Source organism: Achromobacter sp. 46006 (genome assembly GCF_059761975.1).
The window spans coordinates 1-57526 of record NZ_JCBANN010000022.1 but is presented as its reverse complement, the minus strand read 5'-3'; the positions used below and the strand labels follow the sequence as shown (position 1 = coordinate 57526).

53 protein-coding genes and 1 tRNA gene (1 of these 54 cut by a window edge) are annotated in these 57526 nt (G+C 66.0%); 27 read left to right on the top strand and 27 right to left on the bottom strand.

Translation table 11 applies throughout. The features are described 5' to 3' along the window. The 7 genes from pheT to AC6LKG_RS13135 form a co-directional block, all read right to left on the bottom strand. Positions 1-92, bottom strand: partial view of a phenylalanine--tRNA ligase subunit beta gene (gene pheT / locus AC6LKG_RS13165; protein ID WP_498164974.1) — the 5' end (the start) only. 2326 nt of this gene lie to the left of the window's left edge; 92 of the gene's 2418 nt are visible here — the first part of the coding sequence; the start codon lies at positions 90-92; its stop codon lies off the left edge, out of view. A gap of 14 nt (positions 93-106) precedes the next feature. Next, on the bottom strand, positions 107-1129 hold the full coding sequence (gene pheS / locus AC6LKG_RS13160) for a phenylalanine--tRNA ligase subunit alpha (RefSeq protein ID WP_049075035.1): 1023 nt from the start codon (positions 1127-1129) through the stop codon (positions 107-109). Positions 1130-1206: 77 nt separating this feature from the next. Then, positions 1207-1566, bottom strand: a complete 360-nt coding sequence (gene rplT / locus AC6LKG_RS13155; protein WP_006387998.1) for a 50S ribosomal protein L20 — start codon at positions 1564-1566, stop codon at positions 1207-1209. 17 nt (positions 1567-1583) lie between these two features. Further along, complete coding sequence (gene rpmI, locus AC6LKG_RS13150; RefSeq protein WP_006387997.1) at positions 1584-1781, bottom strand: 50S ribosomal protein L35; 198 nt, start codon at positions 1779-1781, stop codon at positions 1584-1586. Positions 1782-2155: 374 nt separating this feature from the next. Next, positions 2156-3697: a YifB family Mg chelatase-like AAA ATPase gene (locus tag AC6LKG_RS13145; RefSeq protein WP_498164972.1), complete on the bottom strand. Its 1542-nt coding sequence runs from the start codon at positions 3695-3697 to the stop codon at positions 2156-2158. A gap of 86 nt (positions 3698-3783) precedes the next feature. After that, positions 3784-4035, bottom strand: coding sequence for an accessory factor UbiK family protein (locus tag AC6LKG_RS13140; protein WP_006394062.1), 252 nt, complete (start codon positions 4033-4035; stop codon positions 3784-3786). A gap of 149 nt (positions 4036-4184) precedes the next feature. Next, positions 4185-4655 (bottom strand): DUF5339 family protein, encoded by a 471-nt coding sequence (locus tag AC6LKG_RS13135; RefSeq protein ID WP_498164971.1) that lies wholly within the window; start codon positions 4653-4655, stop codon positions 4185-4187. Positions 4656-5200: 545 nt separating this feature from the next. Between AC6LKG_RS13135 and AC6LKG_RS13130 the strand changes: the two genes are divergently transcribed. Together AC6LKG_RS13130 and amt are read left to right on the top strand one after the other, a co-directional pair. Continuing rightward, positions 5201-5539, top strand: coding sequence for a P-II family nitrogen regulator (locus tag AC6LKG_RS13130; protein ID WP_006218735.1), 339 nt, complete (start codon positions 5201-5203; stop codon positions 5537-5539). Between the two features lie 31 nt (positions 5540-5570). Continuing rightward, positions 5571-6809 (top strand): ammonium transporter, encoded by a 1239-nt coding sequence (gene amt / locus AC6LKG_RS13125; RefSeq protein ID WP_498164969.1) that lies wholly within the window; start codon positions 5571-5573, stop codon positions 6807-6809. A gap of 186 nt (positions 6810-6995) precedes the next feature. Here the strand turns inward: amt and ptsP are convergent, their stop codons facing one another. The 7 genes from ptsP to rfbD form a co-directional block, all read right to left on the bottom strand. Then, positions 6996-8705 carry a phosphoenolpyruvate--protein phosphotransferase gene (gene ptsP / locus AC6LKG_RS13120; protein ID WP_498164967.1) on the bottom strand — a complete coding sequence of 570 codons (1710 nt, stop codon included), beginning with the start codon at positions 8703-8705 and terminating at the stop codon, positions 6996-6998. 109 nt (positions 8706-8814) lie between these two features. Next, positions 8815-9084: an HPr family phosphocarrier protein gene (locus AC6LKG_RS13115; protein ID WP_006387993.1), complete on the bottom strand. Its 270-nt coding sequence runs from the start codon at positions 9082-9084 to the stop codon at positions 8815-8817. Between the two features lie 109 nt (positions 9085-9193). After that, positions 9194-9595, bottom strand: a complete 402-nt coding sequence (locus AC6LKG_RS13110; RefSeq protein WP_498164966.1) for a PTS sugar transporter subunit IIA — start codon at positions 9593-9595, stop codon at positions 9194-9196. 17 nt (positions 9596-9612) lie between these two features. After that, on the bottom strand, positions 9613-10593 hold the full coding sequence (gene gshB, locus AC6LKG_RS13105; RefSeq protein WP_498164964.1) for a glutathione synthase: 981 nt from the start codon (positions 10591-10593) through the stop codon (positions 9613-9615). A gap of 163 nt (positions 10594-10756) precedes the next feature. Further along, the gene (infC, locus tag AC6LKG_RS13100; RefSeq protein WP_076410237.1) at positions 10757-11308 is read right to left on the bottom strand and encodes a translation initiation factor IF-3; all 552 of its coding nucleotides are present in this window, start codon (positions 11306-11308) and stop codon (positions 10757-10759) included. A 20-nt stretch (positions 11309-11328) separates the two neighbouring features. Next, positions 11329-13281, bottom strand: a complete 1953-nt coding sequence (gene thrS, locus AC6LKG_RS13095) for a threonine--tRNA ligase (protein WP_049075048.1) — start codon at positions 13279-13281, stop codon at positions 11329-11331. Positions 13282-13609: 328 nt separating this feature from the next. Then, positions 13610-14524, bottom strand: coding sequence for a dTDP-4-dehydrorhamnose reductase (rfbD, locus tag AC6LKG_RS13090; RefSeq protein WP_498164962.1), 915 nt, complete (start codon positions 14522-14524; stop codon positions 13610-13612). Between the two features lie 298 nt (positions 14525-14822). On the opposite strand from rfbD, the gene AC6LKG_RS13085 reads away from it, so the two are divergent. Then, entirely contained in the window at positions 14823-15557 is a 735-nt protein-coding gene (locus AC6LKG_RS13085) for a response regulator transcription factor (protein ID WP_175134227.1), read from the top strand. Positions 15558-15608: 51 nt separating this feature from the next. On the opposite strand, the gene hemN is transcribed toward AC6LKG_RS13085, so the two are convergent. Then, positions 15609-17033 (bottom strand): oxygen-independent coproporphyrinogen III oxidase, encoded by a 1425-nt coding sequence (hemN, locus tag AC6LKG_RS13080; RefSeq protein WP_498164960.1) that lies wholly within the window; start codon positions 17031-17033, stop codon positions 15609-15611. A 198-nt stretch (positions 17034-17231) separates the two neighbouring features. Here hemN and AC6LKG_RS13075 point away from each other — a divergent pair, with 198 nt between their 5' ends. The 12 genes from AC6LKG_RS13075 to AC6LKG_RS13020 all read left to right on the top strand — a co-directional run bounded on the left by AC6LKG_RS13075 (position 17232) and on the right by AC6LKG_RS13020 (position 30783). Continuing rightward, entirely contained in the window at positions 17232-17495 is a 264-nt protein-coding gene (locus AC6LKG_RS13075; RefSeq protein ID WP_498164958.1) for a hypothetical protein, read from the top strand. A gap of 299 nt (positions 17496-17794) precedes the next feature. Continuing rightward, positions 17795-18529 (top strand): FadR/GntR family transcriptional regulator, encoded by a 735-nt coding sequence (locus tag AC6LKG_RS13070; protein ID WP_498164956.1) that lies wholly within the window; start codon positions 17795-17797, stop codon positions 18527-18529. A gap of 99 nt (positions 18530-18628) precedes the next feature. Next, positions 18629-20338, top strand: coding sequence for a thiamine pyrophosphate-binding protein (locus AC6LKG_RS13065; RefSeq protein WP_498164954.1), 1710 nt, complete (start codon positions 18629-18631; stop codon positions 20336-20338). Positions 20339-20356: 18 nt separating this feature from the next. Continuing rightward, positions 20357-21598: a Zn-dependent hydrolase gene (locus tag AC6LKG_RS13060; RefSeq protein WP_498164953.1), complete on the top strand. Its 1242-nt coding sequence runs from the start codon at positions 20357-20359 to the stop codon at positions 21596-21598. 18 nt (positions 21599-21616) lie between these two features. After that, positions 21617-23116: an aldehyde dehydrogenase gene (locus tag AC6LKG_RS13055; RefSeq protein ID WP_498164951.1), complete on the top strand. Its 1500-nt coding sequence runs from the start codon at positions 21617-21619 to the stop codon at positions 23114-23116. A 195-nt stretch (positions 23117-23311) separates the two neighbouring features. Beyond that, a complete protein-coding gene (locus AC6LKG_RS13050) occupies positions 23312-24886 on the top strand; it encodes an ABC transporter substrate-binding protein (protein ID WP_498164949.1) in 1575 nt (524 codons plus the stop codon). A gap of 90 nt (positions 24887-24976) precedes the next feature. Next, positions 24977-25984, top strand: coding sequence for an ABC transporter permease (locus AC6LKG_RS13045; RefSeq protein WP_498164948.1), 1008 nt, complete (start codon positions 24977-24979; stop codon positions 25982-25984). After that, positions 25981-26820 carry an ABC transporter permease gene (locus AC6LKG_RS13040; RefSeq protein ID WP_498164946.1) on the top strand — a complete coding sequence of 280 codons (840 nt, stop codon included), beginning with the start codon at positions 25981-25983 and terminating at the stop codon, positions 26818-26820. Before AC6LKG_RS13045 ends, AC6LKG_RS13040 begins: the two co-directional genes overlap by 4 nt. A gap of 9 nt (positions 26821-26829) precedes the next feature. Next, complete coding sequence (locus AC6LKG_RS13035) at positions 26830-28464, top strand: ABC transporter ATP-binding protein (RefSeq protein ID WP_498164944.1); 1635 nt, start codon at positions 26830-26832, stop codon at positions 28462-28464. Between the two features lie 49 nt (positions 28465-28513). Continuing rightward, the gene (locus AC6LKG_RS13030; RefSeq protein ID WP_498164942.1) at positions 28514-28816 is read left to right on the top strand and encodes a cupin domain-containing protein; all 303 of its coding nucleotides are present in this window, start codon (positions 28514-28516) and stop codon (positions 28814-28816) included. Continuing rightward, the gene (locus tag AC6LKG_RS13025; protein WP_498164941.1) at positions 28813-29877 is read left to right on the top strand and encodes a histone deacetylase family protein; all 1065 of its coding nucleotides are present in this window, start codon (positions 28813-28815) and stop codon (positions 29875-29877) included. The genes AC6LKG_RS13030 and AC6LKG_RS13025 overlap by 4 nt, the downstream gene beginning before the upstream one ends. A gap of 9 nt (positions 29878-29886) precedes the next feature. Then, positions 29887-30783 (top strand): DMT family transporter, encoded by an 897-nt coding sequence (locus tag AC6LKG_RS13020; protein WP_498164939.1) that lies wholly within the window; start codon positions 29887-29889, stop codon positions 30781-30783. A 14-nt stretch (positions 30784-30797) separates the two neighbouring features. Here the strand turns inward: AC6LKG_RS13020 and gntR are convergent, their stop codons facing one another. Continuing rightward, positions 30798-31823, bottom strand: a complete 1026-nt coding sequence (gntR, locus tag AC6LKG_RS13015) for an HTH-type transcriptional regulator GntR (protein ID WP_498164937.1) — start codon at positions 31821-31823, stop codon at positions 30798-30800. A gap of 140 nt (positions 31824-31963) precedes the next feature. On the opposite strand from gntR, the gene AC6LKG_RS13010 reads away from it, so the two are divergent. The 4 genes from AC6LKG_RS13010 to AC6LKG_RS12995 all read left to right on the top strand — a co-directional run bounded on the left by AC6LKG_RS13010 (position 31964) and on the right by AC6LKG_RS12995 (position 36792). Continuing rightward, positions 31964-32506, top strand: a complete 543-nt coding sequence (locus AC6LKG_RS13010; protein WP_498164935.1) for a TRAP transporter small permease — start codon at positions 31964-31966, stop codon at positions 32504-32506. Between the two features lie 33 nt (positions 32507-32539). Beyond that, positions 32540-33820 carry a TRAP transporter large permease gene (locus tag AC6LKG_RS13005; protein WP_498164933.1) on the top strand — a complete coding sequence of 427 codons (1281 nt, stop codon included), beginning with the start codon at positions 32540-32542 and terminating at the stop codon, positions 33818-33820. 58 nt (positions 33821-33878) lie between these two features. Continuing rightward, positions 33879-34895: a TRAP transporter substrate-binding protein gene (locus AC6LKG_RS13000; protein WP_498164931.1), complete on the top strand. Its 1017-nt coding sequence runs from the start codon at positions 33879-33881 to the stop codon at positions 34893-34895. Between the two features lie 115 nt (positions 34896-35010). Continuing rightward, entirely contained in the window at positions 35011-36792 is a 1782-nt protein-coding gene (locus AC6LKG_RS12995; RefSeq protein ID WP_498164930.1) for an IlvD/Edd family dehydratase, read from the top strand. A gap of 354 nt (positions 36793-37146) precedes the next feature. Here the strand turns inward: AC6LKG_RS12995 and AC6LKG_RS12990 are convergent, their stop codons facing one another. Then, the gene (locus AC6LKG_RS12990) at positions 37147-37566 is read right to left on the bottom strand and encodes a YbaN family protein (RefSeq protein ID WP_498164928.1); all 420 of its coding nucleotides are present in this window, start codon (positions 37564-37566) and stop codon (positions 37147-37149) included. 165 nt (positions 37567-37731) lie between these two features. Here AC6LKG_RS12990 and AC6LKG_RS12985 point away from each other — a divergent pair, with 165 nt between their 5' ends. Next, entirely contained in the window at positions 37732-38265 is a 534-nt protein-coding gene (locus AC6LKG_RS12985; RefSeq protein ID WP_498164927.1) for a phosphonate degradation HD-domain oxygenase, read from the top strand. A gap of 110 nt (positions 38266-38375) precedes the next feature. Here the strand turns inward: AC6LKG_RS12985 and AC6LKG_RS12980 are convergent, their stop codons facing one another. Continuing rightward, on the bottom strand, positions 38376-38654 hold the full coding sequence (locus tag AC6LKG_RS12980; RefSeq protein ID WP_498164925.1) for a DUF2164 domain-containing protein: 279 nt from the start codon (positions 38652-38654) through the stop codon (positions 38376-38378). A gap of 379 nt (positions 38655-39033) precedes the next feature. Here AC6LKG_RS12980 and AC6LKG_RS12975 point away from each other — a divergent pair, with 379 nt between their 5' ends. Then, positions 39034-39321 carry a hypothetical protein gene (locus AC6LKG_RS12975; protein ID WP_498164924.1) on the top strand — a complete coding sequence of 96 codons (288 nt, stop codon included), beginning with the start codon at positions 39034-39036 and terminating at the stop codon, positions 39319-39321. A gap of 167 nt (positions 39322-39488) precedes the next feature. Here the strand turns inward: AC6LKG_RS12975 and AC6LKG_RS12970 are convergent. The 9 genes from AC6LKG_RS12970 to leuC all read right to left on the bottom strand — a co-directional run bounded on the left by AC6LKG_RS12970 (position 39489) and on the right by leuC (position 48964). Beyond that, positions 39489-39565, bottom strand: a tRNA-Val gene (locus tag AC6LKG_RS12970). Positions 39566-39800: 235 nt separating this feature from the next. After that, positions 39801-40463, bottom strand: a complete 663-nt coding sequence (locus AC6LKG_RS12965; RefSeq protein ID WP_498165005.1) for a phosphoribosylanthranilate isomerase — start codon at positions 40461-40463, stop codon at positions 39801-39803. Positions 40464-40557: 94 nt separating this feature from the next. Continuing rightward, the gene (locus AC6LKG_RS12960; RefSeq protein WP_498164922.1) at positions 40558-41652 is read right to left on the bottom strand and encodes a TRAP transporter substrate-binding protein; all 1095 of its coding nucleotides are present in this window, start codon (positions 41650-41652) and stop codon (positions 40558-40560) included. Between the two features lie 38 nt (positions 41653-41690). After that, complete coding sequence (truA, locus tag AC6LKG_RS12955) at positions 41691-42512, bottom strand: tRNA pseudouridine(38-40) synthase TruA (protein ID WP_498164920.1); 822 nt, start codon at positions 42510-42512, stop codon at positions 41691-41693. A gap of 3 nt (positions 42513-42515) precedes the next feature. After that, positions 42516-44138, bottom strand: a complete 1623-nt coding sequence (locus AC6LKG_RS12950; protein WP_498164918.1) for a type IV pilus assembly protein FimV — start codon at positions 44136-44138, stop codon at positions 42516-42518. A gap of 269 nt (positions 44139-44407) precedes the next feature. Then, on the bottom strand, positions 44408-45538 hold the full coding sequence (gene asd / locus AC6LKG_RS12945; RefSeq protein WP_498164916.1) for an aspartate-semialdehyde dehydrogenase: 1131 nt from the start codon (positions 45536-45538) through the stop codon (positions 44408-44410). A gap of 235 nt (positions 45539-45773) precedes the next feature. Continuing rightward, positions 45774-46850: a 3-isopropylmalate dehydrogenase gene (gene leuB, locus AC6LKG_RS12940; protein ID WP_498164914.1), complete on the bottom strand. Its 1077-nt coding sequence runs from the start codon at positions 46848-46850 to the stop codon at positions 45774-45776. A gap of 37 nt (positions 46851-46887) precedes the next feature. Further along, positions 46888-47538, bottom strand: coding sequence for a 3-isopropylmalate dehydratase small subunit (gene leuD / locus AC6LKG_RS12935; protein ID WP_498164913.1), 651 nt, complete (start codon positions 47536-47538; stop codon positions 46888-46890). 22 nt (positions 47539-47560) lie between these two features. Then, positions 47561-48964: a 3-isopropylmalate dehydratase large subunit gene (leuC, locus tag AC6LKG_RS12930; RefSeq protein WP_498164912.1), complete on the bottom strand. Its 1404-nt coding sequence runs from the start codon at positions 48962-48964 to the stop codon at positions 47561-47563. A 516-nt stretch (positions 48965-49480) separates the two neighbouring features. Here leuC and AC6LKG_RS12925 point away from each other — a divergent pair. The 6 genes from AC6LKG_RS12925 to AC6LKG_RS12900 all read left to right on the top strand — a co-directional run. Further along, a complete protein-coding gene (locus AC6LKG_RS12925) occupies positions 49481-50992 on the top strand; it encodes a TolC family outer membrane protein (protein WP_498164911.1) in 1512 nt (503 codons plus the stop codon). Between the two features lie 23 nt (positions 50993-51015). Beyond that, positions 51016-51228, top strand: coding sequence for a hypothetical protein (locus AC6LKG_RS12920; protein ID WP_175134144.1), 213 nt, complete (start codon positions 51016-51018; stop codon positions 51226-51228). After that, on the top strand, positions 51212-53377 hold the full coding sequence (locus AC6LKG_RS12915) for a type I secretion system permease/ATPase (RefSeq protein ID WP_498164910.1): 2166 nt from the start codon (positions 51212-51214) through the stop codon (positions 53375-53377). Before AC6LKG_RS12920 ends, AC6LKG_RS12915 begins: the two co-directional genes overlap by 17 nt. 7 nt (positions 53378-53384) lie before the next feature. Further along, entirely contained in the window at positions 53385-54821 is a 1437-nt protein-coding gene (locus tag AC6LKG_RS12910) for an HlyD family type I secretion periplasmic adaptor subunit (RefSeq protein ID WP_498164909.1), read from the top strand. A gap of 19 nt (positions 54822-54840) precedes the next feature. After that, complete coding sequence (locus AC6LKG_RS12905; protein WP_498164908.1) at positions 54841-55497, top strand: helix-turn-helix transcriptional regulator; 657 nt, start codon at positions 54841-54843, stop codon at positions 55495-55497. 84 nt (positions 55498-55581) lie between these two features. Beyond that, positions 55582-57526 (top strand): retention module-containing protein (locus AC6LKG_RS12900; RefSeq protein WP_498164907.1); only part of this gene is annotated, 1945 nt, incomplete at its 3' end.

The following is a 57526-nucleotide window of genomic DNA, read 5'->3' as shown; positions in this document are numbered from 1 at the left end:
TCCAGGCCGGCCATGGTGAGCCGGTGCGCGAGTTCGTCGGTTGCGATCGGAGGATTAACCAGCGTACGCAGCCAGGATTCGGGAAATTGCATGATCTAGCCGTCTGTTATTCGTTGAACTGGCGCAGGAAGCGCAAATCGCCTTCGTAGAACTGGCGCAGGTCGTTGACGCCGTAGCGCAGCATCGTCAGGCGCTCCAGGCCGGAACCGAAGGCAAAGCCGATATAACGCTCAGGGTCCAGGCCGAAGTTGCGCACCACCTGCGGGTGCACCTGGCCCGAGCCGGAGATCTCCAGCCAGCGGCCGCGGTTCGGGCCCGACGTGAACATCATGTCGATTTCGGCCGACGGCTCGGTGAACGGGAAGAACGACGGGCGGAATCGCACGACGAGATCGTCGCTTTCGAAGAAGCAACGCAGGAAATCGGTGTACACACCCTTCAGGTCGGCGAACGAGATGTCCTCGGCGATCCAGAGCCCTTCCACCTGGTGGAACATGGGCGAGTGCGTGGCGTCGCTGTCGACGCGGTAGGTGCGCCCAGGCGCGATGACCTTGATGGGCGGCTTGTGCATGCGGGCGTAACGCACCTGCATGGGGCTGGTATGCGTGCGCAACAGCAGCGGCAGGCCGTCGGCGTCTTTCATGTCGACGTAGAACGTGTCCTGCATGGAACGCGCCGGATGGTCCAGCGGGTTGTTCAGCGCGGTGAAATTGGTCCAGTCGTTCTCGACTTCGGGGCCGTCGGCCACGTCGAAGCCGATGGAGCGGAAGATCTCTTCGACCCGTTCCCAGGTCCGGATCACCGGATGGATGCCGCCCGGCACACGGCCACGGCCCGGCAACGATACGTCAATGGTTTCGGACGCCAGTCGGGCATCCAGTTCCGCTTGCACCAAGGCGGCGCGGCGCAGGTTCAGGAGCTCCTCGACCTTCTGCTTGGCCTGATTGATCCGGGCGCCCATGTCGCGCTTCTGCTCGGGATCGAGCTTGCCCAGCCCCTTGAGCAGGACCGTCAGCGCGCCGTCCTTGCCCAGGAAACGGGCCTTTGCGTTTTCGAGCGCGGCGGCGTTGCTGGCCGCAGCGAACAGTTCCTGCGCCTGGGAAACCAGGTCGTCAACCGATTGAGTCATGAAATCCAGCCTTCAAAACGCAAACGGGGCCATTACAGCCCCGTTTGCAGCGATGCGCGATGAGTTAAAGCGCGCGATCAGGCAGCCAAGGCAGCCTTGGCTTGCTGCACGATGGCGGCAAAGCCGGCCTTGTCGCGCACGGCCAGATCGGCCAGGACCTTGCGGTCGAGTTCGATCGCAGCCTTCTTCAGGCCGGCGATGAACACGCTGTAGCTGACGCCATGTTCGCGGACGGCGGCGTTGATACGCGTGATCCACAGCGCGCGGAAGGTGCGCTTCTTGTTGCGGCGGTCGCGGTAGGCGTATTGGCCAGCGCGCATGACCGCTTGCTTGGCGATACGGAACACATTACCGCGGCGGCCACGGTAACCCTTGGCGGCGGAAATGACTTTCTTGTGACGTGCGCGGGCGGTAACGCCGCGTTTGACGCGAGGCATAGTAGATCTCCCTTAGATCAAGCGAAAGGCATCATGGCTTTCACGGAAGCCACGTTGGTCTCGTGAACCGCCGCCGAACCGCGCAGTTGGCGCTTGTTCTTGGTGGTCTTCTTGGTCAGGATGTGACGCTTGAACGCCTGACCACGCTTGATGGATCCGCTGCCGCGAACCTGAAAGCGCTTTGCGGCGCTTTTCTTGGTTTTCATCTTGGGCATGATGATTCCCTAAACTGAACGCATTGTTGATTTACATGACGCGAGGTGCTTGTCGCAAGGCGGTTGGCGCCGCTCCAAGCCACAAGGGCGGGAACGTTCGACCTACACCATTGCGGCAAAACTTGAGGACCTCTTGCCACTTCTGGGGGGGTACTGCCGGGGTACTGCCAACTACAACTTCCAGGAAACACCGCCAAGGTGTTCCCGGGCTTTTCCCGTAGCCGCGGCAAAAAAGATAGCCTGGATCCGGGAAAGCCTTTGATTATATGGTGATTTCCCTGGTTTTGTCGAGTCAGCAGGCGGCGTGGGGCAAGGGCCGCCGCTTACCAGGGACGGAAGCGTGCGCCAGGGCGAGTGAAACCCAAGGCCGACCATCATACCCCCGGCCTGCGGTACTGCACCGCCTGGGCCACGTGGCTCGCCCCCAGCGTGTCGGAACCGTCGAGATCTGCGATGGTCCGCGCCACCCGCAATGCTCGATGCAAGGCCCGGCCTGAGCCAGCCAGGCGCCGCATCGCCTGCAGCAACAGCGCCTGCGCGGGCGGCTCCAGCACACAATGGCGTTCCAGCTCGGCACCGGCCAGACCGGCGTTGGGCTTGCCTTGGCGTGCCAGTTGGCGCTCGCGACAGCGCGCCACTCGCGCCCGCACCGGCGCCGACGCCTCCCCGGGCGGCCCCTGCAGTCTGTCCAGATCAGGCGGCGGCAGGGTCACATGCAGGTCGATGCGGTCCAGTAACGGTCCGGACACCTTGCCAGCGTAGCGCGCCACCTGGTCGGGCGTGCACTGGCAAGCCCGGCGCGGATGGCCGCGCCAGCCACAAGGGCAGGGATTCATCGCCGCCACAAGCTGGAACCTGGCCGGGAACTGGGCGGTATGCAGGGCGCGGGCAATCACCACCCTGCCCGTCTCCAGCGGCTCGCGCAGCGCCTCGAGCGTGCGACGACTGAACTCCGGCAACTCATCCAGGAACAGCACGCCGTGATGGGCCAGGCTGATCTCGCCGGGACGCGGCCGGCCGCCACCTCCCACCAGGGCGAAGGCCGACGCCGAATGATGCGGCGCTCGGAACGGCGGCGTGCCCATGCGCGTATCCGGCGCGCCCGCCAGCGCGGCGATTGCCGCGACCTCGAGCGCCTGGGTGCGCGCCAGCGGCGGCAACAGCCCGGGCAGGCGCGCGGCCAGCATGCTCTTGCCGGCCCCGGGCGGCCCAACCATCAACAGGCTGTGGCCGCCGGCTGCCGCGACCTCCAGGGCGCGCCGCGCCCCGGGCTGGCCGCGCACGTCCGACAGGCAAGGCGCGGGCGCGGCCTCGGGCCAGGCGACCGGCATGGCGTCCGGCAAGCGGCACAGGCCCGCGACATGGGCCGCCACATCCGCCAGGCTGCGGGCCGACAACACCCGTAGCCCCTCGACCCAGGCCGCCTGCTCGGCACTGCCGGCGGGCAGGATCAGCGTGGCGCCGGGCGATTCGCGCGCCACGCTCAGCGCGATCACCAGCGCGGCGGCAACAGGCACCAGCGCCCCTGTCAGCGACAGCTCGCCGGCCAGCACCAGGCCCGCCAGCAGAGGATCTGGCGCAGCCTCGGACACGTTCCCTTGCGCCACACTCGCTTCACCCTGCGGCGCCAGTTGCCCTGCGGCCAGCAGCAGGCCCACGGCGATGGGCAGATCGAAGCGTCCGGACTCCTTGGGAATATCGGCCGGCGACAGATTGACCGTGATACGGCCGGCGGGGAAGTTGAAGCCGCTATTGATGATGGCCGCACGCACGCGCTCGCGGCTCTCGCGCACCTCGGTATCCGGCAGGCCCACCACATTGAAGCTGGGCAGCCCCGGCCCCAGGTGGGTTTCGACCCGCACCGCGTGGGCATGCAGGCCACTGAGGGTGCGACTGGCGATTACGGCAAGCGTCAAGGCGGTCTCCGGTAACGATCGAAGGCCAGTATGCCGAAAACGAAAACGGCCGCGGAGGCGGCCGTGGCAAAAGTATCTCGCGCGGCTTACTTGTCAAGCGCGGACAGGCGCGACTCCAACTGCTCGACCGTGGCGGCCAGTTGATCGACCCGGGCACGGGTACGCGCCAGGAGGTCGGCCTGCACGTCGAACTCTTCGCGGGTGACCAGGTCGAGCTTCGAAAACGCCTGCGTCATCATGGCGCGCACATTGCGCTCGACGTCCGCCGCCGGGCTGCGGGCGATCAGGTCGGAGATGTTCTTCTGGATGTCTTCCATCCACTGGGTGCGGTTGTTCATAGCGGCCTCACTTGTTCTCGATCCCTCAAGTGTAGTGCTTTCCAGGCTTCGGCCGCGGGCAAAAAAAAGGGCGGGCCGCATGCGGTGACCGCCCATCAAAGCACAGGAGAAAACCGGGCCGCCTTGGGAGCGGCCCCCTACCAACATCGTTACGGACAACCCATCTGCGGCGCCGACTGCGCAAACAGGTCAGCCGACTGCTTGCATTGCGCCGCCAGTTGCGTCTTGTCGCTAATGGTGGCCCACTGGGTCTTGGCGGCATCGAGTTGCTGCTTGAAGCTGGCTGCGGCAGGATTGGACGCACCGAGCTTGTCCATGCACGCACTGACCTTGGTCAGGTAAGCCTCGCATTCGGCCGGCAGGGCTGCCGTCGCCCCGGCGGGGGCGCCCGAACTGGACGACGCGGTGGTGGTCGGCGGCGTGCTGGCCGCAGGCGCAGTGGCCGCCGCCGGAGGCGTTGTCGCCGAGGGGGGCGTACCTGGCGTCGCGGCGGAAGGCGCCGGCGTGGTCGATGCCGCGGGCGGCGCGGCCGCTTCGTCGCTCTTGTTGCACCCCGCCAGCGCAGCCAGCGCGGCGGTCAGCGCCAGCATGGCGCAGCTCTTGGCTTGGATCGTCCTCATTCCTCTTTCCTTTTTGCTTTTTGGATTTTCAGAGAGCCACGGCGCCGGAACCCAATTGCCGCGGCCCGATCAGGCCTGCATACCGCAATCAACTGGACTTGATTCTTCTTCACCCGACCGTCGGCAACAAGCGCACCCGTGTAAACCCTCGTATCACGTCCCGCCCCCGTTTTGTGCTCCATCCCGACGCGCATGCCCCCTGCCCGCCACGCTGGCATCCGGCACGCGAAGCCCGGCCCGCAAGGTTCGGCGCCTTAAAGCCGCCACCCGCCCAGCACCCGCGACCGCGTCGGCAAACGCGCCGGCACGCCGATAGGTCGGCATCAACTCGCAACAATTAGCGGCGGCAAAACATATTCCATTACATCCCTCACCGACGACACGCCATGCACCGGATTGAGGCTGACACTTGGTGCATGGCGCACTATATTGGTGCATTCAGGCACAACTAGAGCGCCTGCCCGCCCGGTGCCAGGGTGCAACACAATGTGGCATGGAATTTGCTTGATGGACGATGCCAACGTGCAACCATGAGAGGAAATGCCATGAAACTCATCATCGCCATCATCAAGCCCTTCAAGCTCGACGAAGTGCGGGTGGCTCTATCCGGAATCGGCGTCCAGGGCCTCACCGTTACAGAAGTGAAGGGATTCGGGCGCCAGAAGGGCCATACCGAGCTCTATCGCGGCGCCGAATACGCCGTCGACTTCCTGCCGAAACTGCGCGTCGAGGCCGCCGTGCCCGACCACCTGGTCGACCAGGTCATCGAAGCCATCGAACAAGCCGCCCGCACCGGCAAGATCGGCGACGGCAAGATCTTCGCCGCCCCCCTCGAACAAGTGATCCGTATCCGGACTGGCGAAGCCGGCGAAGCTGCGCTGTAGACAAATAAGAAAGACTCATTGGAGCCTGAAAATGGATAAAGCAGATATCTCCTGGTTGCTCGTCTCTACCCTCCTCGTATTGATGATGGCCGTACCCGGTCTGGCGATGTTCTATGGCGGCCTGGTACGCAGCAAGAATGTGCTGTCGGTGCTGCTGCAAGTGATGTGCACGTTCGTGCTGGGCCTGGTCCTCTGGTTCATCTACGGTTATTCCCTCGCCTTCACCGAAGGCAATGCTTTCTTCGGCGGCCTGTCGCGCGCGTTCTTCTCCGGGATGTTCAATCCGGCCGATGGCAAGTACGCCATGTCGAACTCGCTGACCGAACTGCTGTTCGCCTCGTTCCAGGCAACGTTCGCCGGCATCACCTGCGCGCTGATCGTAGGCAGCTTCGCCGAACGCGCCCGCTTCTCGGCGGTGCTGGTGTTCACGGTGATCTGGTTCACGTTCGCCTACGTGCCGATCGCGCACATGGTCTGGTTCGCCTCGGAAACGGCGCCCGGCCTGCTCAATGCCAAGGGCGCGCTGGACTTCGCCGGCGGTACCGTGGTGCACATCAATGCCGGCGTCGCCGGCCTGGTGGGGGCCTATGTGATCGGCAAGCGCGTCGGCTATGGCCGTGAAGCGATGCAGCCGCACAACCTGCCGATGACGTTCGTCGGCGCCGCGCTGCTGTGGGTCGGCTGGTTCGGCTTCAACGCCGGCTCCGCGCTGGCCGCCAACGAAAACGCCACCCTGGCCTTCTTCAACACCATGATCGCCACGGCTGGCGCCGTGCTGGCCTGGCTGTTCACGGAGTGGGCCATCAAGGGCAAGCCCTCGATGCTGGGCGCCGCCTCCGGCGCGGTTGCCGGCCTGGTCGGCATCACCCCCGCCGCCGGCCTGGTCGGCACGGTCGGCGCGCTCATCATCGGCGTGATAGCCGGCGTGGTCTGCGTGTGGGGCGTCAATGGCCTGAAGCGCCTGCTGCGTGCGGATGACGCGCTGGACGTGTTCGGCGTGCATGGCGTGGGCGGCATTGTGGGCGCCCTGCTGACCGGCATCTTCAACGCCCAGGTCCTGGGCGGCCCCGGCCTGGCCGAACCCGGCATGATCATGGGCCAACTGTGGGTGCAGCTCGAAGGCGTGCTGCTGACCATCGTCTGGTCGGGCGTGGTGGCCTGGATCGCCTACAAGATCGCCAACGCCCTGTGCGGCCTGCGCGTGCCGGAAGACCAGGAACGCGAAGGGCTGGATGTCACCAGCCACGGCGAATCCGCCTATCACAGCTGATCCGCGCTTACCGCCCGGCTATCGGGCGGTCGCAGGGAAAGCCCCCTCGAGCGATCGAGGGGGCTTTTTTTGTTCATCGCACGATTGTCGGCGACTCATGCCGCCCCCCTCACCCGCGGCCGGCATACTCCAGCGGCAAATAAAAAAGCCCGGCATGAACCGGGCTTTGCGAGGCCGCCCCGGCGGTCAGGCCAGGTCCAGGGTATCCAGATCCACGGGCAAGGCCCGGTTCAGGGCGCTGGCGACCTTGACTCGCAGCGCGTTGCTATGGGCCCGGCGCACCTCGCGCTTGACGTCCAGCAGTTGCTGCGGATGCATGGAGAACTCCGTCAGCCCCAGGCCCAGCAGCAATCGCGTCATGCGCGAATCGCCAGCCATTTCACCGCACACCGCCACCGGCTTGCCGGCCCGCTCGCCGGCGTTGATGGTGTGCGCCACCAGCCGCAGCACGGCCGGATGCAGCGGATCATAGAGCGCCGCAACGTCATGGTCGCCACGGTCGATGGCCAGCGTGTACTGGATCAGGTCGTTGGTACCGATGGACAGGAAATCCAGCGCCTGCGCGAAGGGCTCGATGGCGATGGCGATGGCCGGCACCTCGACCATGGCGCCCACGTCCATGTGCGCGGCATAGGCCTGGCCCCGCGCATCCAGCTCGCGCCGCGCCGACTCGATGGCAGCCCGCGTCGCCACCACTTCGTGCATGTGAGCGATCATCGGGATCAGCAACCGTACCGGGCCATGGGCCGAAGCCCGCAGGATGGCGCGCAATTGCGTCGCGAACATTTCCGGACGCGCCAGGCAATAGCGGATGGCGCGCTGCCCCAACGCCGGGTTGGTGGCCACGGTGGCCTCGCCGTCCAGCGTCTTGTCCGAGCCGATGTCTAGCGTTCGTATGGTGACCGGACGGCCCGCCATCACCTTCACGACGGACGAATAGGCCTCGTACTGTTCTTCCTCGCCCGGCAGGTCCGGGCGCCCCATGAACAGGAACTCGCTTCGGAACAGGCCGATGCCGTGCGCGCCCGAGGCCAGCGCCAGCGCCGCCTCTTCGGGCAGTTCGATATTGGCATGCAGAACGATGTCGATGCCGTCCAGCGTGACGGAAGGCTCATCGCGCAACAGACTCAGTTCGGCGCGCTCATCGGCATAGGCGGCCTGGCGCCGGCGGTATTCCTGCAGGATGCGTTCCGACGGATTGACCACCACCGCGCCGGCGGCGCCGTCGATGATCAGCATGTCGCCGTCGCGCACCAGCTCGCGCACGTTGCCCATGGCCACCACGGCCGGCACGCCCATGCTGCGCGCCACGATAGCGGTATGCGAGGTCGGCCCGCCCAGGTCGGTGACGAAAGCAGCGAAGCGCCCGCCGCGCAGGCGCAGCATGTCCGCTGGCGAGATGTCGTGCGCCACCACCACCAGCGCCTCGTCGCCGCCCATGTGCGACATGTCCGGCAGGATGACCGAGGTTCCCGACAGCACGTGCAGCACCCGCTCGATCACCTGGCGCACGTCGGCGCCGCGTTCGCGCAGGTATTCGTCTTCCATGGCGTCGAACTGCTGACCCAGGATCTGGCCCTGCGTGGTCAGCGCCCATTCGGCGTTGTAGTGCCGCTCGGCGATCAGCGCCAGCGTCTGCTCGGCAAGCAGCGGGTCGCCCAGCAACAGGCTGTGCACATTGAGCATGGCGCCCAGCTCGCGCGGCGCGTCGGCCGGCAGCGTGTCGGCCAACTGCCGCAGTTCCTGCTGGGCCGAGGCCAGCGCCTCGGTCAGGCGGCGGCTTTCGGCCGGCACGTCCTCGGGCGAGATACGGTAATGCGCCACTTCCAGCGCCGCCGCCCCCATGACCACCGCGCGGCCGATGGCGTAGCCGCGCGCCACGCCCTTGCCGTACAAACAAATAACGGGGCTGGCAAGGCCAGCCCCGTCATGCGCCTGGACCGCGGCACCGGCCGCGGACGTGCCCGCCCGGACGGCGTCCGGGCGGGCGGAATCGGAAGCGCTGCTATTCCTGTTCACCGAATTTGCTATCGAACAGAGTTTCAATTTCGGAGAGCGCCTGTTCGGCATCGCTGCCGGAAGCCTCCAGTTTGACCGTCACACCCAACCCGGCCGCCAGCATCATGACCCCCATGATGCTCTTGGCATTGACACGCTGCGCCCCCCGGGAGATGAAGATCTCGCTGGAAAACTTGCTGGCAAGTTGCGTCAGTTTGGCGGCCGCCCGCGCATGCAAACCCAATTTATTGCTGATGACAATGTCTGTATTAGGCATAGGAATTATGGTGACCGCGGCATCACACCGCAGGTGTTGATTGCAGCAAATTGTCCAAGCGCTCGTCGGCTTGAAATATTAGCCGAAATATGGGACAAATTCCCGCCCGTCAGTCTACCCGCAATACCCCTTGCACCCCGCCGGCCAGCGCCTTCTCGCGAGTCTCGGCCAACGAGAGGTTGCGGTAGGTCAATGCGCGCAACAGCATGGGGGTGTTCAGGCCCGCCAGCACGCAGCACTGGATACCCTGCGCCTGGGCATCGGCCACGGCCCGCTTGGAGATATTGGCGGGAGTGGCGCCGATCAGGTCGGTCAGCACCAGCACCCCCCCGCCATGGTCCTGCTCGAGGATATCCCTGAGCACGGCGGGCGCCAGGTCGTCGGGGCGATCCTCGGGCTGGATGTCGTGGATCGCCAGCATGCCGTCGAGGTTGCCCATGACATGGCTGGCGCATTCGCGCATGGCCGCGCCCAGCGGCGCATGCACGACGATGACGATACCCGTGGTCATGGCAGGTTCCAGGAAGCTCAGGCCGCGGCCGGCACCGTGGCGCCGGCCGCCACCGCGTTCTCCAGCGCCTGGACGAACATGCCGGCGACGTCGAAACCGGTCTGTTCGGCGATTTCCACGAAACAGGTGGGGCTGGTGACGTTGACCTCGGTGACGTAGTCGCCGATGACATCCAGGCCGACCAGCAGCAGGCCGCGCGCGGCCAGCTTGGGCGCCACGGCCTCGGCGATCTCGCGATCGCGCGGCGACAGCGGTTGCGCGACGCCGCGCCCCCCGGCGGCCAGGTTGCCGCGGGTTTCGCCGGCCAGCGGGATACGCGCCAGCGAATACGGCACGGGTTCGCCGCCGATCAGCAGGATGCGCTTGTCGCCCTGGACGATCTCGGGAATGTAACGCTGGGCCATGATGGTGCGCGCACCGTTGTCGGTGAGCGTTTCCAGGATGGCGTTGAGGTTCGGGTCCTGGGGCTGCAGGCGGAACACGCCGGTGCCGCCCATGCCGTCCAGCGGCTTGACGATGACGTCGTGGTGGGCGTCGTGGAAGGCCTTCAGGCGTGCCATGTTGCGCGTCACCAGGGTCGGCGCGGTGAATTCGCTGATTTCGGTGATGGCCAGCTTTTCGGGATGGTTGCGGATCGCCGCGCCGCTGTTGAACACCTTGGCCCCCTGCGCCTGGGCGTATTCGAGCAGGTGGGTGGAATACACGTATTCCATGTCGAAAGGCGGGTCTTTGCGCATCACCACCGCGCCGAAATCGGCCAGCGGCAGGTCTTGCTGCGCGGCTTCGCGCCACCAGTCGTGGCCGTGCAGGTCGGCGCCTTCCACCAGTTCGATCGGCGTGGTGACGGCCTTGACCGTGCCGGTCTCGATGTACAGGTCGCCCTGCATGGCCACGCTGAGCGTATGCCCGCGCGCCACCAGGGCACGCATCATGGCGACAGAACTGTCCTTGTACGCCTTCAAGAGCGGCAAGGGATCCAAAACGAACAAAACATGCATCGCGACACCCCGAACGTACACCGCCTTCCCTTTCGGGAAGGCGGCTATCTATGACATCGTAGCGCAGAGCCGCCCAATAAGCGAACCCGCCGAACATGGGCTGGACGGCGGGTTGCGGGCAAGAGCGGCCGGGCCTTCCCGGACAGGAAGGCCGGCAGGAGCCTTATGCCGCCGATTCCGGCTTGCCCGCGGGGGCAGCCTTCTTCTTGGGCGCCAGCACCATGACCATCTGACGGCCTTCGAGCTTCGGCATGGCTTCGACCTGGGCCAATTCCAGCAGATCGTCGCGCACACGCTCAAGCACCCGCATGCCGAGTTCCTGGTGAGCCATTTCACGGCCACGGAACCGCAGCGTCACCTTGGCCTTGTCGCCTTCCTCGAGGAAGCGGCGCAGGTTGCGCAGCTTGACCTGGTAGTCGCCCTCGTCGGTGGCCGGACGGAATTTGACTTCCTTGACCTGGATGACCTTCTGCTTCGAGCGAGCTTCGGCCTGACGCTTCTGCTCTTGGTACTTGAACTTACCGTAGTCCATCAAACGGCAGACCGGCGGCTCGGCGTTCGGCGCGATTTCCACCAGATCCACGTCGTTTTGCTCGGAAAGACGGAACGCGTCGGCAATCTTGACGATGCCCAGCTGTTCTCCGTCCAGACCTATCAGGCGCACCTCGGGGACGCGGATTTCACCGTTGATGCGATTGGCTTTTTCAGTGGCGATGTTGAAAGCTCCTAGAAATGTTAAGCAGCGCTGCCATCGGGTTGATTGACGTCGCGGCGGGTGGATACGTCTTCGGACAGGCGGGCGACGAAGTCGTCGAACGCAATGGCGCCGAGGTCCAGACCGCCCAATCCGCGTACGGCGACGGTGCCGTTTTGCTTCTCCTTGTCGCCGACGACGAGGATGTACGGCACCTTCTGCAGGCTGTGCTCCCGAATTTTACGAGTGATTTTTTCACCGCGCAAATCGGACTCGACCCTAAAGCCTTGTTTTTTCAGGCTTTGCGTGATTTCGGCCGCATAATCGGCCGAAGGCTCGGAAATGCAGCACACCACGGCCTGCACGGGAGCCAGCCAGGGCGGCATTGCGCCGGCGTGGTTTTCGATCAGCATGCCGATGAAACGCTCGAGCGAACCCAGGATGGCGCGGTGCAGCATCACGGGCGGACGGCGCTGGTCGTTCTGGTCCACGTACTCGGCGCCCAGGCGCACGGGCATGGAGAAATCGACCTGGATCGTGCCGCACTGCCAGTGGCGGCCGATGGCGTCCTTCAGCGTGTATTCGACCTTCGGGCCATAGAACGCGCCCTCTCCCGGTGAGATCTCGAATTCGCAGCCAGTGCGGCGCAGGCTTTCCATCAGGGCCTGCTCGGCCGTGTCCCAGACCTCGTCCGAGCCGATGCGCTTTTCAGGGCGCGTGGCGACCTTGTACAGCACTTCGGTGAAGCCGAAGTCGCGGTAGACCTTCTGCAGCAGGGCCGTGAAGTCGGCGCACTCGTCCTGGAGCTGTTCCTCGGTACAGAAGATGTGGCCGTCGTCCTGCGTGAAGCCGCGCACGCGCATCATGCCGTGCAGCGAGCCGGAGGGTTCGTTGCGGTGGCACTGGCCGAATTCGCCGTAGCGCAGCGGCAACTCGCGGTACGAGTGCAGGCCGGCGTTGAAGATCTGCACGTGGCCCGGGCAGTTCATCGGCTTGAGGCCATAGACGCGGTTCTCGGACTCGGTCGTGAACATGTTTTCACGGTAGTTGTCCCAGTGGCCCGTCTTTTTCCAGAGCGAGATGTCGAGGATCTGCGGCGCCTTCACTTCCTGGTAGCCGTTGTCGCGGTAGACGGAGCGCATGTACTGCTCCACCTGCTGCCACAGCGCCCAGCCCTTGGGGTGCCAGAAGATCAGACCCGGCGCTTCGTCCTGGAAGTGGAAAAGGTCGAGTTCGCGGCCGATCTTGCGGTGGTCGCGGCGCTCGGCCTCTTCCAGCATGTGCAGGTAGGCTTCCTGTTCTTCCTTGGTGGCCCAGGCCGTGCCGTAGATGCGCTGGAGCATCTCGTTCTTGCTGTCGCCGCGCCAGTAGGCGCCGGCCACCTTCATCAGCTTGAAGACCTTCAGCTTGCCCGTGGACGGCACGTGCGGGCCGCGGCACAGGTCGATGAAATCGCCTTCGCGGTACAGGCTGAGCGGTTCGTTCGACGGGATCGAGGCGATGATCTCGGCCTTGTACTTTTCACCGATGCCCTTGAAGAACTCGACGGCGTCGTCGCGCGACCAGACTTCGCGCGTCACCACTTCGTCTTTCTTGGCCAGTTCGGCCATCTTCTTCTCGATGGCCGTCAGGTCTTCGGGCGTGAACGGGCGCTTGTACGAGAAGTCGTAGTAGAAGCCGTTGTCGATCACCGGGCCGATGGTGACCTGGGCATCCGGGAACAGCTCCTTGACGGCGTAGGCCAGCAAGTGGGCGGTGGAATGGCGGATCATGTCCAGGCCGTCGGCGTCCTTGGCGGTCACGATGGCAAGGCGGGCGTCGCCCTCGATGCGGTAGCTGGTGTCGACCAGCGTGGAGTCGGCGCCTTCAAAGGTGACGCGGCCGCCCAAGGCGGCTTTGGCCAATCCCGCGCCGATCGATTGCGCCACTTCGGCGACCGTGACCGGCCCCGGGTATTGGCGCTGCGAACCATCGGGCAATGTGATCTGTACCATCGGGAGTGCTTCCTGGGGTTCTTGGGGGAAAAAAACGAAATTCAGAAACGACAAACGCGGCTGGTAGCCGCGTTCATTTGATTGTCTTGCTGAGTCCTACCGCTGACCTGACACGGTGAAACCCGACGCACGAAAAACTAACGCGACATAGGGCGAAAGTTCCGGGTCGTAGTTCGTGCCAGCGGGAAAAACATGGTGCTTGGGCCTTGAGGGTGGACTTGGCATCGCGCCACCGGTAACGATTGGCGGTGCTTATCGTTGCCGATTGTAGCACCCTTTGCGCCCCTTTCGTGACATTTGCGCGACAGCAACGGCCCCTGGTCCGGGCTCAGGCCAGGTTGCGGCTGTCCGCAATCGCGGCCAGCACGTGCCTCACGCCATCTTCCCAGTGCGGCGCGTGGATACCGAAGGTGCGCTCCAGCAGGCGGCTGTCGAGCCGGGAATTGGCCGGCCGGCGTGCCTTGGCGGGATATTGAGCAGAGGGCACCGCCTGGATGTCGTCCGGTGTCAGGGTGACGGCCAGCCCGGCGCGGCGCGCCTGCTGCGCGATGAAACAGGCGTACTCATGCCAACTGGCGTCGCCGGTGGCGGCCAGGTGATACAGACCGAAGGGAAAGGCGGACTGCGCCGGCAGCGCCAGGTAGCGGGCCAGCACCAGCGCGGTGGAATCGGCGATGTAAGCGGCGCCGGTCGGGGCGCCGCGCTGGTCGCTGACCACCCTGAGCGCCTCCGGCTGGCGCAGCGCCATCAGCATGGTCTTGAGGAAGCTGTGGCCAAATACCCCGTAGACCCACGATGTGCGCAACACCAGATGCGCCGGGTTCATGGCGCGGACCGCCTGCTCGCCAGCCAGCTTGCTGCGACCGTAGGCGTTCAGCGGCGCCGGCGCGTCGCGCTCGTCGTAGGCGCCGACCTTGGCGCCGTCGAACACGTAATCGGACGAATAGTGGACGATGAGCGCGCCACGCTCGGCCGCCAGCGCCGCCAGTTCGCCCGCCGCTTCGGCATTGATGCGCATGGCGCGCACGGGGTCTTCCTCGGCCCGCTCGACGGCGGTATAGGCCGCGGCGTTGACGATGATGTCCGGCTTCTCGCGGCGCACCAACCGCGCGATCTGCAGCGGGTAGGCCAGGTCGCAATCGGCGCGCCCGAAGGCAGCCACGCGGCCCAGCGGCGCCAGGCTGCGCCGCAGCTCGAAGCCCAATTGGCCATCCCTGCCTAACACCAGAATCTTCTTGGACATGCGCCATCCACCGCCTTGCCTGTCTTGCGCCACCGGCCGGCGGATGCCGGCCTGGAATATCGGCGCGATTTTATTCCTCGCCGCGCCAGCCTCGGCATCGCCGGGGGATTAACGTCGCATCACGGTATCACAAACGTAGTTTTGTCTGATTCGAGTTTAGTTTTAGTCAATACGGCGCCGTAAGACCATAAGCTTCACACTCGAATTTCGGACTGGTTACGGCGAGTGTGCAGTCCCAGCAGCCTTCGGGCGCACACCCTTTTTACCGACGTTTTCCCGTCCATTCTGTGGAGTCCTGATGAATACTGCCTCAGCGCCGGATGCCGCCGCCTCTGCCGAGCCGCGCTCCCACGATGCAGGTGACCGCCCCAATTCCCGCAAGCACCTGCTGCTGTCGCGGCCGCCCCCCGTCATCCGGGTGGCGATCCTCGATGACCATCCCGTCGTGGCGCTGGGCCTGGGCGCCTACCTGGATGCCCGGCCCGGCTTCCGGGTCATCCACCAGGAAACCTCGGCCAGCCGGCTGCTGGACAAGCTCTCCAGCACGCCCTGCGACGTGGCCCTGATCGACTTCTACCTGCCCCAGGAACCCTGGGACGGCGTCAACTACCTGCGCCGCTTGCGGCGCTATCATCCCAACCTGGCGATCATTACCTTCTCGGCGGGCAATCGTCAGGAGACCCAATATGCGGCGTATCGCGCCGGCGCCAATGGCTACCTGGCCAAGCAATGGGGCATGCTGCTGCTGCCCGAGATGATCCACGGCGTCCTCAGCAAGAAAGACCCGTTCCTGTCGGTGCACGACGGCAAGATCCGCCCCCTGTCGCCGCGCCCGCCCCACGCCATGTTGACCACCTCCGAGGTCGAGGTCCTGCGCCACATCAGCCAGGGAATGTCGGTGACCCAGATCGCCGCGCGCCTGAAGCGTAGCAAGAAGACCGTCAGCACCCACAAGCGCCGCGCCATGCGCAAGCTGCAGTTGTCCGACGACCTGGCGCTGGCCTTGTTCCTGCGCGAGAAATTCGCCGAATAGATCCGCGCCGCGCCCGGCCCCCACCGGCTGCCCGACAGGGCGGCCGGCCGGTCAGATGATGCGCGAATAGCTGGCGGCCGTGCTGGCGTTACGCAGGTAGCCATCGAACGTCATGGCCACGGCCCTGACGAAGTACCAGCCCAGGCCGGTCACGCGCAGCTCCCCGGCACGCAGGTTGACCAGGCCGAGTTCGGCCAGATTGGCCGCCTGCGACAGCTCGGGCCCGAAATAATCCCCGAACCGCAAGCCATGGCGCGCTTCGATCCCGGCGAAATCCACCTTGCCCTGGCACATGATGTCCATGATGACGTCACGCCGCACCAGGTCATCGGCGCTCAGTGCCAGCCCGCGCTCGACGGCGAAATGGCCGGCCTCGATGGCGGCGTAGTAGCTGTCCAGGTCCTTGGCGTTCTGGCTGTAGGTATTGCCGATGCGACCGATTGCCGATACGCCCAGCGCCACCAGGTCGCGGTCGGGCTGGGTGCTGTAACCCTGGAAATTGCGATGCAGTTGGCCGCGCTGCTTGGCGATCGCCAAGGCGTCCGTGGTCAGCGCGAAATGATCCATGCCAATGTAGGTATAGCCCTGCTTGAGGAAGCCCTCGATGGCCGCGCTGAGCAGGCCGACCCGGGTGGCGCGGTCGGGCAGATCCTGCGTATTGATGCGGCGCTGCGGCTTGAAGCGCTCGGGCAGATGGGCGTAGGCGTAGAGCGCGATGCGGTCGGGCCGCAATGCGCTGACCTGCTCGATGGTGCGCGCGAACGACGCCGTGGTCTGTAGCGGCAGGCCGTAGATCAGGTCGACGTTGACCGAGGCATAGCCCAACGCGCGGGCGCTTTGCATCAGGTCGCGCACGTCCTCGAACGACTGCACCCGATGCACCGCGACCTGCACCCTGGGGTCGAAATCCTGCACGCCGAAGCTGAGCCGGTTGAAGCCCAGCTCACGCAGCTTTGCCAGGCGCTGCGGCGTGGCCGTGCGGGGATCCACCTCGATGGAGATCTCGGCGTCGGGCTCGAAGCGGAATGCCGCGCGCAGGTCCGCCATCAGCCGGCCGAGCTCGTCATCGGCCAGAAAGGTCGGGGTTCCACCGCCGAAGTGCAGTTGCGACACCGGCACGCCTGGCCCCAGTTCGGCCACATGCAACGCGATTTCCCGCGCCAGCGCATCCAGGTAACGCGCCGCGCGGTCGTGATGGCGGGTCACGACCTTGTTGCAGGCGCAGTAATAGCAAACCGAATCGCAGAACGGAATATGCACGTAGAGCGACAGGGGTTCCGGCGTACAGGCCGCGCGTCGCTGGCCGAGGGCCTGGCGATATTCGGCTTCGCCAAACGCCGGGTGGTAGCGGTCGGCGGTGGGATAGGAGGTGTAGCGGGGACCGTTCTTGTCCAGCCGGGCGAGCAACTGGGGGGGGAAGAAGGGTTCGGAAGCGGCCGACGGATCGGCGAATGAGGAGCGGAGGGCGGCTTGCATGACTCGAATTATTCGCCCGCGCCCATCCGGCGGTGTTGATCTGGCGCAAACTCGGCCAGCGCCTGCTGCGAGGACGCAACGCGTCCAGCCTGCGCGACAGTCAACCACGGCGCGGCGCCGCGGACGGCCACGGCCGCCGAACAACGGCCATGGCCTCGTAAAATGCCCGCACTCTCCTCAATGACAAGGACATTCCCCGTGGACACCGAACTCGACGGCCGCCTGCTCGCGTTGCGCCAGGCGTTGGCGATCGCCATCGCCCTTTCCACCCGCGGCAGCGCGCAAGCCACCGACATGGCACTGGAGCTATTGGGCGACCTGAAAGCCAATCTGGACGATGCGCCGTCGGACAGCCCCTTTGAAAAGCCCGAATGGGTGGTCGGTGCGCATGACGAGCTGGAAGGCATCGCGCGCCTGGTGCGCGCCTTCACCCAGACCCCCGAACCGGACGCTGGCGCCTGACCCCCGCGATACCGCGCGCGCCGTCGTCACACGGCGCCTCTTGATCAAAACACTGAACCAGGGCACCGCGCCAGCGCCGCGCGGCCCGCCCGACGCCCCCCCTCCACTGCCCGGCTCCCGCGCCATCCTCCGCCGCCGAGGCTTGCCAGGCGCGCCTTTGACTGGCCTGACCACCAGATAGGAAGACGGGAAATCCCTCTGATCGTTTTCCCTTTGTCCTGCAAATTTTTCTTTTGTTTCAATGGCAGGATACCTATATTGGTGGCCTGACCACCTGACCAAGATTTTGCAGTACCGCCATGAACACCTTCCAAGCCGTCGCCGTCACCCGCCTCTATCGCATGATCGCCGACCAGATCGCCGGGCGTATCCGTGCGGGCGATTTTCCGCGCGGCGGCCGCTTGCCCTCCGAGCGCGAGCTGGCCGAACAACTGCAGGTGAGCCGGGCCTCGATCCGCGAAGCGTTGATCGCGCTGGAGATAGAGGGCTACGTGGAAGTGCGCGTCGGCACCGGCGTGTTCGTCACCGCCAGCCGCGAAGTCGCTCCCGCGCCCCCCGCCGCCACGACCGCGGCCGTCCAGGACGACATCGGTCCCTTCGACCTGCTAGAAGCGCGCATGCTGATCGAACCGGAGTGCGCGGCGTTGGCCGCGCAGCAAGGTTCCCCCGCGCAGATCGCTGCCATCCGCGCGGCCCATGAGGCGATGTCGCTGACCGACGCGCCGGGCTGGCATGACCGCGAATTCCACAGTGCCATCGCCGCCGCCTGCGGCAACGCGGCGCTGGCCGCCTCGGTGGCTCACTTATGGAATCTGAGCCTGGCCAGCCCGGTGTTCAGCCGCATGCAGGATTACTTCGTCAACACCAAGGTATGGGCGGTCGCCCACGCCGAGCATCAGCGCATCCTGACCGCCATCCTGGCGCGCGACCCGATCCGCGCGCGCCACGCCATGCATGCGCACCTGATCGGCATCCTGGCCCGCCTGCGGGAAGACTTCGGTGACGACGACGGGAGCATCCGGCCCGATATCTAGGCCCCGCCCGCCTTCGCTTCGGCGGCGCCGGCCGCCGCTTGCCCTGCCCCCCACCCCAAGCCCGCGCCGCGCGCGGCCAGCCCCTCCGGGAGTGTTTGCATGACGGTTGTATCCCCTCCGCCCCGCAACGGCGGCCAGATCCTGATGCAGCAACTACGCATCCATGGCACGCGCCGGATCTTCATGATCCCAGGTGAAAGCTATCTTCCCTGCATCGACGCGCTGAACGAACACCGTGGCGCCATCGAACCCGTGGTCTGCCGCCAGGAGAGCGGCGCGGCGTATATGGCCGAAGCCTACGGCAAACTGACCGGCGAACCCGGCATCTGCTTCGTCACCCGCGGTCCGGGCGCCACCAATGCCAGCATCGGTGTGCACACCGCCTTCCAGGACTCGACGCCCATGATCCTGTTCGTCGGCCAGGTCGGCAACGATTTCTACGAGCGCGAAGCCTTCCAGGAAATCGACTACCGCCGCATGTTCGGCCAGATGGCCAAGTGGGTGGCGCAGATAGACCGCACCGACCGCATCCCCGAATTCGTGGCGCGCGCCTACGCCACCGCCACCAGCGGCCGCCCCGGGCCGGTGGTGTTGGCGCTGCCGGAAGACACCCTGTGGGGCAGCGCCGCCGTGGCGGACATGCCGCGCTACCAGCGCGTTGCCGCCAGCCCGGGCCAGCCGGACCTGGATCGCATGCGCCAGTTGCTCGACCAGGCCGAACGGCCGGTGATGGTGCTGGGCGGCAGCGGCTGGAATCCCGACGCGATCCAGCAGATCGCCGCCTTCGCCGAGCGCTTCGAACTGCCGGTCGCGACGGCCTGGCGCCGGCTCGAATGCTTCGACCAGCGCCATCCCAACGCCGCCGGCCAGATAGGCTGGGGCATGACCGACGCATTGCGCGCGCGCATCAAGGCCGCCGACCTGATTCTGGCGGTCGGCACGCGCCTGGGCGAGGCCACCACCGAAGGCTATCAACTGATCGAAAGCCCGCTGCCGCGGCAGGCGCTGATCCACGTCTATCCGGACCCACAGGAGCCAGGCCGCGTCTACGCTCCGACCCAGGCGATTGCCGCCAGCGTGGCCGGTTTCGCCCAGGCGGTTGCCGCACTGCGGCCCGCCCACGCCACGCCGCGAGGCGCGGCGGTGCGCGCGGCCCACGCCGAATACCTGGACTCGCTCGAGCCATTGCCGTCGCCCGGCGCGCTGAGCCTGGATGCCATCTCGACCCAGGTCAACCAGCGCCTGGCCGCGGATGCCTGCATCACAGTGGGCGCGGGCAACTACGCGCTGTATCCACACCGCTATCGCCAGTTCACCGGCCTGGGCACCAGCCTGGCGCCCACTGTGGGTTCGATGGGCTATGGCCTGCCGGCGGCCGTATCGGCCAAGCTGGAGCACCCGGACAAGACCGTGGTGTGCTATGCCGGCGACGGCTGCTTCCAGATGAATCTGCAGGAACTGGGCGTGGCCCAGCAGTACCGGCTGGGCATCGTGGTGCTGGTATTCAACAACGGCATGTGGGGCACGATCCGCGCGCACCAGGAACGCGAATTCCCCGGCCGCCCGATTGCGCTTGGCTTCGAGAACCCCGATTTCACGCAAATCGTGCGCGGCTACGGCGGCTATGGCGAAGCCGTCGAACGCACCGCCGATTTCGCCGCGGCGTTCGATCGCGCGCTGGCCTATGCCGAGCGCGAACAACGCCCCGCGCTGCTGGAAATCCGCTACGACGCCGACGGCATCGCCCCCGGCCAGACGCTGACCGCCATCCGCGAGGCGGCGCTGGCTCGCAACGCCGCCGCCCACTAACCCGAACGAGGCTCCCCCATGACTACACCCCTGTCCGTCAACGGCAACCGGCTCTGGCAATCCCTGATGGATCTGGCCGAGATCGGCGCCACGCCCAAGGGCGGCAACTGCCGCCTGGCCCTGACCGCGCTCGACGGCCAGGGCCGCGACCTGGTCACCGGCTGGATGCGCGATGCCGGCATGACGATCCGCGTGGATCAGGTGGGCAATATCTTCGCCCGCCGCGCCGGCCGCAACGACGCACTGCCCCCGGTGATGACCGGCAGCCACATCGACACGCAACCCACAGGCGGCAAGTTCGACGGCTGTTTCGGCGTGCTGGCAGGCCTGGAAGTGATGCGTACCCTGAACGATGCAGGCGTGCAGACCGAAGCGCCGCTGGAGCTGGCCATCTGGACCAACGAGGAAGGCTCGCGCTTCGTGCCGGTGATGATGGGCTCGGGCGTGTTCGCCGGCAAGTTCCCACTGGAGACCGCGCTGAGCGCGCGCGACGCCAAGGGCCTGGCGGTGCGCGACGAACTGCAGGCTATCGGCTATGCCGGCACCGAACCGGTCGGCGGCCGCCCGGTGGATGCCTATTTCGAGGCCCACATCGAACAGGGTCCGATCCTGGAGCATGAAGAAAAAGTGATCGGCGCGGTCACCGGTTCGCTCGGCCTGCGCTGGTACGACGTCACCGTGACCGGCATGGAAATGCATGCCGGCCCCACGCCCATGGGCATACGCCGCGACGCGCTGTATGCCGCCAGCTACCTGGTGCAGGCCGTCATCAATATCGCCAACGCGCACCAGCCGCACGGGCGCGGCACGGTGGGTGAGATCCATGCCCACCCCGGTTCGCGCAACGTGATCCCGGGCCAGGTGCGCTTCACCACCGACCTGCGCCACGAAGACGAAGCCACGCTCACGCGCATGGATCAGCAATGGCGCGAGGCCTGCCGCGAGATCGCGGAGAAGCACGGCGTGCAGGTGGAGGTGAAGGACGTGCAGTACTTCCGCCCCACCCCGTTCGATCCCGACCTGGTGGAGAAGGTGCGCCAGGGCGCCGCGCGCCGCGGCCTGCCGGCCATGGACATCGTCACCGGCGCCGGCCATGACGCCGTCTACATGGCCGCGGTGGCGCCCACCGCCATGATTTTCGTGCCGTGCAAGGACGGCATCAGCCACAACGAAATCGAGGATGCGCAGCCCGCGCACCTGGAAGCCGGCTGCAACGTGCTGTTGGACGCCATGGTGGCCCGCGCCAACGCCGCGCGCTGAAACGACGAGGACCCTGTCATGACCCTGCATACCCTCGAATACTGGCAAGCCCGCGCCGATGCTCTGACACTGCGCGGCCAGGCCTATATCGACGGCGCCTATGTCGATGCCGCCGACGGCGCCACCTTCCCCGCCACCAGCCCGATCGACGGCCGCAAGCTGGCCGACGTGGCCGCCTGCGGCGCGGCCGATGTCGACCGCGCCGTGGCCGCCGCCCGGCGTGCCTTCGAGACCGGCGTCTGGTCCGGCCTGTCGCCGCGTGAACGCAAAGCCTGCCTGGTGCGGCTGGGACAACTGATCACCGAACACACCGAAGAACTGGCGCTGATCGAAACCCTGGACATGGGTAAGCCGATCCGCGACGCGCTGGCCTTCGACCTGCCCGAAACCGCACACTGCTACGCCTGGTATGGCGAAGCCATCGACAAGCGCTATGACGAGATCGCGCCCACCGGCGCCAATACGCTGGCCACGGTCACGCGCGAACCGCTGGGCGTGGTGGCGGCCGTGGTGCCATGGAACTACCCGTTGCTGATGGCCGCCTGGAAAGTCGCGCCGGCCCTGGCCGCGGGCAATAGCGTGATCCTCAAGCCGGCCGAGCAATCCTCGTTGAGCGCACTGCGCCTGGCAGCGCTGGCCGCACAGGCCGGCATCCCCGCGGGCGTCTTCAACGTCGTGCCCGGCGCCGGCCCGGTCGCCGGCAGCGCGCTTGGCCTGCACCCGGATGTCGACTGCGTGGCCTTCACCGGCTCCACCGCCACCGGCAAGCGTTTCATGAGCTATTCAGGCGAATCGAACCTCAAGCGCGTGTGGCTGGAATGCGGCGGCAAGTCGCCCCACATCGTGTTCGAGGACTGCCCCGACCTGGACCATGCCGCGCTGATTGCCGCGCTGGCAATCTTCTCGAACCAGGGCGAGGTATGCATCGCCGGTTCGCGCCTGTACGTGCACGACGCCATCTATGAGACCTTCATGGAGAAAGTGGCCCGGCACGCCGCCGAAATGCGGCCGGGCAATCCGCTCGATCCGGCCACGGCCCTGGGCGCCATGGTCGACGAGCGCCAGACGCGCTCGGTAATGGCGCGCATCGCGGCCGGCCAGGCCGAGGGCGCCACGCTGCGTGTCGGCGGGCGCCAGTTGCACGGCGACAGCGGCGGCTTCTACATCGAACCGACCATCTTCGACTGCACCGACGCATCCAGCCCGCTGCTGCGCGAGGAAATCTTCGGCCCGGTGCTGGCAGCGCAGCGATTCCATACGGAAGACGAGGCCATCGCATTGGCCAATGATTCCGCGTACGGCCTGGGCGCCGGGCTCTGGACCGCCAATCTGGGGCGCGCGCACCGCCTGTCGCGGCGCCTGCGCGCCGGCCTGGTCTGGGTCAATTGCTATGCCGACGGCGACATCACGGTGCCGTTCGGCGGCGTCAAGCAATCGGGGTTCGGCCGCGACAAGTCGCTGCATGCGCTCGACAAGTACAGCGACCTGAAAACCACCTGGATAGACATCACCCGATAGCGGGGCGCGCATGCAGCCAGTCTATCGCCGCATTGGTGCGCGGCGCCGTATCTGCACCCTTACGTAGCATTGTTGTAGCAGCTCCACCCCGCAGTTCCCCGAGAAACAGGTGGCACGAGGTTTGCTTATCACTACCGGCACGCGCCGTGTGACAAGCGGCCACCTGACAACCCTCTTCCAGCCTGGAGGCTCGCAGTGAAATCGAAGACTTGGTTCTCCCTCAGCATCGGCGCCCTGGTTCTGGCGGCCGCCTTGCCGGCCACGCAGGCCCTGGCCCAGACCAAGGGCGGCACGCTCAACATGATCGTCCAGCCCGAGCCGCCCGTTATCGTCACGGCCATCAACCAGCAGGGCCCGACGCAATTCGTCGCCGGCAAGATCTACGAAAGCCTGCTGACCTACTCGACCGACCTGAAGCCGCAGCCCGGCCTGGCCAAGTCGTGGGAAGCATCGCCCGACGGCCTGAGCTACACCTTCCACTTGCAGGACAACGTCAAATGGCATGACGGCAAGCCGTTCACGGCCGACGACGTGGTGTTCTCGCTCGCGGACATGCTGCCCAAGACACATGCGCGGGCCCGCGTGATACTCAACAAGTTCGTCGCCTCGGTGCAGGCCACCGATCCGAAGACCGTGGTCATCAAGCTGAAGACGCCGTTCCCGGCTTTCATGCTGATGTTCGAGCCGGGCTTCGCGCCGATGATGCCCAAGCACATCTACGCCGGCACCGACTACATGACCAACCCGGCCAACCAGAAGCCCATCGGCACCGGCCCGTTCATGTTCAAGGAATGGAAGCGCGGCGAGTACATCAAACTGGTGCGCAACCCCGACTACTGGAAGCCGGGCAAGCCCTACCTGGACGAACTGGTGTTCAACGTGATTCCCGATGCAGCCTCGCGCGCGGTGGCGTTCGAGCGCGGCAGTGTCGACGTGCTGCGCGGCGGCGACGTCGACAACGTCGACATCAAGCGCCTGCGGGCGCTGCCCAAGGTCGAGTACACCACCGCCGGCTGGGAAATGTTCTCCCCCCAGGCTTACCTGATCTTCAACATGCGCAAACCGCCCTTCGACAACGTCAAGGTGCGCCAGGCGGTGATGGCCGCGCTCAACCGAAAGATGATCGTCAACAACATCTTCTTCGGCCTGGGCAAGGTTGCCACCAGTCCCTTCGTGACCACCGAGATGTTCTATGACAAGAACATGCCGGCCCTGCCCTTCGACATGAAGAAGGCGCGCGCGCTGATCAAGGAGTCGGGTATCAAGCCCGAGGACTACACCATCCGCCAGTTGAGCTTCCCTTATGGCTCGACCTGGGACCGCCTGGGTGAATACACCAAGCAGGCGCTCGAGCAACTGGGCTTCAAGGTCAACCTGGAATCGACCGACGCTGGCGGCTGGGCCAGCCGCACCGGCAACTGGGACTTCGACCTGACCACCAACTTCACTTACCAGTACGGCGACCCCGCGCTGGGTGTGCAGCGGCTGTATATCTCGTCGAACATCGTCAAGGGATCGCCGTTCGCCAACGTGCAGGGCTACAGCAACCCCGAGACCGACAAGCAGTGGGAAGCCGCCGCCTCAGAAGTCGACCCGGCCAAGCGCCAGGCGATCTACAGCAAGCTGCAGACCACCCTGGTCAATGAAGTCGCCAACGGCTTCCTGGTGGACATGGAGTTCCCCACGCTGTATCGCGCCAACGTCAAGAACCTGGTCAAGACGGCCATCGGCCTGAACGAATCGTTCGACGACGTCTACATCGAGAAGTAAACGCCGCAAGCCGCGGGCGGCGCCCCCTGCCCGCCCGCGGCGCCCGGCCGCGCGACGGACGCCCGCGCCCGTCCACGGAGGACCCTGAGCATGAAATTCCTGTCTTTCCTGGTTTCGCGCATCGGCAAGGCCCTGGTGGTCGTGCTGGGCGTGGTCATCATCAATTTCTTCCTGATCCGCCTGGCGCCCGGCGACCCCGCCGCCGTGCTGGCTGGCCAGGCGGGCGCGGGCGATGCCGCGTACGTCGAGCAATTGCGTGTCGCGTTCGGATTGGACAAGCCGGTGCTGACGCAGTTGTTCCTGTATCTGAAGGGCGTGGTCCAACTGGATCTGGGCTTTTCCTATCGCAACCACGTGCCGGTGCTGGACCTGATCGTCGAACGCCTGCCCGCCACCTTCCTGCTGATGTCCTGCGCCTTCCTGTTCTCGATCGTGCTGGGCGTGCTGCTGGGCGTGGTCGCGGCCAAGGCGCGCTACCGCAACAAGCGCCGCTGGATCGACAGTTCGGTCATGACCGGCGCCCTGCTGCTGTATGCCACGCCATTGTTCTGGCTGTCGCTGATGGGCATCCTGCTGTTCTCGGTGGTGCTGGGCTGGCTGCCGGCCTTCGGCATGGAAACGGTGGGCGCCGGCCTGACCGGCTGGGCCCGCGCCGCCGACATCGCGCAGCACCTGATCCTGCCGACGGTGACGCTGGGCTGCTTCTTCATGGCGGTGTACGTGCGCCTGACGCGCGCCTCGATGCTGGAAGTGATCGGCATGGACTTCGTCAAGACCGCACGCGCCAAGGGCGTCAGCCCCGGCCGCGTGATCCGCGCCCACGTGCTGCGCAATGCGCTCTTGCCAGTGATCACCTTCGCCGGCATCCAACTGGGCCAGATGGCGGGCGGCGCGGTTCTGACCGAGACAGTGTTCGCCTGGCCCGGCATCGGCCGACTGATGTTCGATGCGCTGCTGCAGCGCGATTACCAGCTGCTGCTGGGCATTTTCCTGGTGACTTCGATCATGGTGGTGGTGTTCAATCTGTTGACCGACGTGCTGTACCGCCTGATCGATCCGCGCATCGGTGCCGGCGCGCAACAAGGAGCCGCGGCATGAAGCAATTCGCCCGACGCTATATGCGCAACTACGGGGCGGTGGCCGGACTGGCCATCATGCTGGTGGTGGTCATCGTGGCCCTGGCCGCGCCGCTGCTGTACCAGGATTCGCCCTGGATGATGGTGGCGGACCCGCTGATTCCGCCGTTCACCGACGCCGCCTATCCATTCGGCACCGACATGCTGGGCCGCGATATCACCGCCGGCCTGGTGTGGGGCGCGCGCGTCTCGCTGATGGTGGGCCTGCTGTCCACCGCCGTGGCACTGGTGTTCGGCATCGTGGTCGGCGCTATCGCCGGCTACTGTGGTGGCCGCGTCGATGACGCGCTGATGCGCTTCACCGAATTCTTCCAGACCATCCCGCAACTGGCGATGGCGGTGGTGCTGGTGGCCATCCTCAGCCCCTCGGTGTATTCCATCATGGGCGCGATCGCGGTGGTGTCGTGGCCGCCGGCGGCGCGGCTGGTGCGGTCGGAATTCATGACGCTCAAGCAGCGCGAGTTCGTGCAGGCGGCCATCGTCATCGGCCAGACGCCGGCGCGCATCGTCGGCACGCAGATCCTGCCGAACGCCATGTCGCCCATCATCGTCTCGGCCTCGTTCATGGTGGCGACCGCCATCCTGACCGAATCGTCGCTGTCCTTCCTGGGGCTGGGCGACCGCAACCTGATGAGCTGGGGCTTCATGATCGGCGCCGCGCGCACCATGATCCGCGAAGCGTGGTGGATGAGCGTGTGGCCCGGCGTGGCGATCCTCCTGACCGTGCTGGCCATCAACCTGATCGGCGAAGGCCTGAACGACGCCCTCAACCCGCAACTGCGCAAGCGCGGCGAATAGGAGACCGGCATGAACGCATCCCCGCCCCTGCTGTCCATCCAGAACCTCAGCATCGCCCTGCCCAGCGGCGGCGACCGTCCCTTCGCGGTGCAGGATGTTTCCTATGACATCCACGCCGGCGAAATCCTCTGCATCGTCGGCGAATCCGGCTCCGGCAAGTCCATGAGCGCCAACGCCATCATGGGCCTGCTGCCTGACTACCTGACGCCGCAACAGGGCCGCATCCTGTTCCGCGGCACCGACCTGCTGCGCCAGGACGAAGCCACGCTGCAAGGCATGCGCGGCAAGGACATGGCCATGATCTTCCAGGAGCCGCTGTCGGCCCTGAACCCGCTGATGACGGTGGGCGAACAGATCAGCGAAGTCATGCGGGTCCACAACGCCTATCCCGGCCCCGAACGGCTGCAGCGCACGCTCGAACTGCTGGAATTCGTCGGCCTGCCCGACCCGGCCACGCTGTATCACGTCTATCCCTTCCGCCTGTCGGGCGGCCAGCGCCAGCGCGTCATGATCGCCATGGCCCTGGCGCTGGAGCCTGCGCTGCTGATCGCCGACGAGCCGACCACGGCGCTGGACGTCACCACCCAGGCGCAGATCCTGGCGCTGATCGCCCGCATCCAGAAGGAAAAGGGCATGGGCGTGATGTTCGTCACGCACGACTTCGGCGTGGTGGCCGAGATCGCGCACCGGGTGGCGGTCATGGAAAAAGGCGTGCTGGTCGAACAAGGCCCTGCCGAGGAAGTGCTGAACCGCCCGCGCCACCCCTACACGCAACGCCTGATCGCGGCCGTGCCGCACCGCCGCGGCGAGGAACGCGACGCCGCCAGCCAGGAACGGCCGGTGCTGGAGGTGAAGGACCTGAAAAAGACCTACGTGATCGGCCATGGCTGGCTCGGCGGCCGGCGCGAAGTGCACGCGGTCGACGGGGTCAGCTTCAGCGTGCGCCGCGGCGAGACGCTGGGCATTGTCGGGGAATCCGGCTCGGGCAAGTCGACCATCGGCAAGTGCCTGCTCAAGCTGGTCGGCATCAATGGCGGCCAGTTGATCTTCAACGGCCAGGACATCGCCGCCCTGCCCGAGTCGCGCTTCCGGCCGCTGCGCAAGGATATTCAGATGATCTTCCAGGACCCCTTCGCCTCGCTCAACCCGCGCCATACCGTGGGCCGCATCATCAGCGACGGCCCGGTCGCCAACGGCGTGCCGCGCGCCCAGGCCGAGGCCCGCGTGCGCGAGCTGCTGTCGCTGGTGGGCCTGGACCCGTCGGCCTTCGACCGCTACCCCAACCAGTTCTCGGGCGGCCAGCGCCAGCGCATCGGCATCGCCCGCGCCCTGGCACTGGAACCCAAGGTGCTGGTGGCCGACGAATCGGTGTCGGCGCTGGACGTATCGGTGCAGGCGCAGGTGCTGCAACTGCTGCACGACCTGCAGCAGCGCCTGAAGATCGCGCTGGTGTTCATCACCCACGACCTGCGCGTGGCCGCGCAGATCTGCAATTCGGTGCTGGTCATGCACCGCGGCAAGGTGGTGGAATACGGATCGCCCAGCCAGATCTTCGACAACCCGCAACACGCCTATACGCAACAACTGATCGCCGCCGTGCCCGGCCAGCACTGGGATCCAACCCAGGCCCAGGCGGCCGCGTGAACCGCATGACCCGCCGCGGCGCCCGCGGCACCACCATCAGGAGACTTGCATGCAACGCCCGCCCGCCGTGCCCACCGTCCAGATCGACAACGACCAGGTCACCGTCACCGAATGGCGCTTTCCGCCCGGCGGAGAAACCGGCTGGCACCGCCACGGCATGAACTACGTGGTGGTGCCGCAGACCACCGGACCGTTGCTGCTGGACACCCCCAGTGGCCAGGTCACCAGCCAGCTCACCACCGGCGTGGCCTACTACCGGCCTGTGGGCGTGGAGCACAACGTCATCAACCCGGGCGACACGGAATTCGTGTTCGTCGAGATCGAGCTCAAGCAGGCGGGGCAGGCGTCATGAAGGCGTTTTTTTCGGAAGAACAACTGTTGCACACGCCCCGGCAGTTCATGCGGCTGGGACGCATCAGCGCCCCCACCGACCTGCCCTCTCGCGCCCACAGCCTGCAAGGCGCGCTGGCGGCGCGCGGCATCACGGTCGAGGCGCCGCCCGACTACGGCCGCCAGCCGCTGGAAGGCATCCACAGCGCAGACTACCTGGACTACCTGGAGACCGCGTTTGCCCGCTGGCAGGCGCTCAAGGCCCCCGGCGTCGACCCCGGCCCCGAAGTGCTCCCGAACCTGTCTCCCTACTACAGCGGCCGGGTCGAGTCGGCCGGGCGCGGCCCTTGTCCGTCGCCGTCGATCGTGGCGCAGACCGGCTATTACCTGAGCGATCTGTCGTGCCCCATCGGCCCGCAGACCTGGCGCTCGGCGCTGCGATCCACCCACAGTGCGGTGGCGGCGGCCGAGCACGTGGCCGCCACGGGCGGGTCGGCCTACGCCCTGTGCCGCCCTTCGGGCCACCACGCCCACCGCGATCGCGCTGGCGGCTTCTGCTACCTGAACAGCAGCGCGGCCGCCGCCGCCCGCTTGTTGCAGACCTGGGCCAAGGTGGCGGTGCTGGACGTCGACGCGCACCATGGCGATGGCACCCAGAACATCTTCTACCAGCGCGCCGACGTCATGACGGTGTCGCTGCACGCCGACCCCGGCGGCTACTACCCGTTCTATACCGGCTACGCGCACGAGCGCGGCCACGGCGCCGGCGAAGGCTGCAACCTCAACCTGCCGCTGGCGCACGGCTCGGGCAACGACCCGTTCCTGCGGGCGCTGGACAGCGCACTGGCGGCGCTAGCCGGCTTTGGGCCGCAGGCGCTGGTACTGGCGCTGGGCTTTGATACCTACAAGGACGATCCCATCAGTGTGCTGCGGCTGGACATCGAAGCCTACCGCGACATCGGCGCGCGCGTGGCCAGCCTTGGCCTGCCGACCGTGGTGGTGCAGGAAGGCGGCTACATGGTCCAGGCCATCGGCCCGGCGCTCGACGCATTCCTGCAGGGCCTGGGCCAGGACCGCGCCTGACCCGCCGCCATGGCCACCTCCCCTGCCTCGACATCCGGCGTCATCCCGGCCGCTGGCGCGCGTCAGGCCGGCATCCTGCTGTTCTTCGCGGCGCTGCTGGCCTTTGCCACCTTCGACGCGGGTTCCAAGCAGATGCTGGCGCGCTATCCGGCGCCGTTCCTGAACATCATGCGCTATAGCGCGGTCGCGACGCTGGCGCTGGCGCTGCTGTGGCGCCAGCGCTGGCCAGACCTGCGCGGCGCCTCGCACAAGCCTCTGCTGGTGCTGCGCGGCATCATGCTGGCCACGGTCGGCACCTGCTTCATGACGGCCTTGATCTGGATGCCGCTGTCGGAGGCCACGGCCATCTACTTCACCTCGCCCCTGATCATGGTGGCGCTATCGCCCTGGCTGCTCGGCGAGCGTGTGCGGCCGGCGCAATGGACGGCGGTGGCGGCGGGTTTCGCGGGCATGTTGCTGATCGTGCGGCCCGGCGCCGACCTGCCACTGCTGGGCACCGTGCTGATGGCGGTCTCGGCCGTCGGCTACGCCATTTTCCAGGTGTTGACCCGCAAGCTGTCGGGCAAGGTGGCCGGACCAGTGCAATACGCCTACACCGCCTTCATCTGCCTGGCCGTTACCGCGCTGCCGGCGCCCTTTTTCCTGCCGGACCCCTGGCCTGCGCCGCTCGACATGGCCTTGATCGTGGGGCTGGGCGCCTGCAACGGACTGGCGCAGATACTGCTGATCGGGGCGTTCCAACGCGTCCCGGCGGCAACCCTGGCGCCACTGAACTACTTCCAGCTATTGCTGGCGGTGGCCTTCAGCACGTTCTGGTTCCAGCGTCCGCCCGATGGCCTGGCGCTGACCGGCATTGCAATGATCATGGCTTCCGGCGTGTTCCTGGCGCTGCGCCGCGCCGCCTAGGTTCGGCGCGTGGCTCAGGAGGTTTCGCGCTGCACCAGCGTGAAGCCCAGGTCAACGTGGCGCTGCGCGACGTCCTGCCCGGCCAGGTGGCGCATCAGCAATTGTGCCGCTGACCGGCCGATTTCATAGCGCGGCGTGGCGATGGTCGACAGCGGCGGCGTGGTCCAGGCCGTGCCGGCCAAGTCGTGAAAGCCCACCAAGGCCAACTGTCCGGGCACACTGAGGCCCAGCCGTCCGCACTGGAACACCGCTCCCTGCGCCAGGTCATCGTTGCAGAAGAACACCGCATCGCAATCGGGATGCCGCGCCCGCAGCGTTTCCAGCAACGCCGCCCCAAGCGCGATCGACGATTTCTCGGGCGTCATGATTTCCAGCGCCGGATCATACAGGCCGGCGTCGCGCAGCGCCTGCCGGCAGCCTTCGCAGCGGCGCAAGGAACGCGGATCGAGCTGGGCGCCGACGATGCCGATGCGCCGATAACCGCGCTCGACCAGGTGGCGGCCGGCGGCGTAACCGGAATCGAACTGCGAAAAGCCCACGCTCATGCCGTCGTCGCCGGCCAGCGTCTCGATGGTGTGGACTGTCGGAATACCCTGCGCCCGCAGTAATTCCCAAACCCCGGGGTTGTGGTCGATGCCGGTCAGGATCAGTCCATCGGGAAGGTGCTGCAGATACTTGCGCAGCAGCGCCTCCTCGGCATCGGGTGAATACCCCGTAACGCCGATCAGCAGATGGTAGCCCTGCGCATCCAGCACTTCCTTGATGCCCGTGATGATGTCGACGAACACCACATTGCTGAGCGAAGGAATCAGCACCACGATGGTCTGCGAGCGCGCCGACGCCAGCGCGCTGGCGGCGTGGTTGGGCACGTAGCCCAGTTCCTGGCACACCGCGGCGATGCGCAGGCGCACCGCCTCGGCCACTTTGTCGGGCGTGCGCAAGGCGCGCGACACAGTGATCGCGCTGACCCCGGCGCGGCGCGCGACCTCCTGCATGGTCACGCGTCCGGCGCGGGTGTTGCGGGGCTTGCGGCTGGACATCTGGTTGTGCTGGCAATGTCTGGAGATTGGCGAGCACGTAGTCTGACCGAAAGATCGGGGCTTGCCAAACCAAAAATGTTAGCGCTAACATCAGCACCACTACATCCATAAGAATTCCGGAAAACGGAAAGGAGACAAGCATGCATGGTTCCCCCGAGGGGCGGTCCGGTCCTGCCCGCCTGGCCCGCGCGGCGGATTGGTGCGCCCGGCTACAGACCTGGCTGATGGTGGCCTGCCTGGCCGTCATGGTGGTGCTGCTGTTCGGCAACGTCGCCCTGCGCTACCTGTTCAATTCCGGCATCAATGTCTCCGACGAGATCTCCCGCCTGGCCTTCGTCTGGTTGATCTTCCTGGGCGCGGTGCTGGCCCTGCGCGACCATCAGCATATCGGCGTCACGATGCTGGTGGACCGCTTCGGCCCGGTAGCTCGCCGGATTTCGCACGTTCTCTGTCAATTGCTGGTGCTGTGGACCCTGTGGCTGCTGGCCGACGGTAGCTGGACCCAGACCCTGATCGGGCTCGACACCCGCCTGCCGGTCACTTCGATGCCGCTGGCGGTGTTCAACGCCGCAGCGCTCTACGCCGCCATCGCGATGGGTCTGTTGACCCTGCTGGACCTCATCCGGGTGTTGGCCGGCGGCCCGCTGCCGGCGGAGTCCCGCGCCGAAGACCCGCTGGTCTGACCGGCCCGCCGCCATTCGTTCGGACCTGCACCCATGATCCTGACCGTCTTCCTGCTGGTATTGCTGGGGCTGATCGCCCTGGGCATGCCGATCGCGTTCGCGCTGCTGCTGAGCGCGATCGCCATGATGTTCCAACTCGATTTCTTCGACAGCCAGATCCTGGCGCAGAACATGCTGTCGGGCGCCAACAGCTTCACCCTGATGGCGGTGCCGCTGTTCATGCTGGCCGGCGAACTGATGAATGCCGGCGGCATCTCGCGCCGCATCGTCAACCTGGCCGGCATGTTCGTCGGCCATATCCAGGGCGGGCTGGGCTATGTCGCCATCTTCGCCAGCGTGCTGCTGGCGGCCCTGTCCGGTTCGGCCGTGGCCGACGCCGCCGCGCTAGGCTCGCTGCTGATCCCGATGCTGCGCGACAAGGGCTACGACGCCGGCCAGGCTTCCGGCCTGATCGCCGCGGGCGGCATCATCGCGCCGATCATTCCGCCGTCGATCTCGTTCATCATCTTCGGCGTCGCCACCAACATTTCCATCACCAAGCTGTTCTTCGCCGGCATCGCGCCGGGCCTGCTGATGGGCCTGACGCTGGTCGCGGTATGGACCTGGATCGCGCGCAGGCATGGCACAACCAAGGCCACGCCGCGCCAACCGTGGCGGGCACGCCTGCGGGCGCTACGCGAATCGGCCTGGGCGCTGCTGCTGCCGGTCATCATCATCGGCGGCCTGCGCGGCGGCATTTTCACCCCCACCGAGGCGGCCGTGGTGGCCGCCGTCTACGCGCTGCTGATCAGCCTGTTCGTCTACCGCGAGATCGGCCTGCGGCAGTTGCTGCCCCTGTTCGTCAACGCCGCCCGCACCACCGCCGTGGTCATGTTCCTTGTGGCGGCCGCCATGGTGTCGTCCTACATGATCACGCTGGCCGACATGCCGCAAGACCTGATCGCGCTGCTGGAACCGGTACTCGACCATCCCAGGCTGCTGATGTTTGCGCTGCTGGTGCTGCTGACGCTGGTGGGCATGGTCATGGACCTGACCCCCACCATCCTGATCCTGGCGCCGGTGCTCATGCCGGTCGTCACCCAGGCCGGCATCGATCCCGTCTACTTCGGCGTCATGTTCGTCATGGTGGGCTGCGTCGGCCTGCTGACCCCGCCAGTCGGCACCGTCCTGAACGTGGTCTGCGGCGTGGCCCGCATCAATATGGAAACGATCTGCAGAGGCGTATGGCGCTATGTGCTGGCCTACACGCTGCTGTTGATACTGCTGGTGATCTTCCCCGAGCTGATCACCGTTCCCGCGAGCTGGATGCACTGAAGCCCGCAAACAAGCGCGTCGCCCCGACGCCCCTTAGAAGACGCCAAGGAGGAGCACCATGAACCCCCGTTTCAAGATCCGTTTCATCGCATTGGCCGCGGCGCTGTCCTGCGCTTTTGCCGGCGCCGCCGCGGCCGCCGACGTCAAGCCGCGGTTGATCCGCTTCGGCTATGGTCTGAACGAAGACAGCGTGCAGGGCCGCGCCGCGCGTCACCTGGCGCAGGAGCTGGAAAAAATCAGCGGCGGCAAACTCAAGATGAAGACCTTCGGTTCCGCCAACCTGGGCTCCGACGAGCAGATGCAGGGCGCGCTGGTGGGCGGCGCCCAGGAGATGATGGTAGGCTCCACCGCGCCGCTGGCCGGCATGGTCAAGGAATTCGGCGTCTTCGACCTGCCGTTCCTGTTCAACAGCGAAAAAGAGGCCGACGCCGTGCTGGACGGCCAACTGGGCCGGGACCTGCTCGACAAGCTGGAAGCCAAGGGCCTGGTGGGCCTGGTGTATTGGGAGAACGGCTTTCGCAACATGACCAACTCCAAGCACCCCATCGTACGCGCCGAAGACCTGCAGGGCATCAAACTGCGCGTGATGCAGAACCAGATCGCGCTGGGCGTGTTCAATACGCTGGGCGCGAACGCCGTGCCGATGCCGTTTTCGGAACTGTTCACCGCACTCGAGACCCGTACCGTCGATGGCCAGGAAAACCCCGTCACCACAATCCAGAGCAGCAAATTCTACGAGGTGCAGCCTTACCTGACCATCACCCGCCACGTCTATACGCCCTGGGTGGTGATGGCGTCCAAGAAATGGTGGGACAAACTCTCACCCGACGAACAGCAGTTGGTGCGACAGGCCGCCGAGGCTTCGCGCGATTTCGAGCGCAAGGACAGCCGCGCCGACTCGCTGAAGGCAATGGGCACGCTGGAAAAGGCCGGCATGAAGATCAACACGGTGTCGCCGGAGGAAGTGGCGCGCATGCGCGAGAAAGTGCAACCCGTGGTCGACAAGTACACCCAGGAACTGGGCCCGGACCTGATCAAGCGGCTGAACGCCGAAATCAGCAAGGCACGCAACTAGAACGATGGGCGCGGGGAATGGCCGGCGGCACGCCGCCGGCGCCCCGGCACCGGGAGCGGCCACCGCCCCGGCCCGCCCGCACAGGCACCGCCCCCTTGAAGCACACGAGGCCCCCATGACCGACTCCGCGCGCAAACTGCGCAGCCAGAAATGGTTCGACGATCCCGCCCACGCCGACATGACGGCGATCTACGTGGAACGCTACCTGAACTACGGCCTGACGCGCCAGGAACTGCAATCGGGCCGCCCCATCATCGGCATCGCCCAGACCGGCAGCGACCTGGCGCCGTGCAACCGCCACCATCTGGCATTGGCCGAACGTATCAAGGCCGGCATCCGCGACGCCGGCGGCATCCCGATGGAGTTCCCGGTGCATCCGCTGGCCGAACAGGGCCGCCGCCCGACCGCGGCGCTGGACCGCAACCTGGCCTATCTGGGCCTGGTGGAGATCCTGCATGGCTACCCGCTGGACGGCGTGGTGCTGACCACCGGCTGCGACAAGACCACGCCGGCCTGCCTGATGGCGGCGGCCACCGTTGACATCCCCGCCATCGTGCTGTCGGGCGGCCCCATGCTGGACGGCTGGCACGATGGCCAGCGGGTCGGCTCCGGCACGGTCATCTGGCACGCCCGCAACCTGATGGCGGCGGGCAAGCTGGACTACGAAGGTTTCATGACGCTGGCCACGGCATCCTCGCCGTCCATCGGCCACTGCAACACCATGGGCACCGCGCTGTCCATGAACTCGCTGGCCGAGGCGCTGGGCATGTCGCTGCCTACCTGCGCCAGCATTCCGGCGCCCTATCGTGAGCGCGGGCAGATGGCCTATGCCACCGGCCTGCGCATCTGCGACATGGTGCGCGAGGACCTGCGCCCGTCCCATATCCTGACGCGCGAGGCATTCGAGAACGCCATCGTCGTCGCCTCGGCGCTGGGCGCGTCCAGCAACTGTCCGCCGCACCTGATCGCCATGGCGCGCCACGCCGGTATCGACCTGAGCCTGGACGACTGGCAGCGGCTGGGCGAAGACGTGCCGCTGTTGGTGAACTGCGTGCCCGCTGGCGAACACCTGGGCGAAGGCTTCCACCGCGCCGGCGGCGTCCCGGCCGTGATGCACGAACTGTTGGTTGCCGGCCGCCTGCACGCCGATTGCGCCACCGTCTCCGGCAAGACCATCGGCCAGATAGCCGCCGACGCCAAGACGCACGATGCGGACGTCATCCGCGCCTGCGATGCGCCGCTCAAGCACCGCGCCGGCTTCATCGTGTTGTCGGGCAATTTCTTCGACAGCGCGGTCATCAAGATGTCGGTGGTGGGCGAGGCGTTCCGCCGCGCCTATCTGTCGGCGCCCGGCGACGAGAACGCCTTCGAGGCCCGCGCCATCGTGTTCGAAGGCCCCGAGGACTACCACGCGCGCATCGAGGACCCCGCGCTGAACATCGACGAGCACTGCATCCTGGTCATCCGCGGCGCCGGCACGGTCGGTTATCCCGGCAGCGCCGAAGTCGTCAACATGGCGCCGCCCTCGCACCTGCTCAAGCGCGGCATCGACTCGCTGCCCTGCCTGGGCGACGGCCGCCAGAGCGGCACCTCGGCCAGCCCGTCGATCCTGAACATGTCGCCCGAGGCCGCTGTCGGCGGCGGGCTGGCGCTGCTGCGCACCGGCGACCGCATTCGCGTCGACCTGAACCAGCGCAGCGTCATCGCGCTGGTGGACGAAGCCGAACTGGCGCGGCGCCGGCAGGAGCCGGCGTACCAGCCGCCGCCGGCGCAGACGCCCTGGCAGGAACTGTATCGGCAACTGGTGGGCCAGCTATCCACCGGCGGCTGCCTGGAACCCGCGACGCTGTATCTCAAAGTGGTCGAGACCCGCGGCGATCCGCGCCACTCACACTGACGGAGGCGGGCCGGAATCAGTCCGTGAAGAACCGGTTGAACATGGCCCACTGCGTGAACAGGCCGGGCCATGCATGCACCGGCGAATCCGGCTTGCCCATGTCCCAGTCAAGCTTGCCGGCCGCGAAGATGTGCACCTCGCGGCCGGCACGCCCAGGCGTCGCCAGGCGGCATGAATCGGAGCGCTCGGGCCGCTACGCCACCAGCCGCGGCCGCGACACCCGCGTGACCGATCCCTTGGCGCTGACCTGCTCGGCGTCCCCGGGGGCCGGATCCACCGGCCGCGCGGTTGCCGGGGCCGCGGAAAGTGACGGTTTCGGCGCGTTACGGCCAGCGCGGGGCTTTCAACCGGCCTTCACGCCCCTGCCGCCGGACCGCCGCTTTCGCCAGGCGTTTTCTGTTGCGGATCGAGCGCTCGCGGACTGGGACGGCTCAGCACATAAGCGGCGCTTGCAAGGAAGAACAGGCCTACGCCGGATGCAAGCAAAAGCGACGGATGCGCGCCCCACCAGAACAGGCCATAGCCCACCGCCATGCCCAGCGACGCATACAACTTGCCCTTGCGCGATACCGCCCCCTGCTCACGCCAGGCGCGCAGCGACGGGCCGTAGGTCGGGCTGTCCAGCAACCAGCGCTCCAGGCGCGGTGACGAGCGTGAAAAACAGGCCACCGCCAGGATCAGGAAAATCGTCGTCGGCATCACCGGCAGAAAGGCGCCGATCACGCCCAGCGCCAGCATCGCGCAACCCAGGATCAGCCACAGTGCTCTCATCATGATGGGGTGCAGGATAACGCAGTTGTGCGGTGGCGCAGCGAATCGCGATGACAACCACGCTGGCAAAGCGCATGGAATCCGCATCGGCCAAATTGTTCCAGTCATCTAGATGTCAACATAATGGAATACCGTGCCTGACAATCCATCAATCCGAAGGTATTGCCCGTGCTTACGCTCCCCATCATCCAGGACCTGTTCGCCCGTCACGGCGTCGCCTACTACGGCGGCGAAGCCATCAGCCAGACCGAACACGCGTTGCAGTGCGCGCAACTGGCTGAACAGGCCGGCGAATCCGACGCCATGATCGTCGCCGCGCTGCTGCATGACATCGGCCACCTGATGCTCGCCGAGAGTATCACCACCGATATGCGCCACCAGGACGTAGCCGCAACGGCCCTGGCCTCGCTGTTCCGCGAGAACGTCACGGCGCCCGTGCGCCTGCACGTTGCCGCCAAGCGCTACCTGGGCGCGATCGAGCCCGCCTATCTGGACAGCTTGTCGCCCGCCTCGGTACAGAGCCTGTCCTTGCAGGGCGGCGTGTTCAGCCCACAACAGGCGGACGCCTTCATCGCGCAACCGCATGCCATGGCCGCGGTGCGGCTGCGCCGCTACGACGACCAGGCCAAGGTGGTCGGACTGGATACGCCACCACTGACGCACTATTTGGAGATGGCGGAACGCTGCTTGCGGGCGGCTTGAGCCCCGGTGAGCCTCACTTTTCCCGCCATGCTATCGGCCGCAAATACGCGCCCACTTGAACCGGGGCTCCTGCCGCGCAGCCCGCAGGCGCACCGCCCATGCCGCCGCCGTCACTTGCGGCGCCCCCGCCCGTCCTTCTCATGCTTGCGCCAATAGCCGAACTCTTCTTCGTGGACTTCCAGATCCACTTCGGCGACCCGTGACTGCAGCCGTTCCTGCACATCGGCAACGGCGCGGTTATAAATCACCGGCCCGACTTCTTCCAGGAAGAACCCCAGTAGCGCGCCCGCCGCGATACCCCCAATCGGCTCTTCCATATACTGATCAAAATACCGGCGGATAGAAGCAATCGCGGTCTCGCGCGCCTCTCGTTCCAGTTCGATGGCCATGCGTTTTCCTTGGCTGCTTCGGTTATCGCGTAACTGGGCCGCCGACGCCGCCCATGCTGGGGTCGGCAGTCATAGTGCCACAAGCCCAGCCGATTCGCAGCGCGCCAGCCGGCCCGCTATTGCCGGAGCCATTCCCCGCGCCCGCCGCGCCTGGCGCCAACATAATCCCATTGCGCCCCGCAGATCGAGCACACATACATCTCATGCCTGACCCGTCCTTTGAAAGCCGCCAGGCTGCGTACCTCGCCCAGGCTGATCAGGCGCTCATGGCCGTCCATTCCAACCGAGCCTTGCGTCATTCCCTCACAATCACCGCAATCGTTCATCGCCGGAAACCTTTCATTTTTCTTTCGCAGGAATCCTACAAAATGAATCGGCCATGAGTTTCATGAATTCTCACGGAAATGCGTCTGCCGCCCACGGGCGGTTAATAGGGGATGAAGAGGAAAATGCGGAGGCTCTCGCCCGAAATAATCGGCTTAGCCGGAACTGCCAGGCTTGGTTCCCAGACGGCCTGAATCCGCAGGTACTAAAAACTGGGCTAGGGTCAAAGCGCAACATGGTGCGCCGGGCGTACAACCACGCGGAGTATCTGGACGAGCGCCGGCAACTGATGCAGTGGTGGTCGGATTATCTCGACAGTTGCGCGGTCAAGGCGGAAAAATGAGGTCCAGAGGGCCTACCCTTATTATTTTTTTTGGCCCTACCCTCATTCCTACCCTTAAATCTCTTGGCGCTACTGGGCAGCACTTGGCAGCGCACTAAGCAAAAAGCCGCGAAGTCAAAGACTTACGCGGCTTTTAAGGTGGTGCTTGGCACCACTTTGCAGGAATTTGGTAGGCGGTATTGGAATCGAACCAACGACCTCCACGATGTCAACGTGGCGCTCTAACCAGCTGAGCTAACCGCCTGCAAAGAAGAAGAATTATATAGTGCTTTTTTGAACTCTGCAAATCGTCTTTTCAGATTTTTTGCTGTTTTCATTGCGTGGGATTTTTATCGCGTCGCATCGGCCTGCTTTTATCAGGCTATCTTTGCAGCCTGATCGCCACAGCGGTTTTACCAGTTTGGTTTCACCAGCCATTTGGCGTACTTGCCTTGCCACGCATTCACCACACACTGCCAACTTGCACCGGCAATTTCTTCCTATTTCTTCGCGTCTGCGGCATGCACCGCAGCAACGAAGAACGAGATTCTATCAGAACTTTTTATTCCTTGCTCGACTTCGACGCCACTGCTCACATCGACCGCCCACGGTCGCACGGCCTGCACCGCGACGGCGACGTTGTCAGGGTTCAGGCCACCCGACAGGATCAAGGGACGTGACACCGGATCAGCCTTCACGTCCTCCAGCAAACCGTGGTCAAACCCATGGCCACTGCCGCCGTAACCGGCGCTGTAGCTGTCGAACAGCCAGCCGGCAGCCTCCCCATAGGCACGGCAATAGGTGGCCAGGCTTGCGGCCGTTTCCAGGCCAGGCGCGCCAGCGCGGAACGCGCGCAGGTAGCGGCGGCCATGGCGCGCGCATTCCTGCGGTGTTTCGTCGCCATGGAATTGCAGCAACTCGGGGCCGACTTCGTCCAGCACGGCCTGCACCTCATCCGGCTGCGGATTCACGAACAGCGCGACCACGTCGACGAACGCCGGCACCAGGCGACGCAGTTGCGCGGCGCGGGTTGGCGCGACGTAGCGCTTGCTCTTGGGATAGAAAACGAAACCGATCGCATCGACCCCCGCCGAAACGGCGGCATCGATGTCTTCTTCGCGGGTCAGGCCGCAGATCTTGATGCGTGTGCGCATGGCATTCAGTGCTTGTGTCGCCCAGCGCGACGGATTTGGCCAGTATAAAGGCTGAGCTCACCAACGCCGGCGTACGCTGCCCAAGTCATGGCAACGCCCGGGCTCAAGCGCCCGCTTGCCCGAGCGTGGCCATTAGGGAGTCGAAGCTGCCCTCGGCCACCCGGAACCAGGGGATTTCCTTGTCGCGAAAGGCCGTCATGCTCTCGTACAGCTTCTTGAACATCGGATCCCTCGCGCTCAATTCCTGATAAAGCTTGAGCGCGGCCGCATGCGCGGCCTGCAACACAGGCCTGGGAAACGCCTTGAGCTGGGCGCCGCGCTGCACAAGCCGGCGCAGGGCATCGGGATTGCCGGCGTCGTACTTCGCGATCATGTTGGCGGTGGCCATCCGGCAGGCCAACGCCAGCGCCGCCTGGTAGGACTTGGGCAGTTCGTCATACGCCTGCTGGTTCACGTAGAGCGACAATTGCAGGGTCCCCGCCCACCAGCCAGGGAAGTAGTAATTCCTGGCGACTTTGTAAAGCGCCAGGTTTTCGTCGTCATGCGGACCGATCCAGGCCACCGCGTCGACGCCCCCCTGCTCCAGCGCCGCGTAGGTGTCGGCGACGGGCAGATCGACAGGTTCCGCGCCCATGCGTGCCAGTACCTGACGCGCAAAACCGCCAGCCTTGACCTTCAAGCCGCGCAGGTCGTCGACCGTCTTGACCTCGCCCCGGAACCAGCCCCCCATCTGCGCGCCGGTGAACCCGCAGGGAAAATTCAGGATGCCGTACTTGTCGAACAGCACGCGCGTCAGCGCCAGGCCTTCGCCCTGCAACATCCAGGCGTTCATCTGCCGGGTATTCAGGCCGAACGGCACGCCAGCGTCGAAACACAATGCCGGGTCGGTGTCGAAAAAGCGGGTCGAGGCAGTGTGGCCGCAATCGACGACGCGTTGTTGCACGGCTTCCAACACCTGGCCGGCCTCCACCAGGTCGCCGGCCGAAAAGATCTCGATGCGGAACCTGCCATCGGTGACGTCGGCGACATAGCGCGCCACGTCTTCGGCGCCGGCGAACAGGGTCGGCGATTCATTGGGAAAACTCGAGGCCAGCCGCCATGACACCGGCGGCGCCTCCTGCGCGTGGGCCGGCGCAACAATCACGGCGCCGCTGGCGGCTCCCAGAGCGGTTCGCTTCAAAAACGCGCGGCGTTGCATGAGACAGGCCTCCATTGGGCGCCGGGGCGGGCGTCCGGCTAGATCCGGCCGCCCGCCGGCTGGGTGAATGGCGAGAGCAGCACCGCCCCGCCATCCAGTTCGTCCAGGCCGAACTCGTCCGGATAGTCGATGGCCGACAGATACAGGCCATCGGGAGAAAACGTGGGCGCGCCACGCCTGCGGTCGCGCCAGGACAGCAACTGCGCCATCCAGTCGACCGACTCGCGGCCCTGCCCGATCTGCAGCAGCGCCCCCATGATATTGCGCACCATGTGATGCAGGAAGGCATTGGCGCGCAGCGTGAACACCAGGAAAGCCCCACGCTCGTCGATGTCCAGTTGGTGCATGATGCGCACGGGGTGCCTGGCCTGGCATTGCGAGGAGCGAAAACTGGAAAAATCGTGCTCGCCCAGCAAGGCCCGTGCCGCCAGGCGCATGGCGTCGACATCCAGCGGATGGTGGCACCAGCCGGCGCGCCCGGCCCACAAGGCCGGACGCACGCGTCCGCGCCACAACAGATAGACGTAGGTACGGGCCCGGGCGGAAAACCGCGCGTGGAAATCGTCCGGCACGGCCTTGGCCCACTGCACCGATATACTGGCCGGCAGGAACGCGTTCACACCCCGGACCCAGGATTCCATGCGCCGCTCCAACGCGGTATCCAGGTGGATCACCTGCATCGCGCCATGCACGCCGGTATCCGTACGGCCGGCGCAGATGGTGGGAACGGCCTGCGTCACGCCGCAGAATTGTGCCAGGGCGGCCTCCAGCGTGTCCTGCACCGTTTGCCGGTGCGGCTGGGTCTGCCAGCCCTGCCAGGCGGAGCCGTCATACGCCAGCCCCATTGCAACTCTGGACATCGCTCAGACCTGGGAGCGGCCCGCCGGACGCGGTTCGTCCGTGGGAGGCTGATCGAGATCGAGGTTGATGGCGTCGAGCTTGCGGTTGAGCGCCGCCGTATCGAGCGCCGGCTCGTTGTAGTCATAGGTTTCTTCATCGTCGTCACCACGGCGGGCGCCGGCGCGCCGCAACATCCAAGCAATGGCGAAGGCGATCAGCGCCAGCACGGCGGTGACGATGATGAGCAGATTGTCGGCCAACCAGGCCGGCATGGAAGAAGTCAAATCCTTATCCTTGTTCTGATCCGCCGCGGCTCCCGCAGCGGCCTTGTCTTGTTGCGCGGCGGCGGTCGACGCACTTGTGGCACCCGTCGCGCCTGCGGCACCCGGCGCACCTGCCGCGCCCGTCGCGCCTGCGGCACCCGTCGCGCCTGCGGCACCCGTCGCGCCTGCGGCACCCGTCGCGCCTGCGGCACCCGGCGCACCTGCGGCACCTGTCGCGCCTGCGGCACCCGGCGCACCAGCGGCACCTGTCGCACCCGCGGCGCCCGTCGCACCCGCGGCACCCGTCGCACCTGCGGCGCCCGGTGTCCCCGAACCGCCCGCGGCGCCCTGTTCGGCCACCGCCTTGTTCAATTCACTGACATTGCTCTCTAGCTGACTCACCCGGCCCTGCGCATCCGCCATCGCGCGCTCGTTGGAAACCCGTTGGTCGCCCTGCGCTTCGGCCTGCGCCGCGGCCGCGCCCTGGGCCTGTCCGGAGGACAGGCGCACCCGATCCTGCGGCTGCGTGGCCGTGGCCACGCCCGTATCACCGGGCCGGGCCACGCTGCCGGAGCTGGCGTCCTGCCCCTTGACCACGGCGGGATTGGCGCCGGCCGCCGCCCCCAGGCGGGCACGGTAGCGGGCGAAGGCCTCGGCGTGTTCGTTGAAAATCCGGCGCGCCTCGGCGGGATCGATCGCGCGCACCGTGGCCGCATCAGGGATCGCCAGCTTGTGCCCGGCCCGCACCAGATTCATATTGTTCTGGATGAACGCGTCGGGATTGGCACGCCACAGCGCCACCAGCATCTGATAGACCGAGGCATTGGGCACCGCGTTGCGCCGGGCGATGGCGAACAGCGTGTCGCCCGATTTGACATTGATCGCGCCGGTGCTGCCCCCCGCTCGGCCCGGCGCGCCCACCGCCGCCGGCGTGACGTCGGCGCCTGCGCCGCGCAACGGCACCAGGATGCTGACCTGCACCTGCCGCTGTCCGGCGCTGGAGCTGATGTCCAGCAACAGATCGACCGCGCCGCTGGCAGGCGCCTGGGTCGAGCGCACCCGCAGGTTCTTGCGGGTCGGATCCATGCCGTCCTCGACCCGCACCACCATGCTGGCCAAGGGCGCGGGCGGCTTCAGGCCCGCGCGTCGCCAAGCCGCCTCGTCGGCCACAGATACCCGCAGCGATGCCACTTCGTCAGCGGACAATTCCTGCAGCCCCACCAACGCCTGCAGCGGCGCGCCCGGCGCCGACACGACCCGTGAATGTCCGATCCGCATCGCCAGCGCCGGGCTGCAAGCGCCCGCGCCTATCGCCAGCGCGATCGCCCACTGGAGGGCCTTCAAACGGCGGGCATGCTTCACTTGGCGCGAACGCTGGGTCATAAGCTGGAATTCCGTTCTTGTCGTCGAATAATCGGGCGCGGGCTGTTCGTGGCGATCGCGTGAGAACAAGCCTCAATTCACTGGAAAAGTGTAATGGATCGAGCGCGTTTCACAAACCTGAAAGGCGCATCGGCGTTGGCTGGCGGGCACATTGCCAGCCGCATCCGATGCGCCGGACGTCCCGGCGCAAACGACAAGGGCACCCGAAGGTGCCCTTGTGGATACGGCCTCGCAGCCGAGCGGGCGGCCCGCGCGCCGCCCGCCAGGCCTCAGGCTTCGGCCAGTGCGATGCGCAGCATGCGGCGCAGCGGCTCGGCGGCGCCCCACAGCAACTGGTCGCCGACGGTGAAGGCGCTGAGGTATTGCGGACCCATCGACATCTTGCGCAGGCGACCCACCGGAATATCCAGGGTGCCCGTGACCGCGACCGGGGTCAGGTCGCGGATGGTGTCTTCCTTGGTATTGGGAATCACCTTGGCCCACTGCGTGCCCTGCGCGATCAGCGCTTCGATCTCGTCCAGCGGCAGGTCGCGCTTGAGCTTGATGGTCAGCGCCTGGCTGTGGCAGCGCATCGCGCCGATCCGCACGCACAGGCCGTCGATCGGGGTGGCGGCGGTGCCGAAGGCGGCGCCACGGCCGAGAATCTTGTTGGTCTCGACCTCGCCCTTCCATTCTTCCTTGGACATGCCGTTGCCCAGGTCCTTGTCGATCCAGGGAATCAGGCTGCCGCCCAGCGGCACGCCGAAGTGCTCGTGGGGCAGCGCATCGTCCTTCTGCTTGGCCAGGATGCCGCGGTCGATTTCCAGGATGGCCGAGGCCGGGTCGTCCAGCAGCGGCTTGACGGCGTGGTTCAGTTCGCCGAACTGGGTCAGCAGTTCGCGCATGTGCTGCGCGCCGCCGCCGGAAGCGGCCTGATAGGTCATGGTGGTCATCCAGTCGACCAGGTCGTTGTTGAACAGACCGGCCAGGCCCATCAGCATGCAACTGACCGTGCAATTGCCGCCGATGAAGTTGCGCACGCCGCGCTTGAGCGCCGCGTCGATCACGGGACGGTTGACCGGGTCCAGCACGATGATGGCGTCATCGGCCATGCGCAGCGTGCTGGCTGCGTCGATCCAGATGCCGTTCCAGCCCGCGCCGCGCAGCTTCGGATAGACCTCGGAGGTGTAGTCGCCGCCTTGCGCCGTCACGATGATCGGCAGTTTTTTCAGAGCGTCAATGTTGTAGGCATCTTGCAGCGGGCCCGCGCCAGTCGCCCAAGTGGGGGCGGCGCCGCCAGCGTTGCTGGTGGAGAAGAACACCGGTTCGATCAGTGCGAAGTCGTTCTCGTCGCGCATGCGTTGCATGAGCACCGAGCCGACCATACCGCGCCAGCCGACAAGGCCTACTGCTTGATTCATTTCAATCGCTCTTTAAAGGTGGGGACAAGGTGTGGTGAAAAAACGTGCAATAACCCAACAATTTATCAGAATGCACGCGCAGATGTTGCGGCGCAGCTTGAAAAAACGGGGCCACAAGCCACGGCGGCGCGCTTTCGCGGCACCGAGGCAACACGCCAATGCATAGGGCCGCCCGGTGGGCGGCCCCCCTCGATACGAGGCTGCGCGCCCAAGGGCGCGGCCCCTTGGGATCCGATCAGGCCAGGGCCTTGAGGACGGCGTCGCCCATGCCCGAGGTGCTGACCTTGGTGGTGCCAGGCTCGAAGATGTCGGCCGTGCGCAGGCCATCGGCCAGCACGCGGCGCACGGCGGCCTCGATGCGGTCGGCCTGCGGCGCCAGGTTCAGCGAGTAGCGCAGCAGCATCGCGGCCGACAGGATGGTCGCCAACGGATTGGCGATGCCCTGGCCGGCGATGTCGGGCGCCGAGCCGTGGCTGGGCTCGTACAGGCCCTGGCCGCCGGCGTTCAGCGAGGCCGACGGCAGCATGCCGATGGAGCCGGTCAGCATGGCGGCTTCGTCCGACAGAATGTCGCCGAACAGGTTGCCGGTGACGATCACGTCGAACTGGCGCGGGTTGCGCACCAGCTGCATGGCGGCGTTGTCGACGTACATGTGCGACAGCTCGACATCCGGATAATCGCGCGCCACTTCGATGACGATGTCGCGCCAGAACTGCGAGGTCTCGAGCACGTTGGCCTTGTCCACGCTGCACAGCTTCTTGTTGCGCTTCTGGGCGGATTCGAAGCCGATGCGGGCGATGCGGCGCACTTCCGATTCGGCGTAGCGCATCGTGTCGTAGCCTTCGCGCTCACCGCTGAAGGCGCCGTCCGGCGACGAGCGCACGCCGCGCGGCGTGCCGAAATAGATGTCGCCGGTCAGCTCGCGGATGATGAGGATGTCCAGGCCGGACACGATCTCGGGTTTGAGCGACGAAGCGCTGGCCAACTCGGGATACAGGATGGCGGGACGCAGGTTGGCGAACAGGCCGAGCGCCTTGCGCAGGCCCAGGATGGCCTGCTCGGGGCGGAATTCGCGCGGCAGGCTGTCGTACTTCCAGTCGCCGACGGCGCCGAACAGCACGGCGTGCGATTCCTTGGCCAGCTTCAGCGTGGCCGGGGGCAGCGGGTGCTCGAACTCGTCGAAGGCGGCGCCGCCGACGGCGGCCTGCTTGATATCGAACGGCACGTCCAGCGCCTTCAGGACGCGCACGGCCTGTTCGATGATTTCGGGGCCGATGCCGTCACCCGGCAAGACTGCGATGTTATGAGTCATGGAAAAAACGGTCCTGTGGTCGATGGGATGAGTCGGGTCAGGCGATCGGACGGCTTTCCAGCCAGGGATGGCGGGCCAGGCGCTCGGCCTCGAAGGCGCGGATCTTGTCCGAATGGCGCAGGGTCAGGCCGATGTCGTCGAAACCGTTGAGCAGGCAGTACTTGCGGAACGGCTCGATGTCGAACTTCATGGCGCGGCCATCGGCCGCCACCACCACCTGGCGGTCCAGGTCGATGTTGAGCTTGTAGGCCGGGAAGGCCTTCACTTCGTCGAACAGGCGCGCCACTTCAAGCTCGGACAGCACGATCGGCAACAGACCGTTCTTGAAGCTGTTGTTGAAGAAGATGTCGGCGTACGACGGCGCGATGATGGCGCGGAAACCAAACTGCGTCAGCGCCCAGGGCGCGTGCTCGCGGCTCGAACCGCAGCCGAAGTTCTTGCGCGCCAGCAGCACCGAAGCGCCCTGGTAACGCGGCTGGTTCAGCACAAAATCGGGATTGAGCGGACGTTTGCTGTTGTCCATGCCCGGCTCGCCATGATCCAGATAGCGCAGCTCGTCGAACAGGTTCGGGCCAAAACCGGTGCGCTTGATGGACTTGAGGAACTGCTTGGGGATGATGAGGTCCGTGTCGACGTTTTCGCGGTCGAGCGGAGCCACCAGGCCTTCGTGAGTGGTGAATGCTTGCATGATGTCGGTACTCGGTTGGCGCTTAACGGAACGTGCGGACGTCGACGAAATGGCCGGCCACGGCGGCGGCGGCGGCCATCGCCGGGCTCACCAGGTGGGTGCGGCCGCCCTGGCCCTGGCGGCCTTCGAAGTTGCGGTTCGAGGTCGAGGCGCAACGCTCGCCCGGTTCAAGCCGGTCGGCGTTCATGGCCAGGCACATCGAGCAGCCCGGCTCGCGCCATTCGAAGCCGGCTTCGATGAAGATCTTGTCCAGGCCTTCGCGCTCGGCCTGCTGCTTGACCAGCCCGGAACCCGGCACGACCATGGCCTGGCGCACGTTGGATGCAACGCGCTTGCCGCGCGCAACGACGGCGGCGGCGCGCAGGTCCTCAATGCGCGAATTGGTGCAGGAGCCGATGAAGACGCGGTCCACGCGGATGTCGGTCAGCGGCGTGTTGGGCTTGAGGCCCATGTATTCCAGCGCGCGCTCCATGCCGCTGCGGCGCACGTCGTCTTTTTCGCGGTCGGGGTCCGGCACGCGCGAATCGACCGGCAGCACCATCTCGGGCGAGGTGCCCCAGGTGACCTGCGGCTTGATGTCGCGGGCGTTGACTTCGACCACGGTGTCGAACTTGGCGCCTTCGTCGGTATGCAGCGTGCGCCAGTAGCCCACGGCCTGGTCCCACAGCACGCCGGACGGCGCGAACGGGCGGCCGCGGAAGTATTCGATGGTCTTGTCGTCGACGGCGACCATGCCGGAGCGCGCGCCGGCTTCGATGGCCATGTTGCAGACCGTCATGCGGCCTTCGACCGACAGCGCACGGATGGTGCTGCCGGCGAACTCGATGGCGTGGCCGGTGCCGCCGGCGGTGCCGATGATGCCGATGACGTGCAGGACGACATCCTTGGCCGTACAGCCGAACGGCAGTTCGCCTTCGACCTTGATCAGCATGCTCTTGGCTTTCTTCATGAGCAGCGTCTGCGTGGCCAGCACGTGTTCGACTTCGGAGGTGCCGATGCCGAAGGCCAGCGCGCCCAGCGCGCCGTGCGTGCTGGTGTGCGAGTCGCCACAGACCACGGTCATGCCCGGCAGGGTCGCGCCCTGCTCCGGCCCGATCACGTGGACGATGCCCTGGCGCAGGTCGTTCATGCGGAATTCGGTGATGCCGTACTTGTCGCAGTTGGCGTCGAGCGTGTCGACCTGCAGGCGCGAGATCGGATCATCGATACCCTGCGCGCGGTTCATCGTGGGCACGTTGTGGTCGGCGACCGCCAGGTTGGCGCCGTTGCGCCACGGTTTGCGCCCGGCCATGGCCAAGCCCTCGAAGGCCTGCGGGCTGGTCACTTCGTGCAGCAGGTGGCGGTCGATATAGAGCAGACAGGTGCCGTCTGATTCCTGGTGGACGATATGGGCGTCCCAGAGTTTGTCGTAAAGGGTTTGGGCCATGGATGCGCTCTGCGAATAGACAATCCGGCTGGTGCCTGGCGCAGGGCCCGCAATGGATCCCGACGCCGGCCGCTGCGGCATGGAGAGGATTATGCCCAGGCTCCCAACCTAGTACAACCACACCAAATATACTAGTACTAAAAATACCATGGTGCCGCGCGCCGGGCCTGATGGCACGGCCGTGTGACGCTGGCAACAGCGGCAAATTCCGGATAATCAAAAAACCACATCCAGAAAAACTATTTAGATACAAAAGACGCAACCGGATATAATCGCGTTTCAATGTGGCAAAGCAGAAACCGCAATAATGCGAAATAAAACGCATCAATGGTTTTTGATTAATCCGTCCATATTGAATTTCGTACAAATCACGTCATTTTTCGTGATCTATTACGAAATAAATTCCGACGGGCCGGCAAATTCCGTCAAGACTTAACAAACCTTGACTCGCCAATTCTGACATTTGCAAACAATATGCCGGCTATCAATCTCCCACTTGACTCGCGAATAATCCCTATGGCTTCGTTTCTGCTCAAAACCACGGTTTCCGCCCTGGCCTTTGCGTTCGTTCCCGCCACGTTTGCCCAGCAGCCAGCGGCAATGGATTCCAGCTCTGCGGCTCCCGGTACCACTACCCTGAACCAGATCGTCGAGCAGACCCTGCTCAGCAATCCGGAAATCCAGGCCAAGTACCACGACTTCCAGGCTTCTCTGGAAGGCCAGGCGGTGGCCCGCGGCGCATTCTTCCCGCAGGTCAACGCGATCGGCTACGTCGGCCGTGAATACCGCAATAACGTGCCGGGCGCGGGCTCGCAGAACTGGAACCGCCCCGGCTACAACTTCGAGTTGCGCCAGCTGATTTTCGATGGTTTCCGCACCAGCAACGACGTCAAGCAGGCCGGTTTCGACAAGCTGGCGCGCTTCTATGACGTGCTGGCCACCAGCGACAGCACCGCCCTGGCCGCCGTGCAGGCCTATATCGACCTGCAGCGCTACCGCGACATGGAACTGCTGGCCCGCCAGAATTATTCGCTGCACGAGGAAACCCTCAAGCAGATCGGCCAGCGCGCCGAGTCCGGCGTGGGCCGGCGTGTCGACCTGGAACAGGCCGGCGGCCGCCTGGCGCTGGCCCAGACCAACCTGATGACCGAAACCACCAACCTGCTGGACGTGCAACAGCGCTTCCAGCGCGTGACCGGCGCATTGCCGCCCGAGTCGATGCAGCCGGTGCCCGATGTATCCGACAAGCTGCCGACCAAGCCCGGCAACTTCAATGAGTCGCTGCGCCGCAATCCCAGCTTCCTGTCCAAACAGGCCGCGCTGCAAGCGGCGGAGGCCGGCGTCGCCTCGTCCAAGGGCGCGTTCTCGCCCAAGTTCGAGTTCGTCGCCGCCACCGGCCGCGATCAGAACGACCCCACGCCGGAGAACCGCAACATCCGCAGCTCCAGTGTCCAGTTGGTCATGAACTACAACCTGTACCGCGGCGGCGCCGATTCGGCGCGGGTGCGCCAGACGGCGGCCCAGTCGTATGCCGCGCGCGACGTGCGCGACTACACCTGCCGCAACGTGCAGCAGGATCTGGCCGTGGCCTGGAACAACATCACCAGCCTGCAGGAAAAGCTGCCCTTCCTGCGCGACCACGAAATGGCCACGGCCAAGGTGCGCGACGCCTACCGCCAGCAGTTCCAGATCGGCCAACGCACCCTGCTCGACCTGCTCAACACCGAGAACGAGCTGTTCGAATCGCGCCGCGCCCTGACCAACGCCATCTATGACCTGAGGCTGGCGCAGTATCGCTGGCTGGCGCTTTCGCATAAGCTGCTGCCAGCGCTGACGCTGCAGCCCGCGCGCAACGAGATGCCCGAGGAGAACGGCAAGCTGGTGGTGTCCGACGACGTCATTCGCCTGTGCAATTCCACGGTGCCCGACTCGGCCCGGCTGACGCCGGTGCGTGTGCAATACAACGAAGGCACCCTGCCGCCCACGCTGGTGCCGCTGAACGCGCCCGCCGCCCAGGCCCGCCCCTGACGCGGCGCGCGCAAGGAGGCCGTATGGCTACTGAGGACAACGACTTTTCACGGTTGGATGCGGACTTTGTCCGTGTGTTGGAAGATTTGATCGACGCCTTGATCGCCAATGGCACCTTGCGCATGACGGACCTGCCAGTACAGGCCCAGCAAAAACTCACCCAGCGCAAGCAGCAGCGCGCGCGCCTCTCGGAGCATCTGGACCTGCTGGATGACGATGATGGACAAGTTATCTGACGCCGCCGCCCGGGAATGGCGCGCCGACGCGCGCGCCGCGCATGACGATCCGTTGCTGGATTGCCTGGTCGAGATCACCCGGCTGCATGGCGTGGCCGCCACCGCCCAGGCGCTGTCAGCCGGCCTGCCGCTGGAAGCGCACCGGCTGACGCCGGCGCTGTTGCCGCGGGCGGCAGCGCGCGCGCAATTGTCTGCGCGCGTGGTCAAGCGCCCGCTCGAAGGCCTGCCGTCCGACCTGTTGCCGGCGATCCTGCTGCTCAACGGCGAGCGCGCCTGCCTGCTGCTCAAAAAGGATGGCGACACCTGTGTGATCAGCCATCCCGAACTGGGCGGAAGCGCCGTCGAGATCAGCGCGGCCGACCTGGAAGCGCAATACACCGGCCTGGTGTGCTTCGTGCGCCCGCAATTCCGCTTCGACGCGCGCGCCCCGGAAGTGGCCAAGGTCCGAGACCGCCACTGGTTCTGGGCCGCCATCATGGAAAACCGGCGCCTGTACCGCGATGCCCTCATCGCCGCCCTGCTGATCAACATCTTCGCCATGGCGATGCCGTTGTTCACCATGAACGTTTACGACCGCGTGGTGCCCAACAACGCCGTCGAGACGCTCTGGGTGCTGGCGCTGGGCATCACCCTGGTGGTGATCTTCAACATGATCCTGAGCACGGCGCGCTCGCACGTGGTCGACAGCGCCAGCAAGCGCGTCGACGTGCGGCTGTCGGCGCAGATCATGGAGCGGGTGCTGGACCTGCGCATGGAAGGCCGTCCGGTGTCGGTCGGCTCGTTCGCCGCCAACCTGCGCTCGTTCGAGTCGATCCGCGACTTCATCGCCTCGGCCACCATCACCACCCTGGTGGATCTGCCCTTCATACTGCTGTTCCTGGCCGCGCTGGCGTGGGTATCACCTTGGCTGGTGCTGCCACCGCTGGTGGCGATCGTGCTGATCCTGCTGGTATCGCTCGCGGCCCAGGCGCGCATGGAAGCCCTGACGATGGCATCGTTCCAGGCCTCGTCGCAGCGCAACGCCACCCTGGTCGAGGCGCTGACCGGGCTGGAATCGGTCAAGACCCTCAATGCCCAGGGCGCGATCCAGCGCAATTGGGAACGCTCCACCGAATTCATCGCCCAGACCGGCGGCAAGCTCAAGCTGATCTCGTCGTCCACCGTCGGCTTCGTGCAAGCGGTGCAGCAACTGGTGTCGATCTCGGTGGTTATCATCGGCGTCTACCTGGCGCAGGAATCGGCCCTGTCGATGGGCGGCATCATCGCCGCCTCGATGATCGCAGGGCGCTGCCTGGCGCCGCTGGGCCAGGTGGCCGGCCTGCTGATGCAATACCAGAACGCCCGCACCTCGCTCGGTTCGATCGACAACTATATGAAGCTGCCGATCGAGCGTCCGGCCGAGGCCGAATTCCTGCACCGCCCGGTGTTCCATGGCGCGCTCGAATTCCGCGATGTCAGCTTCACCTACCCGGGCAGCACCCAGCCGGTGCTCAAGAAAGTCTCCTTCAAGCTCAAGCCAGGCGAGAAGGTAGGCATCATCGGCCGCATCGGCTCGGGCAAGACCACCCTGGAAAAACTGGCCCTGGCGTTGTACCAACCCACCGAGGGCGCGGTCTTGCTGGACGGCGTGGACGTGCGCCAGATCGACCCGGCCGACGTACGCCGCGCCATCGGCCACGTGCCGCAGGACCCGCTGCTGTTCTACGGCAGCCTCAAGCACAACCTGGCCATGGGCGCGCCCTACGCCGACGACGCCAGCATCCTGGCGGCCGCCAACATGGCCGGCGTAACCGAGTTCGCCAACCTGCACCCGAACGGCTTTGACATGCTCATCGGCGAGCGCGGCGAATCGCTATCGGGCGGCCAGCGCCAATCGGTGGCCGTGGCGCGGGCGCTGATCAACGATCCGCCCATCCTGCTGCTGGACGAGCCCAGCAGCAACATGGATCACCAGAGCGAGGCCCAGCTGCGCCGGCGCCTGGGCGAAGCCAGCGCCAACAAGACCATCCTGCTGGTCACCCACCGCACCGCCCTGCTGGAACTGGTCGACCGCCTGATCGTCATCGATAACGGCCATATCGTGGCCGATGGCCCCAAGGAACAGGTCGTCGAAGCCCTACGCCAGGGGCGCGTCGGACGCGGAAGCTGAGAGCCGCATGGACAATACCACCGCCATCCAGAAATCCGCTGCCTCCCGGCCCGGCCTGCTCACGCGGCTGTGGCTCAAGCTGCGCGGCGTTTTCATCTATTTCTTCGACCGCCTGCTAGACGGAGCTGAAAAGGGCAAGCCCAAGGCGCGCACCGATTACGTCGGCAACGCCGAGTGGGTCATCCACGAATCCCAGGCGCGCGGCGCCCGCGTACTGCTGTGGACCAGCCTGCTGGCCGTGGCGCTGTTGCTGCTATGGGCGGGTTTCGGCTCCATCGACGAGGTCGTGCGCGGCGAGGGCAAGGTCGTGCCGTCGCGCCAGGTACAGATCATCCAGAGCCTGGACGGCGGCATCGTCGAGGAGATCCTGGTCAAGCCGGGCCAGGAGGTCGAGGCCGGACAGATCCTGCTCAAGCTCGATCCCACCCGCTTCGCCTCGTCGCTGGGGGAAAACAACGCCGAATACTTGTCGCTGCTGGCCAAGGCCGCGCGCCTGAAGGCTCTGGCGACTGGCGAACCGTTCGTGGCGCCAGAAGAAGTGTTGAAGCAGGCGCCTGGACTGGTCGAAATGGAGCGCAATGCCTGGCAGGCCCGCACCACCGAACTGAACGCCACCGTCAACGTCGCCCGCGAACAGCTCAAGCAACGCCAGGAAGAGCTGCGCGAAACCATCGCCAAGCGCGACCAGGCCTCGACCAGTTGCAGCCTGACTTCGCGCGAACTGCAGGTGACCCGGCCGCTGCTCAAGAGTGGCGCGGTGTCCGAGGTGGACCTGTTGCGCCTGCAACGCGACGTGGCGCGCTACTGCGGCGAACAGAAAGGCGCCGAGGCCCAGATCAGCCGCATCGAGGCGTCGATCAAGGAAGCCCAGAGCAAGATCGAGGAATCCGAGCTGAACATCCGCAACCAGGCCCGCAACGAGCTGTCCGAGACCAACACCAAGCTGGCCACGCTGCGCGAGGGCAAGCTGGCCCTGGCCGACCGGGTCAAGCTGGCGGAGGTGCGGGCGCCGGTGCGCGGCACGGTCAAGACGCTGTTCAACAATACCGTGGGCGGCGTGGTGCAGCCGGGCAAGGACATCATCGAGATCGTGCCCAAGGACGACACCCTGCTGCTGGAAGTGCGCATCCTGCCGCGCGACATCGGCTTCCTACACCCGGACCAGAAGGCCGAGGTCAAATTCACCGCCTACGACTTCGCCATCTATGGCGGGCTGGAAGGCAAGGTCGAGCAGATCGGCGCCGACACCGTGACCGACGAGAAAGGCAATTCCTATTACGTGGTGCGGGTCCGCACGGACCGCAGCACGGTGGGCGACAAGAACCTGCCCATCATTCCCGGGATGGTGGCCGAAGTCCACATCCTGACCGGCAAGCGCACCGTGTTGCAGTACCTGCTCAAGCCGGTGCTGCGCGCGAAGGCCAATGCCTTCACCGAGCGTTAGAGGAGAGCGAGAAGGCTTTATGAAATCCGTTCCCGTCCTGTTGATTACGCACGACGACCTGCTATGGCAGCATTGGCGCGCCCTGGATCCGGCGCGCTGGCTCGCCGCCCGTGGGCGCGGCCTGGCGGACCTGCAACGCTGGCGCGAGCAGGGCCGCACGCTGGTGGTGTTGGACAGCGGCCTGCCGCGGCTGCCGTCCTGGCATGATCCGGTCTGGCAGACCCAGTTCGCCGGCCTGCAGGTGGTGGTGGCCAGTCCCAGCCCCAACGACGACCAGGGCACCCAGGTTCTGGGCGCTGGCGCATTGGGTTATTGCCACTGTTACGCCCCCGCCGCGGCCCTGTCGCAGGCGCTGGAAGTGGTTGCCTCCGGCGGCATCTGGATGGGGCGGTCGCTGGTCACGCGCCTGCTCCGGCTGGTGACGGAGCGGGCCCAGGATTCCCGCTCGTGGGACAACGGCCTGCTGACCGAACGCGAGATCACCGTGGCGCGCTATGCCGCCAGCGGCCAGTCCAACGCCCAGATCGCCGACGCTCTGGGCATCACCGAGCGTACCGTCAAGGCGCATCTGTCGGCGGTCTTCGACAAACTCGAGGTGACCGACCGCCTGCAACTGGCGCTGCGGGTCCACGGCATTTCGGCAGCGGCCGACGTGCGCAGCCAAATCCCCTCCTGAACCTGTCCTCGAGGACAATACCGCCGCGCCCTGCCCGCCTCTAGTATCTGGCCATCTTGGATAACTCCCTGAAACGGAACCAACATGGCCAACACCTCCCCCGCAGTCGTCACTGAAATCACCGGTCGCGCGTGGATACGCAACAGCGACGGTTCCCTGACCGAGTTGCACCAGGGCAGCAACGTGCCCGCCGGTAGCGACATCGTCACGGCCTCGGGCGCCAGCGTGGCCCTGCAAGTGGAAAATGGCATGCCGATCGTGATCGGCGAAGGCCGCGAGGTGGCTGTCACCGGCGACATGGCGGGCCCGTTGGCCGATCCGACCGAGGCGGCGGTGACCCCGCCCAAGGGCACCGACTCCGACCGCCTGCTGGCGGCCCTTCAGGCCGGCCAGGACCCGTTCGAGGTGCTGGATCCGACCGCCGCGACCCTGACCGGCGGCAGCGGCGACGACGGCGGCGGCAGCTTCGTGCGCCTGGCCCGCATCCTGGAAACCACGAGCCCGCTGGACCTGGCCTATCCCAACCCGGGCTCTGGCACCGACACGATCGATCGCGCCGCCAGCGGCACGGGCACGGCCGCCGCGGGCGACACCAACAACGCACCGCTGGCCATCGATGACACCGCCCGCACGGACGAGAAGAGCGTCGTGCGCGGCAACCTGCTGGTCAACGACAGCGACCCCGACGGCGATCCCCTGACCCTGGTCTCGATCAGCGGCCGCCCCATGACCTCGGGCGGCGTCAGTGTCACCGGTTCCAATGGCGGCACCTTCACTGTGCTGCCTGACGGCAGCTACACCTTCGTTCCCGGCAACAGCTTCCGGCACCTGCCCGAAGGCCAGACCGCCACCACCACGATCACCTACGTCGTCACCGACCCGAGCGGCGCCACCTCCACCGCCACCGTGGAAGTGACCGTGGTCGGCGTCAACGACCCGGCCCAGATCACCCCCGCCCAGCCTGGCGACGATGCCGGCACGGTGGTCGAGGACGAAAAATCCACCGCTAACGGCAAGCTCAACGTGGTCGACGCCGACGACGGCCAGTCCTTCTTCGTGGCCGTGGCCGAACGCCCCGGTGTTTACGGCACGTTCTCGATCGACGCCAATGGCAACTGGGTCTACAACCTGACCCAGACCGACGCGCGCGTGCAGTCGCTGGCCGTGGGCGAGACGCTGACCGAGACCTTCACCGTCACCACCGCCGACGGGACCACCGGCACGGTCACCATTACCATCAACGGCACCAACGACGCCCCGACGATCACGGGCGAAGCTGCCGGCGCCGTCAAGGAAGACGGTACGCAGGAAGTGACGGGCCAACTCGACAAGCACGACGTCGACACCAGCGACACGCATACCTGGTCCGCCAACGACGGCGGCAAGGGCCAGTACGGCACCCTTACGGTCGACCAGACTGGCAAATGGACCTACGTGCTGGACAACGACAGCGACAAAGTCCAGGCCCTGGCCGAAGGCCAGCAAGTCACCGACACCATCAGGGTTACCGTCGATGACGGCCATGGCGGCAAGGCTACACAGGTCATCACGGTCACGATCACCGGCACCAACGACGCGCCGACCATCAGCGGCACCACGATCGGCGAAATCCGCGAGGACGACACCCGCGACACCGTTTCCGGCCAGTTGACCCAGCAAGACGTCGACACCAACGACACGCACACCTGGACCGTCGGCAACGACGGCAAGGGCCAGTACGGCTCGTTCACGGTGGACGGCACCGGCAAATGGACCTACACGCTGGACAACGCCAGCGACAAGGTCCAGGCCCTGAAGGACGGCGAGACGGTCACCGACACCATCACCGTGACGGTCGATGACGGCAACGGCGGCACGGCGACCGAAACCATCACCGTCACCATCACCGGCACCAACGACACCGCCGTCATCACCCCGAACCAGCCGGGCGACGATGCCGGCTCCGTCAAGGAAGACGGCAACCTGACCACCGGCGGCAAGCTGGACGTCACCGACAAGGATGCCGGCGAGGCCACCTTCAACGCCCAGA

Coding starts and splice junctions, on each gene's coding strand:
- AC6LKG_RS12910 (WP_498164909.1), top strand. CDS start 53,385: ATGGACAATACCACCGCCATCCAGAAATCCGCTGCCTCCCGGCCCGGC.
- AC6LKG_RS12915 (WP_498164910.1), top strand. CDS start 51,212: ATGGACAAGTTATCTGACGCCGCCGCCCGGGAATGGCGCGCCGACGCG.
- AC6LKG_RS13065 (WP_498164954.1), top strand. CDS start 18,629: ATGACGGTTGTATCCCCTCCGCCCCGCAACGGCGGCCAGATCCTGATG.
- AC6LKG_RS12950 (WP_498164918.1), bottom strand. CDS start 44,138: ATGACCCAGCGTTCGCGCCAAGTGAAGCATGCCCGCCGTTTGAAGGCC.
- asd (WP_498164916.1), bottom strand. CDS start 45,538: ATGAATCAAGCAGTAGGCCTTGTCGGCTGGCGCGGTATGGTCGGCTCG.
- AC6LKG_RS12975 (WP_498164924.1), top strand. CDS start 39,034: ATGAGTTTCATGAATTCTCACGGAAATGCGTCTGCCGCCCACGGGCGG.
- AC6LKG_RS13030 (WP_498164942.1), top strand. CDS start 28,514: ATGCAACGCCCGCCCGCCGTGCCCACCGTCCAGATCGACAACGACCAG.
- AC6LKG_RS13140 (WP_006394062.1), bottom strand. CDS start 4,035: ATGAACAACCGCACCCAGTGGATGGAAGACATCCAGAAGAACATCTCC.
- rfbD (WP_498164962.1), bottom strand. CDS start 14,524: ATGTCCAAGAAGATTCTGGTGTTAGGCAGGGATGGCCAATTGGGCTTC.
- AC6LKG_RS13070 (WP_498164956.1), top strand. CDS start 17,795: ATGAACACCTTCCAAGCCGTCGCCGTCACCCGCCTCTATCGCATGATC.
- AC6LKG_RS13010 (WP_498164935.1), top strand. CDS start 31,964: ATGCATGGTTCCCCCGAGGGGCGGTCCGGTCCTGCCCGCCTGGCCCGC.
- AC6LKG_RS13025 (WP_498164941.1), top strand. CDS start 28,813: ATGAAGGCGTTTTTTTCGGAAGAACAACTGTTGCACACGCCCCGGCAG.
- AC6LKG_RS13130 (WP_006218735.1), top strand. CDS start 5,201: ATGAAACTCATCATCGCCATCATCAAGCCCTTCAAGCTCGACGAAGTG.
- AC6LKG_RS13005 (WP_498164933.1), top strand. CDS start 32,540: ATGATCCTGACCGTCTTCCTGCTGGTATTGCTGGGGCTGATCGCCCTG.
- AC6LKG_RS13135 (WP_498164971.1), bottom strand. CDS start 4,655: ATGAGGACGATCCAAGCCAAGAGCTGCGCCATGCTGGCGCTGACCGCC.
- AC6LKG_RS12925 (WP_498164911.1), top strand. CDS start 49,481: ATGGCTTCGTTTCTGCTCAAAACCACGGTTTCCGCCCTGGCCTTTGCG.
- AC6LKG_RS13055 (WP_498164951.1), top strand. CDS start 21,617: ATGACCCTGCATACCCTCGAATACTGGCAAGCCCGCGCCGATGCTCTG.
- leuD (WP_498164913.1), bottom strand. CDS start 47,538: ATGCAAGCATTCACCACTCACGAAGGCCTGGTGGCTCCGCTCGACCGC.
- AC6LKG_RS12980 (WP_498164925.1), bottom strand. CDS start 38,654: ATGGCCATCGAACTGGAACGAGAGGCGCGCGAGACCGCGATTGCTTCT.
- AC6LKG_RS13110 (WP_498164966.1), bottom strand. CDS start 9,595: ATGACCACGGGTATCGTCATCGTCGTGCATGCGCCGCTGGGCGCGGCC.
- thrS (WP_049075048.1), bottom strand. CDS start 13,281: ATGGTACAGATCACATTGCCCGATGGTTCGCAGCGCCAATACCCGGGG.
- leuB (WP_498164914.1), bottom strand. CDS start 46,850: ATGACTCATAACATCGCAGTCTTGCCGGGTGACGGCATCGGCCCCGAA.
- AC6LKG_RS13045 (WP_498164948.1), top strand. CDS start 24,977: ATGAAATTCCTGTCTTTCCTGGTTTCGCGCATCGGCAAGGCCCTGGTG.
- AC6LKG_RS13115 (WP_006387993.1), bottom strand. CDS start 9,084: ATGCCTAATACAGACATTGTCATCAGCAATAAATTGGGTTTGCATGCG.
- gshB (WP_498164964.1), bottom strand. CDS start 10,593: ATGCATGTTTTGTTCGTTTTGGATCCCTTGCCGCTCTTGAAGGCGTAC.
- AC6LKG_RS13085 (WP_175134227.1), top strand. CDS start 14,823: ATGAATACTGCCTCAGCGCCGGATGCCGCCGCCTCTGCCGAGCCGCGC.
- AC6LKG_RS13035 (WP_498164944.1), top strand. CDS start 26,830: ATGAACGCATCCCCGCCCCTGCTGTCCATCCAGAACCTCAGCATCGCC.
- hemN (WP_498164960.1), bottom strand. CDS start 17,033: ATGCAAGCCGCCCTCCGCTCCTCATTCGCCGATCCGTCGGCCGCTTCC.
- AC6LKG_RS12905 (WP_498164908.1), top strand. CDS start 54,841: ATGAAATCCGTTCCCGTCCTGTTGATTACGCACGACGACCTGCTATGG.
- AC6LKG_RS13000 (WP_498164931.1), top strand. CDS start 33,879: ATGAACCCCCGTTTCAAGATCCGTTTCATCGCATTGGCCGCGGCGCTG.
- AC6LKG_RS12920 (WP_175134144.1), top strand. CDS start 51,016: ATGGCTACTGAGGACAACGACTTTTCACGGTTGGATGCGGACTTTGTC.
- pheS (WP_049075035.1), bottom strand. CDS start 1,129: ATGACTCAATCGGTTGACGACCTGGTTTCCCAGGCGCAGGAACTGTTC.
- truA (WP_498164920.1), bottom strand. CDS start 42,512: ATGTCCAGAGTTGCAATGGGGCTGGCGTATGACGGCTCCGCCTGGCAG.
- gntR (WP_498164937.1), bottom strand. CDS start 31,823: ATGTCCAGCCGCAAGCCCCGCAACACCCGCGCCGGACGCGTGACCATG.
- leuC (WP_498164912.1), bottom strand. CDS start 48,964: ATGGCCCAAACCCTTTACGACAAACTCTGGGACGCCCATATCGTCCAC.
- AC6LKG_RS12995 (WP_498164930.1), top strand. CDS start 35,011: ATGACCGACTCCGCGCGCAAACTGCGCAGCCAGAAATGGTTCGACGAT.
- AC6LKG_RS13040 (WP_498164946.1), top strand. CDS start 25,981: ATGAAGCAATTCGCCCGACGCTATATGCGCAACTACGGGGCGGTGGCC.
- amt (WP_498164969.1), top strand. CDS start 5,571: ATGGATAAAGCAGATATCTCCTGGTTGCTCGTCTCTACCCTCCTCGTA.
- AC6LKG_RS13060 (WP_498164953.1), top strand. CDS start 20,357: ATGACTACACCCCTGTCCGTCAACGGCAACCGGCTCTGGCAATCCCTG.
- AC6LKG_RS12960 (WP_498164922.1), bottom strand. CDS start 41,652: ATGCAACGCCGCGCGTTTTTGAAGCGAACCGCTCTGGGAGCCGCCAGC.
- AC6LKG_RS12990 (WP_498164928.1), bottom strand. CDS start 37,566: ATGATGAGAGCACTGTGGCTGATCCTGGGTTGCGCGATGCTGGCGCTG.
- AC6LKG_RS13020 (WP_498164939.1), top strand. CDS start 29,887: ATGGCCACCTCCCCTGCCTCGACATCCGGCGTCATCCCGGCCGCTGGC.
- rplT (WP_006387998.1), bottom strand. CDS start 1,566: ATGCCTCGCGTCAAACGCGGCGTTACCGCCCGCGCACGTCACAAGAAA.
- rpmI (WP_006387997.1), bottom strand. CDS start 1,781: ATGCCCAAGATGAAAACCAAGAAAAGCGCCGCAAAGCGCTTTCAGGTT.